The 57,671-nt window shown below is 36.6% G+C and carries 49 protein-coding genes (1 of these 49 running past the window's edge); 29 read left to right on the top strand and 20 right to left on the bottom strand.

All coding sequences use genetic code 11. From position 1 onward, the window contains the following. The 5 genes from EGI26_RS13580 to EGI26_RS13560 all read right to left on the bottom strand — a co-directional run. Positions 1-720 carry the 5' portion of a hypothetical protein gene (locus EGI26_RS13580; RefSeq protein WP_255079066.1) on the bottom strand. 126 nt of this gene lie to the left of the window's left edge, so 720 of the gene's 846 nt are visible here — the first part of the coding sequence; the start codon lies at positions 718-720; the stop codon falls past the left edge of the window. A 155-nt stretch (positions 721-875) separates the two neighbouring features. Continuing rightward, on the bottom strand, positions 876-1,274 hold the full coding sequence (locus tag EGI26_RS13575; protein WP_255079065.1) for a response regulator transcription factor: 399 nt from the start codon (positions 1,272-1,274) through the stop codon (positions 876-878). A 79-nt stretch (positions 1,275-1,353) separates the two neighbouring features. Next, complete coding sequence (locus EGI26_RS13570) at positions 1,354-5,088, bottom strand: PAS domain S-box protein (protein ID WP_255079063.1); 3,735 nt, start codon at positions 5,086-5,088, stop codon at positions 1,354-1,356. 324 nt (positions 5,089-5,412) lie between these two features. Further along, positions 5,413-6,663, bottom strand: coding sequence for a YaiO family outer membrane beta-barrel protein (locus EGI26_RS13565; RefSeq protein ID WP_255079061.1), 1,251 nt, complete (start codon positions 6,661-6,663; stop codon positions 5,413-5,415). Between the two features lie 30 nt (positions 6,664-6,693). After that, positions 6,694-9,015: a sulfatase-like hydrolase/transferase gene (locus EGI26_RS13560; RefSeq protein WP_255079054.1), complete on the bottom strand. Its 2,322-nt coding sequence runs from the start codon at positions 9,013-9,015 to the stop codon at positions 6,694-6,696. Between the two features lie 1,175 nt (positions 9,016-10,190). On the opposite strand from EGI26_RS13560, the gene EGI26_RS13555 reads away from it, so the two are divergent. The 5 genes from EGI26_RS13555 (at position 10,191) to EGI26_RS13535 (ending at position 15,334) form a co-directional block, all read left to right on the top strand. Beyond that, positions 10,191-10,745 (top strand): hypothetical protein, encoded by a 555-nt coding sequence (locus EGI26_RS13555; protein ID WP_255079048.1) that lies wholly within the window; start codon positions 10,191-10,193, stop codon positions 10,743-10,745. Positions 10,746-10,811: 66 nt separating this feature from the next. Beyond that, positions 10,812-11,597 (top strand): hypothetical protein, encoded by a 786-nt coding sequence (locus EGI26_RS13550; protein WP_255079047.1) that lies wholly within the window; start codon positions 10,812-10,814, stop codon positions 11,595-11,597. 34 nt (positions 11,598-11,631) lie between these two features. Then, entirely contained in the window at positions 11,632-14,331 is a 2,700-nt protein-coding gene (locus tag EGI26_RS13545) for a hypothetical protein (protein ID WP_255079046.1), read from the top strand. Beyond that, positions 14,328-14,855, top strand: coding sequence for a hypothetical protein (locus EGI26_RS13540; RefSeq protein ID WP_255079045.1), 528 nt, complete (start codon positions 14,328-14,330; stop codon positions 14,853-14,855). Before EGI26_RS13545 ends, EGI26_RS13540 begins: the two co-directional genes overlap by 4 nt. Next, on the top strand, positions 14,855-15,334 hold the full coding sequence (locus EGI26_RS13535) for a hypothetical protein (protein ID WP_255079044.1): 480 nt from the start codon (positions 14,855-14,857) through the stop codon (positions 15,332-15,334). The genes EGI26_RS13540 and EGI26_RS13535 overlap by 1 nt, the downstream gene beginning before the upstream one ends. A 21-nt stretch (positions 15,335-15,355) precedes the next feature. Here EGI26_RS13535 and EGI26_RS13530 read toward each other — a convergent pair whose 3' ends face one another. The 3 genes from EGI26_RS13530 to EGI26_RS13520 form a co-directional block, all read right to left on the bottom strand. Beyond that, a complete protein-coding gene (locus EGI26_RS13530; protein WP_255079042.1) occupies positions 15,356-16,423 on the bottom strand; it encodes a Gfo/Idh/MocA family protein in 1,068 nt (355 codons plus the stop codon). A gap of 85 nt (positions 16,424-16,508) precedes the next feature. Beyond that, positions 16,509-17,150 carry a hypothetical protein gene (locus EGI26_RS13525; protein ID WP_255079041.1) on the bottom strand — a complete coding sequence of 214 codons (642 nt, stop codon included), beginning with the start codon at positions 17,148-17,150 and terminating at the stop codon, positions 16,509-16,511. Positions 17,151-17,242: 92 nt separating this feature from the next. Continuing rightward, the gene (locus EGI26_RS13520) at positions 17,243-17,926 is read right to left on the bottom strand and encodes an NUDIX hydrolase (RefSeq protein ID WP_255079040.1); all 684 of its coding nucleotides are present in this window, start codon (positions 17,924-17,926) and stop codon (positions 17,243-17,245) included. 153 nt (positions 17,927-18,079) lie between these two features. Here EGI26_RS13520 and EGI26_RS13515 point away from each other — a divergent pair, with 153 nt between their 5' ends. Continuing rightward, positions 18,080-19,372, top strand: coding sequence for a hemolysin family protein (locus EGI26_RS13515; RefSeq protein WP_255079038.1), 1,293 nt, complete (start codon positions 18,080-18,082; stop codon positions 19,370-19,372). Between the two features lies 1 nt (position 19,373). Further along, positions 19,374-19,997, top strand: coding sequence for an orotate phosphoribosyltransferase (pyrE, locus tag EGI26_RS13510; protein WP_255079036.1), 624 nt, complete (start codon positions 19,374-19,376; stop codon positions 19,995-19,997). Between the two features lie 160 nt (positions 19,998-20,157). Here the strand turns inward: pyrE and cysM are convergent, their stop codons facing one another. After that, positions 20,158-21,030, bottom strand: a complete 873-nt coding sequence (gene cysM, locus EGI26_RS13505) for a cysteine synthase CysM (protein ID WP_255079035.1) — start codon at positions 21,028-21,030, stop codon at positions 20,158-20,160. Positions 21,031-21,244: 214 nt separating this feature from the next. Here cysM and EGI26_RS13500 point away from each other — a divergent pair, with 214 nt between their 5' ends. The 4 genes from EGI26_RS13500 to EGI26_RS13485 all read left to right on the top strand — a co-directional run bounded on the left by EGI26_RS13500 (position 21,245) and on the right by EGI26_RS13485 (position 25,863). Continuing rightward, positions 21,245-23,629 carry a M1 family metallopeptidase gene (locus tag EGI26_RS13500; protein ID WP_255079034.1) on the top strand — a complete coding sequence of 795 codons (2,385 nt, stop codon included), beginning with the start codon at positions 21,245-21,247 and terminating at the stop codon, positions 23,627-23,629. A gap of 116 nt (positions 23,630-23,745) precedes the next feature. Further along, the gene (locus EGI26_RS13495) at positions 23,746-24,300 is read left to right on the top strand and encodes an RNA polymerase sigma factor (protein ID WP_255079032.1); all 555 of its coding nucleotides are present in this window, start codon (positions 23,746-23,748) and stop codon (positions 24,298-24,300) included. Next, positions 24,297-24,809, top strand: a complete 513-nt coding sequence (locus EGI26_RS13490; RefSeq protein WP_255079031.1) for a hypothetical protein — start codon at positions 24,297-24,299, stop codon at positions 24,807-24,809. The genes EGI26_RS13495 and EGI26_RS13490 overlap by 4 nt, the downstream gene beginning before the upstream one ends. 1 nt (position 24,810) lies before the next feature. Beyond that, a complete protein-coding gene (locus EGI26_RS13485; RefSeq protein ID WP_255079030.1) occupies positions 24,811-25,863 on the top strand; it encodes a hypothetical protein in 1,053 nt (350 codons plus the stop codon). Positions 25,864-25,872: 9 nt separating this feature from the next. On the opposite strand, the gene EGI26_RS13480 is transcribed toward EGI26_RS13485, so the two are convergent. Continuing rightward, positions 25,873-26,241, bottom strand: a complete 369-nt coding sequence (locus EGI26_RS13480) for a CoA-binding protein (RefSeq protein ID WP_255079029.1) — start codon at positions 26,239-26,241, stop codon at positions 25,873-25,875. Between the two features lie 4 nt (positions 26,242-26,245). Further along, positions 26,246-27,481: a M20/M25/M40 family metallo-hydrolase gene (locus EGI26_RS13475; protein ID WP_255079028.1), complete on the bottom strand. Its 1,236-nt coding sequence runs from the start codon at positions 27,479-27,481 to the stop codon at positions 26,246-26,248. Positions 27,482-27,563: 82 nt separating this feature from the next. Here EGI26_RS13475 and EGI26_RS13470 point away from each other — a divergent pair, with 82 nt between their 5' ends. The 3 genes from EGI26_RS13470 to coaE are packed head-to-tail and all read left to right on the top strand — an operon-like array spanning position 27,564 to position 29,478. Then, positions 27,564-27,908, top strand: coding sequence for a YbaB/EbfC family nucleoid-associated protein (locus tag EGI26_RS13470; RefSeq protein WP_310587960.1), 345 nt, complete (start codon positions 27,564-27,566; stop codon positions 27,906-27,908). A gap of 2 nt (positions 27,909-27,910) precedes the next feature. Beyond that, positions 27,911-28,915: a glycosyltransferase family 2 protein gene (locus EGI26_RS13465; RefSeq protein WP_255079027.1), complete on the top strand. Its 1,005-nt coding sequence runs from the start codon at positions 27,911-27,913 to the stop codon at positions 28,913-28,915. After that, positions 28,903-29,478 carry a dephospho-CoA kinase gene (gene coaE, locus EGI26_RS13460; protein WP_255079026.1) on the top strand — a complete coding sequence of 192 codons (576 nt, stop codon included), beginning with the start codon at positions 28,903-28,905 and terminating at the stop codon, positions 29,476-29,478. Before EGI26_RS13465 ends, coaE begins: the two co-directional genes overlap by 13 nt. Here the strand turns inward: coaE and dnaA are convergent. Then, complete coding sequence (gene dnaA, locus EGI26_RS13455; protein ID WP_255079025.1) at positions 29,468-30,886, bottom strand: chromosomal replication initiator protein DnaA; 1,419 nt, start codon at positions 30,884-30,886, stop codon at positions 29,468-29,470. The genes coaE and dnaA overlap by 11 nt on opposite strands. Positions 30,887-31,569: 683 nt before the next feature. Here dnaA and atpB point away from each other — a divergent pair. From atpB to EGI26_RS13425, 6 genes are all read left to right on the top strand, one after another. After that, positions 31,570-32,604: a F0F1 ATP synthase subunit A gene (gene atpB, locus EGI26_RS13450; RefSeq protein WP_255079024.1), complete on the top strand. Its 1,035-nt coding sequence runs from the start codon at positions 31,570-31,572 to the stop codon at positions 32,602-32,604. Positions 32,605-32,693: 89 nt separating this feature from the next. Beyond that, entirely contained in the window at positions 32,694-32,960 is a 267-nt protein-coding gene (gene atpE, locus EGI26_RS13445) for an ATP synthase F0 subunit C (protein WP_255079023.1), read from the top strand. Between the two features lie 96 nt (positions 32,961-33,056). Then, positions 33,057-33,566 carry a F0F1 ATP synthase subunit B gene (gene atpF, locus EGI26_RS13440; RefSeq protein WP_255079022.1) on the top strand — a complete coding sequence of 170 codons (510 nt, stop codon included), beginning with the start codon at positions 33,057-33,059 and terminating at the stop codon, positions 33,564-33,566. Positions 33,567-33,608: 42 nt separating this feature from the next. Further along, a complete protein-coding gene (gene atpH, locus EGI26_RS13435; RefSeq protein ID WP_255079021.1) occupies positions 33,609-34,142 on the top strand; it encodes an ATP synthase F1 subunit delta in 534 nt (177 codons plus the stop codon). Positions 34,143-34,686: 544 nt separating this feature from the next. Beyond that, positions 34,687-35,082, top strand: a complete 396-nt coding sequence (locus tag EGI26_RS13430; protein WP_255079020.1) for a hypothetical protein — start codon at positions 34,687-34,689, stop codon at positions 35,080-35,082. 1 nt (position 35,083) lies between these two features. Continuing rightward, positions 35,084-35,359, top strand: coding sequence for a hypothetical protein (locus EGI26_RS13425; protein WP_255079018.1), 276 nt, complete (start codon positions 35,084-35,086; stop codon positions 35,357-35,359). A 4-nt stretch (positions 35,360-35,363) separates the two neighbouring features. Here EGI26_RS13425 and EGI26_RS13420 read toward each other — a convergent pair whose 3' ends face one another. Next, positions 35,364-35,939: a thymidine kinase gene (locus EGI26_RS13420; RefSeq protein ID WP_255079017.1), complete on the bottom strand. Its 576-nt coding sequence runs from the start codon at positions 35,937-35,939 to the stop codon at positions 35,364-35,366. Positions 35,940-36,037: 98 nt separating this feature from the next. Here EGI26_RS13420 and EGI26_RS13415 point away from each other — a divergent pair, with 98 nt between their 5' ends. Further along, entirely contained in the window at positions 36,038-37,177 is a 1,140-nt protein-coding gene (locus tag EGI26_RS13415; RefSeq protein ID WP_255079016.1) for a hypothetical protein, read from the top strand. 69 nt (positions 37,178-37,246) lie between these two features. Here EGI26_RS13415 and EGI26_RS13410 read toward each other — a convergent pair whose 3' ends face one another. Then, entirely contained in the window at positions 37,247-39,565 is a 2,319-nt protein-coding gene (locus tag EGI26_RS13410) for an ATP-dependent DNA helicase RecQ (RefSeq protein ID WP_255079014.1), read from the bottom strand. 181 nt (positions 39,566-39,746) lie between these two features. On the opposite strand from EGI26_RS13410, the gene EGI26_RS13405 reads away from it, so the two are divergent. The 3 genes from EGI26_RS13405 to EGI26_RS13395 all read left to right on the top strand — a co-directional run bounded on the left by EGI26_RS13405 (position 39,747) and on the right by EGI26_RS13395 (position 42,647). Then, complete coding sequence (locus tag EGI26_RS13405; protein ID WP_255079013.1) at positions 39,747-40,721, top strand: KpsF/GutQ family sugar-phosphate isomerase; 975 nt, start codon at positions 39,747-39,749, stop codon at positions 40,719-40,721. 23 nt (positions 40,722-40,744) lie between these two features. Further along, positions 40,745-42,337, top strand: a complete 1,593-nt coding sequence (gene nadB / locus EGI26_RS13400) for an L-aspartate oxidase (RefSeq protein WP_255079012.1) — start codon at positions 40,745-40,747, stop codon at positions 42,335-42,337. 88 nt (positions 42,338-42,425) lie between these two features. Further along, positions 42,426-42,647 carry a PspC domain-containing protein gene (locus EGI26_RS13395; RefSeq protein WP_255079011.1) on the top strand — a complete coding sequence of 74 codons (222 nt, stop codon included), beginning with the start codon at positions 42,426-42,428 and terminating at the stop codon, positions 42,645-42,647. Here EGI26_RS13395 and EGI26_RS13390 read toward each other — a convergent pair. Continuing rightward, positions 42,644-43,858 (bottom strand): NADH-quinone oxidoreductase subunit D, encoded by a 1,215-nt coding sequence (locus tag EGI26_RS13390; protein WP_255079010.1) that lies wholly within the window; start codon positions 43,856-43,858, stop codon positions 42,644-42,646. The two genes, EGI26_RS13395 and EGI26_RS13390, sit on opposite strands and share 4 nt — an antisense overlap. A gap of 53 nt (positions 43,859-43,911) precedes the next feature. Here EGI26_RS13390 and EGI26_RS13385 point away from each other — a divergent pair, with 53 nt between their 5' ends. The 5 genes from EGI26_RS13385 to EGI26_RS13365 all read left to right on the top strand — a co-directional run bounded on the left by EGI26_RS13385 (position 43,912) and on the right by EGI26_RS13365 (position 50,231). Then, on the top strand, positions 43,912-44,475 hold the full coding sequence (locus EGI26_RS13385; RefSeq protein ID WP_255079008.1) for a hypothetical protein: 564 nt from the start codon (positions 43,912-43,914) through the stop codon (positions 44,473-44,475). Between the two features lie 71 nt (positions 44,476-44,546). Continuing rightward, on the top strand, positions 44,547-45,356 hold the full coding sequence (epsC, locus tag EGI26_RS13380; protein WP_255079007.1) for a serine O-acetyltransferase EpsC: 810 nt from the start codon (positions 44,547-44,549) through the stop codon (positions 45,354-45,356). Positions 45,357-45,358: 2 nt separating this feature from the next. Further along, positions 45,359-46,129: a bifunctional 2-polyprenyl-6-hydroxyphenol methylase/3-demethylubiquinol 3-O-methyltransferase UbiG gene (locus EGI26_RS13375; RefSeq protein ID WP_255079006.1), complete on the top strand. Its 771-nt coding sequence runs from the start codon at positions 45,359-45,361 to the stop codon at positions 46,127-46,129. 62 nt (positions 46,130-46,191) lie between these two features. Then, the gene (gene gltX / locus EGI26_RS13370; protein WP_255079005.1) at positions 46,192-47,685 is read left to right on the top strand and encodes a glutamate--tRNA ligase; all 1,494 of its coding nucleotides are present in this window, start codon (positions 46,192-46,194) and stop codon (positions 47,683-47,685) included. A gap of 458 nt (positions 47,686-48,143) precedes the next feature. Further along, positions 48,144-50,231: an alpha-amylase family protein gene (locus tag EGI26_RS13365; protein ID WP_255079004.1), complete on the top strand. Its 2,088-nt coding sequence runs from the start codon at positions 48,144-48,146 to the stop codon at positions 50,229-50,231. A 54-nt stretch (positions 50,232-50,285) separates the two neighbouring features. Here EGI26_RS13365 and EGI26_RS13360 read toward each other — a convergent pair whose 3' ends face one another. The 5 genes from EGI26_RS13360 to EGI26_RS13340 all read right to left on the bottom strand — a co-directional run. Beyond that, on the bottom strand, positions 50,286-51,158 hold the full coding sequence (locus EGI26_RS13360) for an alpha/beta hydrolase family protein (protein WP_255079002.1): 873 nt from the start codon (positions 51,156-51,158) through the stop codon (positions 50,286-50,288). A gap of 129 nt (positions 51,159-51,287) precedes the next feature. Continuing rightward, positions 51,288-52,031 carry a CPBP family intramembrane glutamic endopeptidase gene (locus tag EGI26_RS13355; protein WP_255079001.1) on the bottom strand — a complete coding sequence of 248 codons (744 nt, stop codon included), beginning with the start codon at positions 52,029-52,031 and terminating at the stop codon, positions 51,288-51,290. Positions 52,032-52,216: 185 nt separating this feature from the next. After that, positions 52,217-55,210 (bottom strand): DEAD/DEAH box helicase, encoded by a 2,994-nt coding sequence (locus EGI26_RS13350; RefSeq protein ID WP_255079000.1) that lies wholly within the window; start codon positions 55,208-55,210, stop codon positions 52,217-52,219. Further along, entirely contained in the window at positions 55,210-55,980 is a 771-nt protein-coding gene (locus EGI26_RS13345) for a Hachiman antiphage defense system protein HamA (protein ID WP_255078998.1), read from the bottom strand. Before EGI26_RS13345 ends, EGI26_RS13350 begins: the two co-directional genes overlap by 1 nt. Before the next feature lie 817 nt (positions 55,981-56,797). Then, on the bottom strand, positions 56,798-57,671 hold an 874-nt coding region (locus tag EGI26_RS13340), incomplete at its 5' end, for a transposase (RefSeq protein ID WP_255078996.1).

Here is a 57,671-nt window from a genome sequence, read left to right as displayed (position 1 = left end):
TTCAGACAGATTTAATGATGAAATAGCCTTTAGGCCAAGGCTCACCACAGAGTTATTTTGAGATGTTAACAAATACTCCAATCCTTGAATCTGAGCCAGATTTCCTTGTTTTAGAGCGTCTAAGATATTGAGCTGGGTCCATAAATCGAAGCTGTGCTTGTGGCGAGATAGGTGCCTAATACCATTAGAGCCATTGAGTTTAATGCATGCATTAATGGCCACTATAGTAAGAGTCTTGTTGCTCGACTTAGACATTTTTACCAATGCCTCAAAAGCTTCCACAACGTTCATTTCTGCTAATTCTTTAATGCCTTTGCATTTTATTTGCCACTCTTCGCTATTGAGTTTTTTATAGGAGTCATTTATAAGACCCGAATCTATGTAAAAATTTTCTAGGTTTTCCGCATAAGTACCATCATAGTTTTGATGGAGATTAATGATAGACTCCATCATCAATTTTCTGAAAACAGTATTTCTAAAGAGTTTTTCATAGACTGAAAACTCTGAAAAAAAAGCACTTTCAAACAGGTTTTGACTCAGTATGTGTTCAATTATCGGTGTAAATCTGTCCTCTAGTCTTTGATTTCGGATTTTTAATCTCCTTATAACAATAATGGACGAGAATAGAGCAATGGAAACAAATACAAAGAAATAGATGGAATACAATAAGAATGGTTTTACCCAATCTTTGTTATAATAATATTGCCATAATTCTTCCATTTTTTTTCTATTTTTATTATGAAAACACTTTTTTTCAATCGCCTGTCGATTGATAACTTTAACTATCTTGCATAGATACTGTGTGGACATAGTATATAGAGGCCGTCTCCCTTGAAGAGCTACAGTCTTATGTGTCCTGTTCTACTATTATCAATTTAACTATAGTTAAACTGTTTTTTTAGGCTTCTTTTTTTCAAAAGATTATTTATTCTTGTTATAAGCACCAAAGGACTAATAGGCTTGGCTATAAACTCATCTGCACCTATGTCAAAACAATCTATTTCTGTCTGTTCGACATTAGACGACGTAAAGATGATAATAGGTATATCCGAATTCATTTGTGTTCTAACATGCTGAGTAATTTCCATACCACTGATGCCTGGGATGTTAATATCCACAAGAATTAGATCATAATTGTTTTCCTTAACAGAGTTTAAAGCTTCTTGTCCGTCAGCAAACTGATCTACATTAAAGCCTTTTTGTACTAAAAAGAAGTTTAATGATTTTCGTAACATGTCATTATCTTCTGCCAATAAAATTCTTATATCTTCCATTTTTTTAATAATTTGAGTATCGATAATACATTGTTCTTAAGTAGTTTATATAGATGGTTCGATTTGTCAATGGGCTCGTCTAGGGGACATTCATTGCAATTAATATACCTATCACATAAACAAGGGATATTTGAAAATCTCCAAACTGTACTAAAGTTTCATCATTGACTATGGAGGCTTTTGCATTTTGTTCAGCATTGGCCAAAAATTCAACTTCTTTGTCTAACTTAAACATCGACAAGGAAGACTTCATGTGATGGGCCAGCTTTGCAACCATTGGTGCATCTTTGTTTATAAGTGCCGCTTCTAATTTGTCTAAATCCTCTGGTAAGGACTGGATAAAGAGTTTTATCATTTCATGCTTAAAATCTTCATCACCTCCAGAGAGCTCCTCTATATAACTGAAATCTATCTCACGATCAATTAACGATTCTGCGACTTTACTTTCCATATTATTAGCTATTTTAGTTGAATTTTCTGATTCTGTGCCCTTTTGAACTTCAGCGATTTCTTTTATGGCCTCAGTATCGTTTTTTTTGGTTTCCACTTCTTTTGAGACCTCTTCTTCCTTCAAAATTTGTTTCGTCTCATCTGTTTCATTTCGTTTGCCAACAACCGCTCTTATCTGTTCCAAGAGTTCGGTTTGTTTAAATGGTTTCGATACATAGGCATCCATACCAATATCCTTGCATTTTTGTCGCTCACCTACCAATGAGTGAGCTGTCATGGCTATAATCGGGACGTCTTTTTTGAGCACTTCTCTGATATAAATAGTGGTCTGGTAGCCGTCCATGACAGACATCTGCAAGTCCATGAGTATCAGATCGTAGTTTTTCATAAGCACCCTATCAATTCCCTCCTTCCCATTGTTGGCAATATCTAACTCAAATCCGAATTTTTCAATTACTCTCTTAGCCAAATGTTGGTTCAGTTCGTTGTCTTCGCATAAAAGAATGGATAATTGGCCTAATGACTCATCTTTTTGATGGATAGTTTCTTTTACGGTTTCGTTTTGAGGAGTTTCTACTTTCAAAAACTCTAGGATAAAGTAAAAGTCTGAGCCTTGTCCAACCTTACTGATCACATTGATTTCTCCATTTTGTAGTTCTACCAATTGTTTTACAATGTTGAGCCCAAGCCCAGTTCCTCCAAATCTACGTGTAGTACTGGCTTCGGCTTGGGTAAATCGTTCGAAAATCGAATCGATTTTGTTTTCCGGAATACCGATACCTGTATCTTTTATTGAGAAACGGAGTTTTATGGTATTGTCTGTTTCGGCCAATTTTTTAACAGAAATAGTAACGTCTCCTTTTTCTGTAAATTTCAAGGAGTTTCCTGCCAAATTCATTAAAATTTGGTTGATACGACCTTTATCTCCCATCACGAATTCGGGCATGTCGGCGTCTAGAAAAAGATTAAACTCAATGTTTTTTTCGAAAGCTTTTACTTTTAATAGATCGTAGACGTGTTTGAGCGTACTTTTTAAATTTAGTGGATGGGACTCTATCACCAATTGGCCAGATTCTATCTTTGATATATCTAGTATGTCATTGATTATCAATAGCAAGTTTGCCCCCGCCGTGTTTATGTTGTTTACATAATCTTTTAGCGTAGGATCTAGTGTGTTTTGAGATAATAACTCTGTAAATCCTATGATGGCATTTAAAGGTGTACGTATCTCATGGCTCATGTTTGCCAAGAAACTGTCCTTGGCATGTGCTGCTTGCTCAGCCAAGTTTTTTGCTTCTATCAAACTCTGCTCTACTTGTTTTTTTACGGTGTAGTCTTCTGCCGCAGAAAAATATCCGAGTATAATTCCTTCTGTGTTTTTAATACAAGTAACACTTACCCATACAGGTATTTTTCTGCCTGATTTAGAAATATAGGTCCATTCGTTGGCATCCATTGTCTGAAGGGCATCTGTTTTGGCAATAATGGTTTCAAAGCCAGGTACCACGGGTTTATCTAGTTCTTGAGAAAGCTCCATTGAACGTGTGACAATCTCGCCAAAATCATGGAAATCTATTTGGCTCATTTTTTCCACTATTTCATCTTCGTCGTATTCTATAAGGTCTAGTCCTGCTTGATTTATTCTCTGAATAATACCGTTCGGGTTGCAGAACATTACCGCATGGCCCACACCATTAAAAATAGAGTTTTGAGTTTCTATCAAATTTGAAATACTGGCGTCTTTTCTCTTTTTTTCTGTCACGTCAGACTCTATGGCAATGAAGTTTAATAGTTCTCCATTTTCATTAAACACTGGACTGATATTTAACTCTATCCAATACTTTCTACCGCTTTTACTGATGTTTTGAATTTCGCCCACAAAAGTCTCTTGATTATTCATAGCTTTCCTTATAGCTTTAATTGTATCTTTTTCAGTGTTCTTGAATTGTAAGAAATTTCCAGGGTTTTTTCCTATCACTTCGTCTTGTGAATAACCTGTGAGGTCTTCAAAAGCTCTATTTACCCATTCTATGTTTCTTTCTTTATCGGTTATTACTACTATGTTGTTTGTGCCTTTAGCTACCAAAGACAACTTTCGGTTTTCGTCATGTATTTTATGACTATCTGTAATATCCCTGGCAGTAGCATACAGCACCCCGCTCTCTTTGTCTGGTGTTGCATTCCAACTCAACAATTTGTAGTCTCCGTTTTTGCACATGAACCTTATCTTGAAGTTGATAGTAGTTACACCTTGTCCGAGTTTTTCGATTTCCCTTTGAGTTTTTTCTACATCATCAGGATGAATAAATTCAAAGAAAGGTTTTGATGTCAGTTCTTCACTAGTATAACCCAACTCGCTAGAAAAAACAGGGCTAATTTTTTCGAAATAGCCTTTGGTGTTTGCCACGCAGAAATAATCTAATGAAAGACTGAAGAATTGGTCTATTCTATTTTCCTCCTGCTTTTGTTTGGTAATGTCTCTTTTGATAGAAACAAATTTCTTTGGCACTTTTGACTCATCTAAAAATGGAACGATGGTGGTGTCTGTCCAATAAAAAGTGCCGTCTTTAGCTAAATTCTTTATTTCGTTTTTCCATATAGTTCCTGCCAATATAGTTTTCCAAAGGTCATCAAAGAAACTGTCTGGATGAAAACCTGAGTCAAAAATAGTGCTTTGTTGTCCTATTAATTCCTCCCTGCTGTATTTGGAGGTACGGCATGTTTCATCGTTGACGAAAATGATATTTCCTTCTTTGTCTGTTATTATTACAGCCGAAGTTTCGTCTAATGCTAGCTTGTAGCTTTCCAGTTCGAGAGTGATTTTCTCTAAAGCCTCTTTTGATAGATCCTCGATCTTGCTTTGGAGATTTTTGTTGTTGTTTCTCAGCTCCAATATGGACATTACATGCTTAGAAAGCGTAGTCAAAGCTAATTTTTGATCGCTGCTGAGTTTTTTTGGAATTTTATCCACTACACAAAGAGCTCCAATGTTGTATCCATCTGGTGTAGTGAGTGGATGCCCCGCATAGAACCTTATCCGTGGTCCATTGAGTACGAACGGATGATCCTTAAAAATGGTGTTTTCTAAGGTATCTTCTATTTCATACACCTCGTCACCCAATATAGTGTGTTGGCAGAAGGATATTTTTCTTGGAATATCTTTTGGTTCAAAACCAAACGAAGACTTTATCCACTGTCTGTTTTCGTCCACAAGAGATATCAACGCTATGGGCGACTCACAAATGAAAGCTACCAGCTTGGTAATGTTATCAAACTCCTCTTCAGGGCCAGTATCTAAAATGTTGTATTGCAACAACGCTTTTAGTCTCTCCACTTCAGTTTTTGATTTATTAAAATTATTCATTGTCATGACCTTAACTTCTTGAATTTGAAAAACTATATTTCTTTTTTTTTCAAATTGTTTTGTAAATAGAATTAGGAAAATCTCTATCAAATGTTCTTTTTCTGCTAAATTCTCTTCGAATGTTTTAGAATTTCGCGGTTAGGAAATCATCTGTTAAAGCTTTGGTTTTCTCATTTCAGCAAACCGTCTCCATAAAGCTTACTACATTTTAACTGTTTTCTTTTTTGTGAAAATAAATTTAGGAACTGCATTTTTATAGTATTTAAATTATCAATTAGGTAAAATATTTTTAGTCAAAAAAAAGGTAATGAGTTCATTGAATGCTTAAAAGCCAACTAGTGAATTGACCTTGAATGAAAATATCCAAAAATATTTTCCAGGATCAAACACACTCTCTTGCCGCACCAACGACACTCCCGCACCTATCACGTTTTTATTATTTATTAGTTTAAAATTATTACTGATGTCGATTTTTTGAGATTTCAAGCTCACTATCGGTTCGTAAGCATTGTCAAAGCCAAACCTGTTTACTTCTGGAGAGAAACCAAATCCTCCTGAAATCGCAAAAAACTGATCCGCATTGGCTCTATATTTTCGATAGGTAAAAGTGGAAGACTTGCTCCACCCTTCAGCACTGTTTATAAAATACGGAACCGCAAACACAAATGAACTCCCAAAATACTTTCCTATTGAGCCAGTGTATATATGGGTGTAATCTTCTCCAAATTTTAAGGAACGTATGCCTGCCGACACTTCGAAACTGTTGGGGAGTGCCTTATAAAGCTGTGCCCCGAATCTCCACGACGGAAAAATGGAAGACTTGGAATAACCTACATTTAAATAGCCATATATACCCTTAGCAATGCTAGGATAGGCATCAATCTCGAACTGTGAGCCGTAGGTTTTAAATTTATTGTTGAGGTTATATCTTGCTATGATGCTTCCTCGGCTGGTCAACTTGCCATATTGTATGGTATAGTAATGCATGGGATCGTATATTTCGCTATAGATATCCATGGAATAAGATACCGAAATGTTGTTAGCCACCAGATTTTCTTTGATACTCCCTTTGAAGTCTTTAGCTTCTTTATTATCGGGATGGCTGTCTAAATAAGTTTTTATAGTTATCATTGCTTTTTGTAACTCATTATTGTTTTTTTCGGCAGTGGCTTTCAATATCACCAATTGAACACTGTCTGGTAAAATTTGCATGGCTTTTTTTGCCAATTCTATGGCAGACAAAGGTTCGTCGTCATAAATCTCATTTTTAATATATGGAACCCAATAGTCTATATTCGTTTGGTCTTTTGCTATCAAAATCTGATACTCACTTTTGGCTGACTTATATCTTTCATCCCAACTATATACTGAGGCTAAAAAAAGTCTAATTTCGTCATAGTTTGGATAGCTAAATAATACTGTTTTTAAGAGACCAATGGACTCTTTTCTTTTGCCATTAAAAGCCAGTTTTCTAGCTTCAACAAATGCTGAGTCAGGATCTATATTGTGTATCTGGGCTAATCCTGGGAAGGAAAAGCCTAGGCAGATAATCGATATTTTGAAAATTCTCAACATTTTTTTAGACGATTCGTTTTCTTTATTTTTTTAAATTGACTTATTGAAACGGTCCATGGCTATTTTTATACTTTTCTGAAAATCAGCATCATCACTGATGTTGTCTTTTGCTTTTTTTGCCAAATCTTTTGCTTTTTGTGGCATGTCGTTCCACCAGTATAGGTCTAGTATGGCACTGTAGGCATCTTTGTATCTTGGGCTTCGGTCAATTATTGCTTTCAGTTCAGTTTCAGCATTTTCAAAATCGCCATTCCAGGCATAGATTCTGCCTTTAAGCGTACGGCAATCAAAATGATTTGGACTGTCTTTGATGATATAATTGCACAACAGCAAAGCTTCGTTGTACTGTTTTTTAAAGGCAACTTCGCGAGCAATCATAAATGGATCTTCCTCTGCTTTGTTTTTGAGGTGCTTATCAATGATGACCATTTGTTCCTTTGTAAAAGAAGCGACATTTGCCTTTTTCTGAGCAAGATTTGAAGGGATAATCTTATTGTTTTGCGTCACATAATTATTTATTTGTTGAAAGTGCCCCAGCTTATCCCTTACTTTTTCATTCTCATTACCATCATTAATCTCAGATATTTCAAATGTTTCTCCTATTTCGAATAAGGTATTATCACTTAGAAACTTATTTCCAGATATAAAGTCTTTTATAGCCCCTTTGTATCTTGACAATGGAATGTCTTTTTGGCTTTTGAATTCTAAAGACTCGCTTAATCCAGTTCCAATCCAAGGAACCTTATCCAATGCTTTTTCTCCATATTTATTATTAATCAATGCCAGAATGCTGGGCATAATATCCATGTGAGAGCTTATACCTTTAAATTTTTCAGCTTTTCTGAGCATCGGACTGTGAATTATCAATGGCACATGATATCTACAAATTTCGTTTTTCTGAGGAATAGGTATGAGTCTGTGATCTCCAGTAATTATGAATATGGTATTTTCATAATTTGGACTTGACTTATATTTCTCTATGAACCCTTTTATACTTGCGTCTGTATATAAAAGTGCCGCCAGAATGTCTTTGTGTTTGTTAATAATACTTTTTTTGGTGGAACTATAATCGCTCTCATCTAGCGTCTTATCTGCCATTTCGAGGTATTTTTCTTTGTCAGGAAAGACAAACGGTTCGTGGTTGCTGATTGTGAGTATCAAGTCAAACCTTGGCTGTGCTAAAGGCGTCATGTCATTTAAAGCTTTTCTGAAAATTTCAGAGTCGGGATATCCCCAACTGAATCCATCTTTTGATGATGCTTTTTTATAGTCTGCCCCATAGTTGTTGGCATCTATAATGTTTTCCATACCCTCATGATTTAGGTATTTTAGTTTGCGGTCAAAATCAGCATTTCCACCTTCAAAATAAGCCGTTTTATAATTTGATTTTTTTAATTGATTGATTAGTGAAATGTGATCCGGCAAAGTTTCTAAATCGAGAAAACCATTTTTGCCAAATGGTAAGGAACCCAAAATAGAAGGTAGAGCACCATAGGATCTTCCAGCGTTGCTTACAAAGTTTGACCAACTAAGACTTTTAGAGGCTAAAGAATCCAAAAAAGGAGTAAATCCTGGATATTCGGCATTGTCACCAGAAAAATCTCTACCAAGGCCTTCCACTACAATCATCACTATATTGGGTTTGTCGGTCTTGAGGTCTAAATAGCTGCCAAGGAGATCTTTGGTTTGGTTGTTGTCTCTAAGCAAAGGGTAGGGGTTGCTCTTATCCCAAGTTAATGACTTTGCACTTTTGTTATTTTGAAGATAGTCAAAACTGTCTTTTACAAAAAAAGAAAGGTTAGAATGTACTGGTTTTTTAGAAAACGAATCTGCGGCACAGAACACAATAGAGAGTACCAAGATTGCTCCCACCCACATGCTTTGCTTTTCATTGACCTTGAGAAATTTCAGAGAGCCGATAAAAATTAACATAAAAACTGCGAGAGGCCAGAATGACAGCAGACTAATATCAGATGATGTGCTTACTATCATTTTAATGTCTTTAATGGAATATCCATATAAGTCACTTCCCAAAGACAAACGTGTAGTTGCAAAGTACTTATTCAAGAGAAGACCAGCTATTAAAACTATAAAGCCAACAGTATAAACAATACCTTTTGCAACTGATGAATGGATAAGCGAAATAAGAAGGAAAAGCGGAGTTAATATCAAAATAACCAAACTACCAAGTCCGAAGTCTAACACAATCAGCTTAATTGAATTTATCACAAAAGATGTTTTGTTGCCGTACAATATATGAGTGAGTAAATCTGCTGTCGCCAATGTTAGTCCTATGGCAATTGCAGATTTTATTAAAAAACTCAAGTTCATTTTTGTAAAAATCTTATTCATGTGTTCTCTTCATTTATAATTTTCATTTTCTATAATTGATTGCCTACAATCTTCTAAGGTAATCTTTGGCATTTTTAAAGAATTAGCAACCGCAACCATTGATACTTTCCAATAAAAGGCTTTTCCATTTTTGGTTTTTTTTCCACATTTTGGAATCTTGCAACCTCTTTACTATTGCCCAGTTTTCATAGACTTTCATTTTCCCGATTTCATTAAAACGACTCAATATTTGTACCAACAACCAACTGAAAACGCTGAGTCATCAGGGGGGTGTACCGCTTAATAATTTTTTGATATTTTGAACTAGTTGAAAATTTTAGTGCGAAAAAAATCATCTTAAGTTATTTATAATAAGCAAATTATGAATTAATCTTTGTTCGTTTTTCTTTCAAATAAAATATGCATAAATTTCAATAATGTATCCTTTCAATAAGATTTTGATATATTTTTCTTTCAGGGCAGAAAGGCAAGAAAATGTTGAGATTTTCTAAGGCAGGTAATTATTCTTTTCCTCAAAAAAAATTCAAAGAATTGACTTTTTTTTGTTCATTCAGAACATCGCTTCTTCGGACTTGTTTTAATGTTAACTTCGACTTGGTGAGGAGGAAAACGAAAATGACACCAATGTTTTTTTTGAAATCATAGGTTATGAAACATTACATCTAGATGTTTTATTTTAGAATTTGAAAAAAAACACTTGACATTTGTCAAGAATTTGCTGTAAAAATCTAGTTTTTTAAAAGTTGGCACGCCATCTTCCAAATTTGTATTTTCCTTTCTTTAATAATAAGATTTGTTTAAAATGGAAGTTTTACCAGCAATTGGAAAGTCTTGCTTAGAAGTTTAGATATGATTTCATAGGATTTTAAGAAAAAAACGAAAGAGCAGCTAAAAACCTTTTTTTTGACTAATTAAAAGGAGGTGAGCTGTATTTAAAGTATTGTTTATTAGTCATTTATAGAGTTTTTTATAGGTTCTCTGTTATTTTCTACTCAACTTCTTTCGACCTAATAAGTACAATTTCTTAAAGTGTATTTTAGATTTAATACTTTGTAATGAGGTATTTGGCACGATTTTCGTAGCCGTTTAATAACAAAACGTTGAGTGAATTTGATGTGTTTTCTTCGGAACTTCACTCAATACAAAGTAAAAATTAACAATATAAAAAAAAGAAAATGAAAAGAATTTTTAGTCTTGCAGTTATTGCGTTCTTGGCATTCAATGCTTCGGCACAAGATACTCAAACAGACAACCACATCATCACTGTAGTTGTGCCTAATGTAGCCCTTTTGGATCTTGAAAGTTCAACTGGTAAAAATTTTAATGCTACTTTTGAACAACCAACTCCTCTTGAAGCTGGTCAAAAAGTAAGTGGTCCTTTAGACAATTCTGCCGTATGGTTGAATTATTCGTCTATCATTCCTTCTACTTTAACATCTAGAAGAGTAGACGTAAGTGCAAATGCACTGGTTCCTGGTGTTACTATTTCAGTTTTGGCTGGAAGTGCTACCACAGGAGCAGGAACAAGAGGAACTCCAACTACGGCGGTTACTTTAACTACTTCTGCTCAGCCAATTGTAACGGGTATCGGTAGTGCTTTCACAGCTACGGGTCCGAGCAATGGTCACCAGCTTACTTACTCTTTTGCTGCTGCAGATGCTAACTATGCTAACCTTAGAGCGGCATCAACACCAGTAACTGTAACCTACACTTTAGTAGATGTAAACTAAGATTTTGTTTATATTCGGATTGGCTTAAAAATGCCAATCCGAATTTTCATTTTTTTTTGCTTTCCAATGAAAAATATTCTTAAAACACTAATTCTTTTAACTCTCTCGAGTTATTCTTCATTTGCAGCCATTGTAATTACCAATGGCTTAACCCACACCCATAGTTTTGGTACCGGCCAAAAAGTGATAGGCAAGATTGAAATCAAGAATGAATCTGTTAAGCCTACCAAAATCCTGATATATAAGCAAGACTTAGAAAGTTATTGTGGACAAAATATCACTTACAGTACCTCAGGGAATCAACCCTATTCTTTGCATAAATACCTGACTACCAATGTAGACGAAAAGGTTCTTGCGGCAAACGAGCAGTATGTCTTATATTATACCATCAGTGCTGGTTCAGACTCTTTGAATAACGGAAGTTATTGGACAGTTTTGATGATTGAAGGTGCTGATCCCGTGAAAGAAGAAGAGGCAAACGGTGTTCAAATCAACTCAGTGGTAAGATATGCAGTACAAATAATTGCCGATGCGGGTAAATTTCAAAGCCCAAAACTAAGCTACGAAGATATAAAACTTAACACAAGGGAAGACTCAGTAAAAGTTCTTGGATTTAGATTAAAGAATGAAGGAGGTTTTTCAACAAAAACTAAAGTACTTGTGGAGATCTACGACGAAAAAGGCCAGAAAATCAAAACAATAGATGGCTTAGGCAAGCGGGTTTATCCAAGTCAGTGTAACGACTTTGAGGTTGAACTTCTAGGTTTTCCAAAAGGTAAATATGAGGGTATCATCATTACCGACAACGGAATTGACCTTTTTGGTGCCAATATTTCTTTAGAGTTGGATTAGATTTTTTTGAAATTATCCATAAATCCATTTTCCATTGAAAAATCTATTTTACATATCTTTTTTTCTTATAAATAGTGTTGTTTTTGCACAGAAACAGCCTAATATCTCTTTATCAGACATTCAGCCAAGTGCCATGCCTGGTCAGTTTACCACGCTTTTCGTTTATACAGATTTCGAAAAAACAGACAGTATCGAAGCTGTTCTCCGTCTTCCTGAAAGCTGGCAGTTGGTATTGAGCAAAGAGGCTCTAGACAACAAAGGCAATATAAAATATATATATACTTTCTCTTCTCCCAAGTTTGCCTCTGGTGGAAAGTACGAGCTGCAATTAGACTTTTTTAGGAAAGGTATAATTATAGCCTCCAAAATTACTGAAGCTCAAATCGACAACATTAAAAATATTGAACTTTCTGAATTATCTCATCCTCAATTTGTAAAAGAAGGCGATACGCTACATGTAGAGTATATGATCCAAAACCTTGGAAATACAGTTGAGAAATTTAAACTTAATCCAAATAGAGGCTGGTTGAGCACTACAGACACCCTTACTATTCTGCCCAATACACAAAAAATCATAAAGGTTTCTCAGTATATCCTGAAAACAAAAGAAAGTTATTGGCAGACTACCAGTAGCTTAGAATTAGAAGAATTTTCTGGAGGAAAAAAATATCTTCAGTCGGTAAGTATTCCAGTGTTTTCTAGCTCACCAAAAAAAGTAGACCTATATCACCGTTTGCCTGTTGAAATAGGTATTGGTTATTTTAATTATGGTCTTGATGGGCAAAACCAAGGAGCTATGCAATATTTTTCTCAAGGCTCTGGTTTTCTTGATGTGAAAGAAAAGCATAATGTGGATTTTGTAATAAGAGGGCCAAATCAACAAGATTTCCCCCAAATTGGTAGCTATGATCAATATTCTCTTGAATATGACTACAAGCAAGACTTTAATGTAAAACTAGGCGATTTCGTTAATAGAGTGAGTAACCTTGCTGAATTTAGTAGATTCGGAAGAGGTATTCAACTTCAAAAAAATATTGATAAATTTAATGTAAAGGCATTCTATCAAAATGCAAGATTCTTTCAGCAACAAAAAAATTCTTGGGGAGCAGGAGCTGAGTATAAATTAAAAGAAAACTTTAAAATAGGAGCGAACTTTACCAACAAGGGTTTGTACAAAAACAATGGCTTTTATCGCACATCTATAGTTGGTCTAAGCTCTATTTTTTCAAATAAAAATGGAAATATTGAAACAGAAGTAGCCGTTTCTAACAAATTAGGTAAATATGATTTCGGTTTTTATAACCAATTCATTTTTCAACTTTCCAAGTTTAATTTTTCAAGTCAAATTATTGTCACTGGTAAAGACTTTGATGGATTTTATACAAATAGTAGATTGATAGTCAATAGTTTGAGTTATAATTTTAACGCTAAGGTTTCTGTCGGGATTAATAGTAATTACACAAGAATCAATCCGGCTTTAGATTTGTTGACGTTTAATACATCACCATTAAACAAAACTAATACATTGTTTGTGAGTGTATTTCCGACTAAAAAACAAATGATTTTCTTGAATTATACCAAACAGGAGCGTGAAGACAGACAAGTCCCCTCAAACTTTCATTTCAAGGAAGAGTACGCAAACATATCATACTCTTTTATGACAGAATGGGCTACTGTTTTTACACAAGCTAGATACGGAAACGCAGTAAACCTGTTAGCAGGAGACAATAACGCTTCTTCTAAATCTATGAGCGAGCTTATTCAGCCAATGCTTAGAATTCAGAAATGGCTATGGGTGGGAGGTTATTTTGAACATCAATACACGTCAAAATTTAATGAAAATAATGATTTGGAAAACTTGTTTTATTTCGGGGGAAATCTAAGAGTAAATCACAGGAACAAATATTTCTTTAATTGTATGTATAGAAATAATTATGCTCCAGACGAATTTTTCATAAAAAGAACCTTCCTCGACGCTTCTATCGAATTAGATCTAAAAAAGCATAATTTTAGGGCAGTAGCCGGAAGGACATATTTACCGGGTTTTACCGCTCAAAACCAGAATACAATGTTTTTCTCGCTTAATTATTCTTTGAAGTTGAATGTACCATTGAAAAAAAATAAGAAGATTTCAAATGTAAAGGGCAGGGTTTACGGTTTAAACAATACGCAGCCTTTGGGTGGCATAATGATGCAGATGGGACAATATCAATCATTAACAGATCAGGCAGGTAATTTTAGTTTTGAAAATATATTACCCGAGAGATATCATATTTCATTTCCTGCAGATGAGCGAATGATAGGATGGACTCCAGAAAGTAGCTCTTCTCTCGAAATCGAGGCCAAAGCTGACTCTACACACATGCTGAATATACCACTAATCAAAACTGGCGGTGTGGTAGGCAAAGTTAAGCTGGAAATTGATGAGCGTAATCAAGCAATGAATGCTGGGAAACCCAAACCTCAAATTTTATTAAAAATTCAGAACAATGGAGAGTCTTATTTGACTAAATTAAACGAGTTTCAGGAATTTTCGTTTAAAGAAATAAAACCAGGTGAATGGAAGATTACAGTTTTGCTCACAAGTAATTCTGAAGGCTACGAGGTGTTAGAAAAAGAAAAAATCGTTAATATTGAGCCTGAAATGATATCAAAGACTGACTTTGTAGTAAAACAAAGCGAAAGAAAGATATTTTTTTCTAATAAAGAGTTTAAAATAAGTGCAAAACAATGAGGATATTATTTTTGATATTTCTTTTATTTTCTAGTAAGGTTTTTGCTCAAAATACTGCCAATTCAACAGTCAGCTTTGCGCTTCCGAGTGTTTCTTTGCTGGATTTGGCACCTGATAGAAATAGTTTTACACTAACTTTTGTAGCTCCCACAGAAGCTGGAAATGTGATTACCAGTACATCAACAAATAATACCAAGTGGTTGAATTTTACATCTGCAGTACCGCCTTTAGTTACTCGAAAAATAACCGCTCATTTGGCTGGAACGATACCTTATGGTGTCAATATCGTTGTAAATGTCGCAAATGTGGCTGGTTCAGGGGCTGGAGTTAGAGGTAATCCAGTGAGTCCAGTAGTTTTAAGTAGCACTCCACAAGCCATAGTGAATGGTATTGGCGGTGCATATACTGGAGATGGTAGTTCTCAGGGATACCAACTAACGTTTTCGTTAGGAATAGGAGATTTTTCGCAAATTAGAAATCAAACAGCAAACACCACGGTGGTTTACACATTAGCAGACAATTAATGAAACATTTAATTTTAATATCGTTTTTTGTGGTTTTTCAATTTAGAAGTTTTGGTCAATCAATAAGTGTGACCCAGGGTTGGACAACTTCAGTAGCAGCTAATACGCTTACTGAGGCCGGAACTAACTACACTGGTAATGTAACAAGTTCTGACCCTCAAGCATATGTCAGTTTTACGGGTTTTACTTCGTTTTCTAGCTACACTGTTCGAGTTCATAGGGCCGATATAGACTGGAATCCGGCTTTGGTTTTACAAGTCCGAAGAAGAGGAAATGGAACTGGGGGGTCAGGTGGAAGCATTAATGGTTCAACAAGTAATATTACCCTTACTACTTCGCCTCAAGTATTTTATAATGGAAGCGTTGGACTAAGTTCTGGACGGAGTAATGTTCCTGTCAGATATCGAGTAACTGGTAGGACAGTTTTAATTCCGGCAAAAACCTACACTGCTAATATTGTATACACAATTTCAAATTAATTTAAGGAGAGACTCAACATTTTAAAGCCTCACCACCTCTCCAGTTTTTACTGACTCGTCACAAGCAAAGGCTATTCTGAGACTATTTACTGCATCATCTACGTGGTCAGTCAAGTCAACATTATTCTGAATGGCATTTAAGAAAAATAATTGTTCTCTTTTGCATAGTTCGTTATGGTCTGGTTCGTCAGCGAAATCTATCCATTCGTCTTTTCTGGTAAAATTATTGGCGGCATCAATATCCGCATAGTGCACTTTTAGCGATTCCGCTTTTGAGTGAGCATCTACATTGTCAGATTGTCCGGCTTTTGAGGCATCTTTGGCTACAATAGAGACACAGCCCTTTGGTCCGATTACATCTTTTACAAAAAAGGCTGTTTCTGACATCATTGGGCCCCAGCCAGCTTCGTACCAACCCACCGAGCCGTCCTCAAAACGTATTTGTAGCTGACCATAATTATAGTTTCCTTCCGGAATATCTTCAGTCATGCGGGCACCGATGGCACTCACCCAAACGGGTTTTGATCTAGTCATTTGGCACATAACATCTATATAGTGCACTCCGCAATCAACAATAGGACTTAGGCTTTTCATAAGGTTGCGGTGTACGTCCCACATGATTCCATGGCTTTGTTGGTTGAGGTTCATCCTCATTACAAGTGGTTTACCCATCGTTTGAGCTACTTCTACAAATTTTTCCCAAGAAGGATGCACCCTCAGAATGTAGCCAATCACGAGTTTTTTATTATGTTTCTTAGCTGCTGCCGCCACTCTTTCGGCACCAGCGACGGTGTCGGCCAATGGTTTTTCTATAAATACATGGCAGTCTGTTTCTAAGGCTGCTATGGCATAAGCCTCATGGGTATCAGGGTAGGTGTTTATACTTACGGCGTCGGGCTTAGTTTCTGCCAATGCCGTGTAATAATCATCAAATAGGGGATAGCCACCACCGAGTTTTTCGTTCAGTTTTTCTTTGCTTTTGCCAGGTGACACTATGCCGCAAATATCGAATTCTGCAAGATGATGATAAGCCAAAGCATGAGAAGTGCCCATATTTCCACAACCAACTACCAAGACACGTATTTTCATTTTATTTAAAGTTTTTCAGATTCAAAAGTAAAAAAAATAGCCCAACGTTTCCGTTAGGCTATCAATATTTTTTAAAATATTTTAATTAGTCTTGAACGTAGGTTTTATTGCCGTTAGAATTGATATAATATCTACCGCCTCTTGGGCCCTCATATATCGTGCGGCCCTTAGCATCTTTACCTACTGACTTGTCCGCACCTGCTACTTTCTTTTGTGTTCCTTTGTCTGCCTGAGAGGTTTTAGTTTCAGTAGTTTTAGTTTTTGTGCCTTTATCAACCGTAGTTTTTTCTACTTTAGACTTGCTATCGCCTTTGTCATTTGTCTTTGTAGTTTTATCTACTTTGGTTTTACTGTCTTTGTCAACCTTAGTTTTTGAATCCTTCTCTGTTTTGGTTTTCGATTCCTTATCTACCTTAGTTTTGGCATCTTTTACCGTTTTGCTGTCTTTATCTACTTTGGTTTTTGTCTCTTTGGTAGTTTTAGACTTAGAGTCTGCATCTTTTGTGGTTTTGCTACCTTTTTCGCCTTTAGTTTTTGTTCCTTTATCTACTTTAGACTTAGTTTCTTTGGTAGTTTTTTCCTTTTTGTCGGCAGACTTCTCTTTAGAAGTCTTGGCTTCTTTTGTGGTTTTGGCCGCTTTTTTTTCTGTAGCTTTTTTAGTGGTTTGGGCACCTACCATCTGAAATGTAATACAGATAGCAATAAGAATACTGAGAATCTTTTTCATGAAAAATATATTGGTTTAAGTTTAAAATTGTACTCTAAACGAGGTTTAGCTTTGTTTATTTAATTTTTGGGGAAATTTACAAATTATTAACATTATAGAAGCAAAGAATGCTCTGATTTTTTTAAAACATGGGCTATGGAGTTATACGAGTTTTTGAGGGCATGCTCCACTTCTTCTTCGTTCATCCATCTGAGTTCTTCTATGTCTTCCTCTATTTGTGGCTTCATGTTTTTGTCTGATATGAGTTTCATGGCGTACCATTTGGTCTGTTTCAGAACCAATTTGCCCTTCATCATGTAGGTGTGCCAAGTGGTGCAAATCTTATCATTCACAATTACGGTTACTCCACATTCTTCTTCCACTTCACGCTCGGCAGTTTTTTTAGACTTCTCGTTTGCTTCTGCCTTACCTTTGGGTAAATCCCAAAAACCCAAACGTTTCATCATCAGTATTTTGCCGTCGTGGTTTTCTACCACGCCACCGGCTGCTTTTATTACTTGCAGTTTGTCCTTAACTTTTAGCTTAAAAAGCTCCTCGTTTTTTACCTCAAAAGTCAAATGACCGAGTTTTTCGGGCTTGGAGGACTGGGCGAACTTTATGAAGTTGAGAATATTGGTAAAATTGGCGTTTTTAACTAAAACATTTCCGCTCAATTCCCTGAATTCCACTGCTTCTGTTTTGATGTCAAACACGTGGTCGAAGTTTTTTGGGTGGTCCTTCACGAAATGCGTGTTTTCCGAAATAGTGATGGCCTTATTATTGACAAAAATGAGCATAATGATTTTTCAAAAACACAAAATTAATGGTTTTATCTATTAAAAGGACTCAGATACATATTTTTTAATACTAAGCACTTTATCTATTTTAAAAATTTCGTTACTTTGCGGATAAATCAGTCTAGATGATTGGAATAATCATCTTAAATTTTAATGGAAATTTTTATAATTCTTTTTCTAATTGTTCTAAATGGTTTGTTTTCTATGGCAGAAATTGCCTTGGTTTCATCCCGAAAAACAAAATTAGAAATTGCATCAAAAAATGGTGATAAACGTGCCACAGCAGCTCTTGCACTCGCCAACTCTCCCGGCAAATTCTTGTCAACTGTTCAAATAGGTATTACTCTTATCAGTATTCTTACTGGTATTTATTCAGGAGACACTTTTAAAGGTTATCTCATTCCGTTTTTTCAGAAATTTGCAAATTTGGCTCCGTATGCAGAAACGATTGCTGTGTTTTTGATTACTGTAGTTCTTACTTTTGTGACTTTGATTCTTGGAGAATTGGTGCCAAAGCGTATCGGTATGGCCAAAGCTGAGGAAATAGCCATGAATGCCGTGAAGCCAATGAGTGTGGTCTCTTATATTACCTCTCCGTTTATTTGGTTGTTGAGCAAAACTTCGGATCTTATTTTCAAAATCATTGGACTGAAAGAAAACGATAGCTCAGTGACAGAAGAAGAAATAAAGACTTTGATGCAAGAAGGTGCTACCGGAGGGACAATTGAAGAGATAGAGCATGAAATTGTGCAAAATGTGTTTCATCTGGGCGATAGGCGTATAACTTCGCTCATGACCAATATCAACGAGGTTACTTTTCTAGATTTAGACGACGACTTTGAAGTAAATAAGGAAAAAATAATCGACAAAAAACACTCGGTATATCCTGTTTGTCAGGATGGTATCAATGATATGCGAGGGCTTTTGTATATCAAAGACTTGCTAGGTAAAGACCTTAACTTTGAGTTACAGAGATTAGAAGAAAACCTCCGTACAGCCATTTATATCCCTGAAAATAACCATGCCTATCAGGTTTTGGAGAAGTTTCAAGAGGAGCGAAAGCACTTTGGAATCATTGTGGACGAATACGGAAACGTGGGCGGAATTGTGACGATGAACGACATTTTAGATGCTTTGGTAGGGGATATTTCGGAAACCAATGAGTTTGAGTTTGAAATAACCGAGCGGGAAGACGGAAGTTTTCTAATAGATGCTTCCTTGCCTTTTGACGACTTTTTGAACGAATTTGAAATAGACCTACCTACCCGCAAGGAATACACCGGTTTTGACACCATGGGAGGTTTTGCGTTACATATTTTGCAAGAAATTCCTTCGACAGCAGATACCTTCGAATGGGGTGATTTTGAGTTTGAAATAGTTGATATGGACAAAAACAGAATCGATAAGATGTTGGTTACTAAGAAAACCGAGGACAAAGAAGATTAAGATGAATACTGCTAGAAAAATTGCTACTTTTTTACTAAAAACTAAAGCCGTAAAACTAAGCCCTGAGAAACCCTTCAAATGGAGTTCAGGTTGGAATTCGCCCATTTATTGCGACAACCGCATCACACTTTCGGATGTGGAAGCTCGTACATTTATCAAAAAAGCCTTAGCAAAAGCTATCAAAAAAGAATTTCCAGAGGCAACACTCATTGCAGGCGTAGCCACGGCAGGCATAGCCCAAGGAGCTTTGGTGGCTGATTATATGAACTTGCCCTTTGCCTACGTAAGACCAAAGCTGAAAGAACACGGTATGGGCAACCAAATAGAAGGCAAAATAGAAAAAGGCCAAAAAGTAGTGGTACTAGAAGACCTTATTTCAACAGGTGGTAGCTCGATAAAAGCTGCCGAGGCATTGATAGAACAAGGCATTGAAGTAGTAGGTATGATAGCCATATTCACCTACGGATTTAAAATCGCCGACGAAAATTTCGCTGAAAAAAATCTTAAATTAGTAACCCTCAGTAACTACAATTACCTCATAGACGAAGCTCTAAAGCAGGATTACGTAAAACCCTCGGATGTAGAATCTCTTAAAAAATGGAGAAGAAATCCTGCGAAGTGGTGAAGAGATAGAATGTAATTATAAGTAAAAAGCAGGTTGAAAAACCTGCTTTTTTATGTAAACTAATCTTTGATAATTTTAAAAATCTATATAAATCTGCTTTGTTAGTTCCGATTGCTATCGGAATGTCATCAGTGTGCCAATTTCAAGTTTCAAAATCAACTCACCCAAACAAATCGCTGCTTAGATACCTATCACCTCTGTCGCAACAGATAAATACAATAAGTCCAGAATCTAATTCTTTGGCTAATTTTATCGCAGCAGCGGCTTGACCGCCAGAACTCATTCCTCCGAAAATAGCTTCTTTTTTAGCTAATTCTCTGGCCATAAGAGTGGATTCTTCTTGAGAAATATCAAAAATTCTATCCACACGGCTTGGGTCAAATATTTTTGGTAAATACTCTGCTGGCCAGCGTCTTATGCCGGGTATAGACGAGCCTTCGGTGGGCTGACATCCAACTATTTGTATATCAGGATTTTGCTCTTTTAAGTACATGGATGTACCCATTATTGTGCCTGTGGTACCCATAGAAGCTACAAAATGCGTGATTTTCTGTTCGGTATCTCTCCAAATTTCAGGTCCAGTGGTTTTATAATGTGCCAAATAATTGTCTGGATTGGCAAACTGGTTCAACTGTAAATACTCATCGGTCATTGATTTCTCTTCGGCATAGTCTCTACAAGCTTCAATATTTTCGAGCAAAATCACTTTTGCACCATAAGCTTCCATTGTATCCACACGTTCTTTGGTGGAGTTTGAAGGCATAATGAGTTCTATTTCAATATTATATAAACATGCAATCATTGCCAAGGCAATGCCTGTATTTCCACTTGTGGCTTCAATAAGTTTCATGCCTGGTTTTATTTCTCCACGTTCCAAGGCACTCTTAATCATGTTGAGAGCTGGTCGGTCTTTTACGCTTCCGCCAGGATTGTTTCCCTCAAGTTTTGCAAAAATCCTAACGTTTGGGTTTGGACTCAGTCTGCTCAGTTCGGCAAGTGGTGTATTTCCAATCAAATCTAATATTCCGGGCATAAAATGACGTTTATTTCAAAACTCAAATTTAAAGCAAAAAGTGCATTTTGAAATGTCATTGCTTCTTTTTTGTTTTTGATTCAGTACTTTAATAATATTCTCAAAAAAAGTATTTTTTGTCTATAAAAAGCTTTTTTAATTCAGGCAGTCATTGTTAAATAAATTTAAAAATGATATTTTCGCATTGTGTATTCACTTAATCAATAAACCAATTATGAAAAAACTCTTTTTGGCTTTCTCGTTCTTGTTTTCAACCGGCATCGTTGTAGCTCAAGCCCCTTCAGGCACTACCTACAATGCCAATACAAGGTTTGAACAATTAGGCGGAACTTTGCCAACGCCCAACACCTTCCGCACAGCTTCTGGAGCTCCAGGAAAGGATTATTTTCAAAACAAAGCCGATTACGACATCAAAGCAGAATTGGATGACGTTAACCAACGTATAATTGGCTCAGAGATAATTACCTATACCAACTTCTCTACAGATGATTTAAGATATCTATGGTTACAATTAGACCAAAATTTATTTCAGAAAAACTCTATAAATGCTCTTGGAAAAACGGGTGGAGTGAACCCACAAATGAGCAGCACCCAGCTCAATGGCATGAATTCGCCAAGTTCGGTGAATACAACCATTACATCTGAAAAAGAGTATGGCTATAAAATAAAATCTGTGAAGGATTTGAAAGGGGCTAATATTCCTTACACTATTAATGGTACCATGATGCGTGTGGATATTCCTCTTTCATTGAAGCCTACTATTGCTACTTCTATCAAAATTGAGTGGGAATATAACATTACAGAATATTATGGTCGTTCAGGCTATGAGTTTTTTGAAAAAGATGGAAACTACAATTATTTCATAGCTCACTGGTTTCCACGCATGTGCGTTTATGACGATGTAAGCGGCTGGCAAAATAAGCAGTTTTTAGGCCAAGGTGAGTTTACGCTTCCTTTTGGCGACTACAAAGTAGAAATTACCGTTCCTGATGATCATGTTTTAGGTGCTACCGGTGAGTGTCAAAACTACACCAAAGTGTTGTCGAAAGTGCAACAACAAAGAATGAAAGATGCTTCTTCATCCAAAACTCCTGTGATTTTGGCAACACAAGCAGAAGCAGAGGAAAGAATGAAATTCAAAAGCACAGGCAAACAAACTTGGATTTTCACAGCTAAAAAAGTTAGAGATTTTGCTTTTGCTTCTTCAAGAAGATTCATTTGGGATGCCATGCAAACCGATGTTTATGGCAACGGAAAGAAGATTTGGAGCATGTCCTTTTATTCTAAAGAAGGAAATCCACTTTGGGAAAAATACTCAACTCGTGTAGTGGAACATACTTTGCGTTCTTATGGCCAGCATACCATTGAGTACCCTTATCCAGTGGCTATTTCATGTCATGCCACTCGTGGTGGTGGTATGGAATATCCAATGATTAGCTTTAATGGTGGCAGACCAGAAGCAGACGGTACTTACTCTGAAGGTACCAAATACGGTATGATTGGCGTAATTATACACGAAGTAGGACACAATTTCTTCCCGATGATTGTAAATTCTGATGAAAGACAATGGACTTGGATGGACGAAGGCTTGAATACTTTCTGTCAATATTTGGCGGAAAAAGAGTGGGACAAAGAATATCCGGCTCGTAGAGGTGAGCCACAGGATATTGTGCCTTACATGAAAACAGAAAAGTCACAGCAAGTGCCTATCATGAGTTCTTCTGATAATGTCATGTTTTTAGGCCCGAATGCATACGCCAAGCCAGCTACTGGATTGAATATGCTTCGTGAGACCATTATGGGAAGGGAGCTTTTTGATGCAGCATTTAAAGAATATGCACGTCGATGGGCTTTTAAAAGTCCGATGCCTGCTGATTTTTTTCGTACTATGGAAGATGCATCAGGAGTAGATTTAGACTGGTTTTGGAAAGGTTGGTTTTATACTGTGGAGCCGGTGGATCAGGATTTGACCGAAGTGCAATGGTATTCTTTGGATACTCAGAATCCTGAACTAAGTAAAGCCGACATCAAGAAAATAGATGAAGCCAAAGCCAAAACCATGAGTAAAATTCGTGATAAGACGGATATTGAAAAATCAGTAGTCGAAGCCGATCCATCTATGAAAGATTTTTATAATTCTTACGATAGGTATGCTGTTACGGAGGCAGATAAGAAAAAGTATGAGACTTATAAGTCGTCCCTATCTCCTGACGATCAAAAACTTCTGGAATCTGGCATGAACTATTATGTTCTAAAAATCAAGAACAAAGGAGGTTTGGTGATGCCAGTAATTGTGCAAGCAGTTTATGAAGACGGAACCACGGAAGATTTCAGATATCCAGCCGAAATATGGAGATTAAATGACGTGGAAATCACGAAAACAATACCTACAAAGAAAAAGGTGGAGAAGTTTAAGTTGGATCCTTACATGGAAATAGCAGATATCGATGCCGCTAACAACAGTTTTCCGAAAGAGCCAGAAGCTCCAACGAAGTTTCAGTTAATGAAGCAACGTTCGGTTGGGCCACAAGGTCTGAATCCTATGCAAGAAGCTAAAAAGAATGATGCTGCGGGTGTTGGAAGTAGCGGTAGAAACTAAAATTTAGTGTTTTTGATTTCCAAAAAGAGAGATAAGTTTAACCTTGTCTCTCTTTTTTTTGATGAAACTTGCAACTTTTCAATTTTGCTGTCATCTTTAAACGAAACAATCCTAGTTTGAGTCACGAATATATAAAAGATAAGACAACTGAGCTCGTAGAGCTTTGCAAGGTGGGCAATCCTGTGGCTCAGCGGGAGATTTATAATTTATATATAAAAGCCATGTTTAATACGGCTTTGCGGATAGTAGGAGATAGGGAAGAGGCTGAAGATGTGATTCAAGAGTCGTTTTTGGATGGCTTTCTAAAAATAGGAATGTTTAGGGGGGAATCTACTTTTGGAGCTTGGTTAAAATCCATAGTAGTAAATAAGTCTATTGCAAAACTAAGAAGCCGAAAAGTAGTTCTAGAAGAAATAGACGATAAGATAGAATCAACCTTCAGAGATGAGGACGAGGATGATTTCGAGGAGAAAATGGAGACCATTGAAAAAGTAAAAAGAGCCATTAGTTGTTTGCCAAATGGATTTAGATTGGTCTTAAGTCTCTATCTGTTTGAGGGTTACGACCACCAAGAAATCGGGAGTATTTTAGGAATTAGTGAAGTGACTTCAAGGAGTCAATATGTAAGGGGAAAGTCAAAATTGTTAGAACTTTTAAAAGTTACACAATGAAATTAGAAGAGTTTATAAATAGAAACAAAGAAAAGTTTGAGGAGGAAGTAGCTGCAGATTTATGGGCAAAATTAGAAAAACAATTGCCCAAAAAACCGAAACCAACAATTTGGCTTAACAGTAAAATTCTGAGAATAGCTGCTGGTATAATCATTTGTTTGGGTGTAGGTTTTTGGTTTGGCAAATATTCTAAAGAAGAAGTTTTTGCTTCGAAACAAGATAAAATGATCAATTCAGAGCCTACTTTGGTGACATATACCGAGGCTGTTAGCGAGAAAAAGAAAAACTTGGAGGATTTGATTGAGAAAAATCCGGAACTCCAAAAGGCTTTTTTGAACGATTTATCAGACTTGCAGAAAAACTTTGAATATCTCAAGTCACAGTTGCCGCATAATCCAAATCATGATCAATTGTTTGAGGCGATGGTGCAGAATCTAAAATGGCAAATAGAGCTACTCAACCAACAGACAGCCATAGCAGTAGATGTAAACAAACATGAAATACTTTAAGATGAAAACGTATATTAATTATTTGATAATCTGTGTTTTGAGTGTTTCTCTGGCACAAGCTCACGAGAGTCCTTTAATCGAAAAGAGGAAAGAATTTAATTTTAATTATAGTGCTGGAGGAGTTGAAAAGCTTGAAATTGCCAACCAGTTTGGCGACGTAAAAGTCTACTTTAATAACCAGAAAACTATTACGGTAACTGTCCAAGTAACTGCCAACGCACCTACGAATGGCCAGTTGGATGAATTTATAGAATCTATAAATGTAAATGGTCAAAAAAATGGTGAGATTGTAAAGGTTTATACTTCTATCAGAAAAGAAAACTATAACATGAACTCTTGGAATAAAGACAAAAACTCTAGTTTTAAGATTGATTACAGTGTATACATCCCTAAAAACTTGGAATTGGTAATTTCAAATAGTTTTGGAGAGGTTAACCTGCCAGATTTTTCTGCTCCTTTGACTTTAAACCTAAATTATTGCACGCTTCAGGCAGCAAAAATTTCAAATCCAGACTCTAAAATAAACTTGAATTATGGAGTGGCAAACATAAAAGCTTTGCTTGGTGGAGACATTAATTCAAATTTCACTGCGGTCAATATGGGAGAAATGCGAAATGTAAACATGAAAAATAATCATGGAAGCTTGAAAGCCAAGTACTTAGAAGATATCGAAGGTGTGATGAACTACTCTGGAGGTGTTTTCGGAAATATCAAAGAAGCAGTTAAATTGAATGTCAATTTCTCTAAAAATTTCACAATCGAAAACATCGACGAGAAAGTAAAAAAACTTGAGATTTTCTCAAATTATTCAAATATTGACCTGCCAATAAGTGAAAAATTCAATGGCGTTTTTGATGTTAAAACCTCACATGGCACATTCTATGTTGACCCTGCACTGATGGTTCATTTTTTTAAGAACTCTGAAACAGACGGAAAAAAATCTGGTTACAAACCTAAAATTTCAAACTCCTATCAAGGTAAAATAGGTACAACTACCAACACCGATACCAAGATATTGATTATCTCTAATTTCGGCGACGTGAAAATAAAATAGGAAGTAAACTTAATACTGCCCAGTTCCTAGCATTACAAGTGTGCAAGCTTCAAGTACTTCTGTACCTTGTGCTTCGAGTTTTGTTTCTAGCTCAAAATTTTCAGCTCCTGGATTAAAAATCACCCTTTTGGGTTTCATTTTTAAAAGAAATTCTTCGTACTGTTGCTGATTTTTCTCGCTCAAATAGACCGTAACCGTATCGATGTCTTTATCTATTTCATCAATTTTGGTTTTGATATTTACACCACCAACCTGACCTTCGTTTTGGCCAAAAAGTTCAATCGTATGGCCTTTTTCAAGTAATCTTTGGGCAGCCATTAAAGCATATCGTCCAGGTTTTGTGCTGGCTCCAAGAACCAAGGTTTTCTTGTTGTGCATTTTTTTAAAAAGTTAAGCTTAAAGTTAAAATTTCTCCTTTTCTGTTTACAATCACGGGAACAGTTTGGCCTTTTTCAAATTTGCCCAAAGCCGCCATATAGCCATAAACATCTTTTATGTCATGTTCGCCTATTTTTGTGATAATATCCCCAGCTTTCAATCCAGCTTTTTGTCCTGGTCTGCCTTCAGATGCTCCGTCTAATCTTAGACCTACGCCATCAAATGAATAATCAGGAATTACCCCCATTGTAACTTTAAAAGTACTTTTTGTGGCTGCCGAATGCGGATTTGAAGTTTTCTTAAAATCAATTTTGGGACTATTATTAAGCTTTTCAATCATCTTTTTAATATAATCCAAAAGCAAAGCCTCTCCCTCATAATTTATCAAATTGGCATCATCGCTAGGTTTGTGGTATTCTTGATGAGCTCCTGTAAATAAAAAAAGTACAGGAATATCTTTCAAATAAAAGGAAGTATGATCCGACGGTCCTATTCCAGCAGAGTCTAGCGTATGTTTTATATTCATTTCTGAGGCCAGTTTTGATGCGTTTGCCTCCCAAAATTTACTCGTGCCAATCCCTCCAATACTTACGCCTTTGTCATCTCTGTATCTCCCAATCATGTCCAAGTTGACCATACAATTGATGTTTTTCAAGTCAAAAGTTGCATTGTCCAAAAGATATTTTGAACCCATCAAGCCGAGTTCTTCTCCCGAAAAAGCTAAAAAGATGAAATTGTAATTTTCTATAACCTTATTTTTGGCATAAAATCTAGCCAATTCTATCATTCCGGCTACACCAGATGCATTATCATCAGCTCCATTGTGCACTTGTCCATTAGAATTTGCCATCAAAGAACTGCCCTGATCGCCCATTCCGAGGTGGTCATAATGAGCCCCGATGATGATAGATTCGGTTTTGCCGTTATCTATCCAACCTAAAATATTGTTAGCATTTACTTGGGTAATATTCGGCGGAATGCCCTTTTTTGCGGCAAAAAGCTGTCTGTAATTTCCGTTTTCACCTAACGGTTTCAAACCTATTTTTTCGAATTGACCGATGATATAATCTCCGGCTTTGGTTTCGGCTGGAGTGCCTGTTCCTCTTCCTTCAAGTTTGTCTGACGCCAAATAGCCAATATGTTTTTTGAGGTTTTTAGTCTGAGCAGTTAGTTGAAAAGAAACCAGAAGGAGAAGTGCTAAATATTTCATAAAAGATGAAGCTTGTATTCTGTAAAACATATTTTTTGTTTAAAAGGTTAAATTTAATGAAATCCAAGAATTTATTTGGTATATATCTTATTTTTGCAAAAAAGAAAAAGCTATGTCGATGTTAGATATGATGGGGATGATGGGCAAAGTAAAGGATATGCAAGCCAAAATGCTTGAAGCCCAAGAAAAATTAGGTGAGATAGTAACCGAAGCCGAGTCGGGTGGAGGAATGGTAAAAGTCACTGTTAATGGTAAAAAAGAGCTTTTGAATATCGAAATCGAGCCTGAATTGCTCAATCCCGCTGACGCCAAAATGGTGCAGGATTTGATAGTGGCCGCAGCCAATAAAGCTTTGGCAGATATTGACGAAAAAGTAAAAACCGAAATGAGCAAAGTGACCGAAGGCATGATGCCAAAGATTCCAGGGTTCGATTTAGGAAATATTTTCAATAAGTAGTTTTGAAAGATACCGCAGTTGTTATTCTGAATTATAATGGGGTTGGATTTCTAAAGCGATTCTTGCCCAATGTCATAGAAAACAGCCCCGAGGCAGATGTCATAGTAATAGATAACTGCTCTACAGATAATTCAATCGCCTTTTTGCAGGACAATTTTCCGCAAACACAAGTCATTTGTAATGAAGAAAATTATGGATTTGCGGGTGGATACAACCATGGTTTAGCTCATATTTCTAATGAGAATTTAGTTCTACTCAACTCCGATGTGGAAGTTACACCCAATTGGTTAATTCCAATCTTAAAAAGGGCAAATGAAAGTCCAAATCTCGCAGCTATTCAACCTAAAATATTGGATTTTAACCAAAGAGACCATTTTGAATATGCCGGAGCTGCTGGCGGTTTCTTAGATAAGTTCGGTTATGCCTTTTGTAGAGGAAGAGTTTTTGATACTTTGGAAAAGGACTTGGGGCAATATCAAACTCCTACGGATATTTTCTGGGCTACGGGTGCTTGTTTTTTAATAAAAGCCAAGGTTTTTAAAGATTTAGGTGGATTTGATGAGCGTTTTTTCGCCCACATGGAAGAAATTGACTTGTGTTGGCGAATTCATAATGCAGGCTTCACCATTCAATATGAACCCAATTCTACGGTCTATCACGTTGGTGGAGGCACTTTGAACAAAACCAATCCTTTCAAAACTTATTTGAATTTCAGGAATAATTTGGCCATGTTGTATAAAAATTTGCCAAGTAAAATGATTTTTCCAATAATCTTCATAAGGTTGATTTTAGATGGAATTTCGTCTTTGAAATTCTTGAAAGACGGTAATGTGAAAGATTTTATTGCTGTGGCAAAAGCTCATTTTGGTTTTTATGCCATGATTCCATATCTGACAAAAAAACGAAACGGCTCTTATGGAGCTTATAAAAAACTCAGTGATTTTTCGGTAGTTTGGAGATATTTTGCAAAAAAACAAAAAACATATACTGAAATATGCTCAAAGTAGGTTTAACAGGTGGTATTGGTTCAGGGAAAAGTTTGGTGGCCAAGCTGTTTTCACTGCTCGGAGTGCCTATATACGAGTCAGACCAAAGAGCTAAATTGCTTATTGAGCATCAAGAAACTATTATTTCTGAAATAAAGGAATTACTTGGAGAGCAAGCTTATACTCTGGAAGGGAAATACGATAAGGTATTTGTTTCTCAGGCTGTATTTCAAAATGAAGAATTATTAAAAAGCCTCAATCATATAGTTCATCCAAGAGTTAGGCAGGATTTTGAAGGGTGGTTAACTGTTCAAAACGCTCCATTTGTTATTAAGGAAGCGGCCATCATGAACAGAAATGCTGGTCTAGATAAGATAATTGTGGTGGATAGTCCCAAAGATTTAAGGATAAAAAGACTTTTAAAAAGAGATATTCACCGAAATCTTGCAGAAATCGAAAAGATTCTGGAGAATCAAAAATCTCCCGAAGAATTTCTGGAAATGGCTGACTTTGTGATAAATAATGATGAAAAAAGTTTGTTAATTCCTCAAGTTTTGGAAATTTACAAGAAACTTATTTCTTGAACCCATCTTTTAATTCCTTCACATGGCCCGCTACGTCCCTGTCGAAGTCTATTAAATCATTGACAGTCTGAATGGCATGTATAACCGTGCTGTGGTCTCTTCCACCAAAATGATACCCTATTGCTTTCAGTGAAAGTGTAGTGAATTCCTTGGCCAAATACATGGCTATTTGCCTCGGTAGAACCACCTCGCGTAATCTGGTCTTACCTTTTATATCGCTAACTTTTATTCTGAAATAATCCGTAACCACCTCGATGATTTTGTCAATCGAAATCACCTTTTGATTTTCCTCTACTATACTTTTTACCCTAAACTTGGCCATATCCAAATTTATCTTTCTTCGTGTTAAGGCAGAGTCTGCAATAAGTGAAATCACCACGCCTTCTAATTCTCTTACGTTAGAATCTATGCAATGAGCCAAATATTCTATCACTTCCTCGTCCATTACGGCCTTTTCTTCCTCCACTTTATTTTGGATGATGGCTATTCTAGTTTCCAAATCGGGAGCCTGAATATCAGCAGTTAATCCCCACTTAAATCTCGAAAGTAATCTATCCTCCATGCCAGACAATTCCCTCGGAGGGCGGTCGGAAGTCATCACTATTTGCTTACCAGTTTGGTGCAAGTGATTAAATATATGGAAGAAGGTCTCCTGTGTTTTTTCTTTTCCAGACAAAAACTGGACGTCGTCTAATATCAAAACATCCACTCGCATATAAAACGCCATAAAATCCTGCAGGCTGTTTTCTCTGATAGCGTTTATAAATTGGCTCGTGAATTTCTCTGAAGATACATAAAGGACGATTTTACTATTTTCTGACTGTTTCTCTATGTAGTTGCCTATAGCTTGCACCAAGTGAGTTTTGCCCAAGCCTACACCACCATAAATCATCAATGGATTAAAAGATGTAGTACTGGGCTTTTGTGCTACAGCAAAACTAGCGGCTCTGGCCAAACGATTGCAGTCACCTTCCACAAAGTTCTCAAAACCGTAGCTTTTATTTAAGAAAGACTCTATTTGTTTTTCGTTAAAAGCTTTAAGGTCGAACGGGTTTTTTTGCGTCGGAGGAGCTGCTGGTGCAGCAGACTGGGCTTTATGCTGAGTCCCTATAGGCGGATTGGCGGCAGGTTTTTGGGTACCTCTATCTATAATAATAGTATATTCTAACTGCCCATCTTTACCGATGGCGTAGTCGAGAGCTTTTCTGAGGATTTTTACGTAATTATCTTCGAGCCATTCGTAGAAAAACTGACTCGGCACCTGAATAATAAGACGCTTATTAATTAATTTGTAAGGAATGATCGGTTCAAACCATGTTTTAAAGCTTTGTTCGGTTACATTCTCACGGATAACCGCGAGGCAATCACGCCAAACTTGTGTTACATCATTTTGAACTTTGGTTTCCAATTTCTCTGTTTTTAATTTTTTTTTCAGTCTTATTTTTGGGGCTACAAATGTAGAAAAAAAAAGCACGACAAGTGGATTTTTTTTTATTAAAGTGGAGCTATCTTGATTTAATACAAATCAATTGTAGAGTCCTACGTATAAATCGGAATGACTTCTTTAAAAAATTAAATTTAAAAATTAATTTTTCATCGAAAAAGCATGATTAGTTTTGTAATTGTTTTCAAAAACAATATAAAATTTGGCTGAATTTCTAATTACGAATTTTTAAAATTATCATCAATGAGTTTAAAAAAATATGCTTTGAGTCTCATTTTATTTATTGTATTATTTTTAGTTAAACTTTCTCCCTGGCAACATTTTTTGCATTCCAAAATATGGGTCATTTTTGCTTTTTTTGTGGCATTGGATTTTCTGATAAAAATGTTGGTAGAGCAAGGAATGGCCAACAAAAGAGAAAATTTTGTTCAATTTTACCTCGCATCAGTAGTTTTAAGGTTTATATTGCTTTTGGTTTTTATAGGTTTTGGCCTATACATGTACAAGGAAAACCAGAATCTGTTCGTGCTTAATGTTTTTGTATTATATTTATTTTTTACAATTTTTGAAATTTCAACTTTACTTAGTAAATTGCGTCGTTTTTGAAAATAGCATCTTTTCACAAAGAGTTTATAAAAGTACTACTTATGTTTAAATACGTTTATTCCTTAGTTTTTTGTATTGTTTTAGGTATTTCGCCTTCTTTTTCACAGCATACTGAAGAGCCTGCTGCTGCCACTGCTGCTCATGAAGAAGAGAAGTTTGACATCGGTGGTATGATTATGCACCACATTGCTGACGAACACGGTTGGGAATTCACTCACGGAGTTAAACTTCCGCTTCCAATCATACTTTACACAGCAGATAGAGGCCTTGAGGTTTTCTCATCTAGCAAATTAGATCACGGTCAAGTTTATAACGACTACAAAAACGAGCATGAGCATATAGTTAGGGTAAACGCAGACGGAACGGTGAACGAAGCCGTGCATCCGATGGATTTCTCTATAACTAAGAACGTAGCAACCCTTATGTTGGGTGCTTTAATATTGATATTGATATTTACTTCGGTTTCAAGAGGATATGTGAAAAACAAAGGCAAGGCTCCAAAAGGTATTCAGTCGTTCCTTGAGCCATTGATTGTTTACATGAGAGACGAAGTTGTTAAGCCTTCAATTGGTAAAAACTACGGAAAATACTTTCCTTACCTTCTAACACTGTTTTTCTTCATCTTTATAAATAACCTTTTGGGGTTGTTGCCAGGTGGAGCTAACTTGACTGGTAATATCGCCATCACATTGGTTTTGGCCTTGATTACCTTTTTGATTACAAATTTAAGTGCGAACAAATATTACTGGAAACACATTTTATTGCCTAACACGCCGAAATGGATGTGGGTAATTATGATTCCTGTAGAGGTAGTAGGAGTTTTGATGAAACCACTTTCGTTAATGATACGACTTTTTGCAAATATAACTGCGGGTCATATCATTATGTTGAGTTTGTTTGGTTTGATATTCATATTCAAAAGTTGGGCAGTAGCACCGGCCATTAGCATATTTGCTTTGTTTATGAGTGCTATTGAGTTATTAGTGGCATTTTTGCAAGCATTTATTTTTACATTACTTACGTCGATGTACATTGGTAGTGCCATAGAAGATCACCACGCCGAGGAGCATCATTGATATTATAAAAACATTCCTCTTTATTCCCCTATAAAGAGGCCAATTACAAATCATCTTCGGAGGGGGGGAGAAAATAAAAAAATAAAATTATGTCTTTATTGAACATTATTTTACAAGCGGCATCAGACGGTAAAGGTCTTGCTGTAATGGGAGCGGGTATTGGTGCAGGTCTTGCAGCTATTGGTGCAGGTCTTGGTATCGGTAGAATCGGTGGAAGTGCAATGGAAGGTGTTGCTCGTCAACCAGAGGCAGCTGGAAAAATCCAGTCAATGATGATTATCATTGCTGCCTTGATCGAGGCCGTAGCTCTTTTTGCTGCTGTAATTTGTCTTTTGATTTCTTTCAAAATGGCTTAAACCATTTAAGAAATCTACATTCCCAACATTATTCACATTAGGTGTTAATGTTGGGAATATTTTGAATTTAAATTTATTATTTATAATTGTACAAAAATGATTTTATTAGATAACGCATTGTTGAACCCAAGTCCAGGTCTTATTTTTTGGCAACTGGTAGTTTTTGGTTCATTGGTTTTTATTCTATGGAAGTTTGCTTGGAAAGGTATCATTTCGGCTTTGAAAGAGAGAGAAGGCGAAATAGAGGGTGCCTTACGTATGGCTGAAGAAACTCGTGCAGAAATGGCCAAGTTGAAGTCAGACAATGACAAACTTGTAGCCGAAGCTAAGAAGGAAAGAGATTTAATTATCAAAGAAGCCAAAGAAGCCTCTGATAAAATGTTAGCCGAAGCCAAAGACAGAGCCGTAGAGCAAGGCAATAAAATAATGGAAGATGCTCGAGAAGTGATGACGCAAGAAAGAGTGAAAATGATGAGCCAAATCAAGAAAGATGTGGCTACACTTTCGATAGAGATTGCTGAAAAAGTAATCCGTAAAGAACTTGCTGATAAAGCCACTCAGCAGTCATTTATCAGTGAGCTTGTAGCAGACGCAAAATTGAATTAATACCTCGGTCATTTATTTGATTGAAAATTTTTTAATAAAAGTATGTCAGAATCAATAGTTGCCTATCGTTATGCCAAAGCCTTAATAGACTTGGCAAATCAGCAGGGCGTAGTGGATGAAGTAAATAAGGATATGTCGTTTTTTGAAACGATATGCAATGAGAACGCTAATTTTGTAGCCGTTATGGCTAATCCAATTGTTAGGCACGACAAGAAATTGAGTATTTTAAAAAAAATATTCGAAAATAATGTAAACAATGTGACCTTCTCAATTTTTAGCGTCTTAACTAAAAAGAACAGAGAGAAGCTGATTTATTCAATTGCGAAAGAATTTCAAAAATTGTATAACCTTCAGACTGGTGTTCAAATAGTGGAAATTTCGTCGTCAGTAGCATTGACAGAAACACAGAAAGCAGACTTTGCCAAGATGGTTTCGGGTGCTATAAATAAGCAAGTGAAGTTAGAAGAAAGTGTGGATGAGACTTTGATTGGCGGTTATGTTTTGAGAGTTGGCGATACCCAAATCGACACCTCAGTAAAGAAAAAACTTAATGAATTGAAATTAGCACTAGCTTAATTAAGAATTAGTTTTCATGGCTATAAAGTTGAGAAAGGCCTCCGTTATTTCGGAGGTTTTTTCTGTTTTATAGGGTTAGTATTCGAGGATTATTATTTTTCTTCAGTCTTCTAAGACTTTGAAATCTGCGACCTTTCCTTTTTTATTTAATCTCTCTTTTGCCTTCCTTTTATTATGTCCAACGCCTTCTCCAAAGCAAAATATACCTGAATTTTGGGTCTATTTTTTTTAGTAAAATTTCTGTTTTTCGGGCCTTAATTGTTACTGAAGTGTTAATTCTCTAAATATTTCATGAAAATATTAAAAAAATGAAAATATTTTTTTTTGAAAATTCAATTTACACTTTGGGTAAGAAATGAAATAAATTCATTTTTCTATTGATTTCCACAAAAAACGAGATGAGCTTTTCAGTAAAAATGAAAAAATAATCTATTTTTTAGCTCATTTTTCACCGATTGGCCCAATTTTGAGCATTTGGTAGAGTAAAAAAACTTTTCTTGTTTTGTCCAAGTCAATTTGACTGTACAACAAACAAAATAAGACAATGAGACACATAGGAGCAAATTTGTACGTAAACAACGACACCGTTGAAATAATCGATTATTTGGTTGATTATAACCTTTTGCCTAAGCCCGTTCAGAAGACTTTCGCTGTGGTAAATCAGCAGGGTATGGACTTGGACTTAGTTATGTTTAATCCGGAAGCCGAAGAGAATAAATTTCTTCATTACAAGTTTGTTGATTTCGCCTCCAATTCTGACGCCTTGAAGTACCTGATTTCAATGTTTAGAAATTTGGCGACTGAGAATTACAATGTTTATACCCCGGCTCAAAAAAAACTGGAAGAATACTTGTATATGTTGCCGACCTATAGGGCGTTGTTTGGCTATAAGTTTAACGAGGATAACGAATTGTATCAACAAAAAAATTACGAATATTAATATGAACTCTGGAGTATTAATCAAAATAGGTGTAGAACTTTTGTTTGCCATTTTTATTTCAATCAGTGCCTTAGGGCAGAGTATGAGTCCTTTGGAAGAGGATAGGAATTATAAAACAGGCAAGGGAAAGTCAAAAAAATCAAGTTTGAGTTTTAAGAAAGTAAGTATAAAGATGGCGAGGAATTACAAACAACCAATGAAACTCGACTCCGCGGAGGCATATCAACTGGTTTTGCCTCGTCAGCAATCGCTAAGAAACAGAAATTATAAAAATTGAGGGGTCAGTGTTCTTGGAAACAGGTACGGCATCTAGCTTCATAGATGTCGTGCTCTCCAAGAAGAATTAGATTCTCAGCGTCTGTTTTTCTATAAGAAAAATGTGCAATATCACCACACTTTACACAAATAGCATGAACTTTTGTTACATATTCTGCAACCGCAAGCAACTGTGGCATTGAACCGAATGGCAGACCTCTAGAGTCCATGTCTAAGCCCGCTACTATGACTCTTTTGCCTTGAAAAGAAAGTTTATTACATACTTCTATTATAGATTGGTCTAGAAACTGAGCCTCATCAATGCCTACCACGTCACAGTTTCCACTCAAAAGCAAAATCTCCTCTGCTGTGTTTACTGGTGTTGATCTTATAGTATTTTGATTGTGTGAAACTATGTCATTTTCATCATACCTTACGTCTATCTTGGGTTTGAATATTTCTACATTAAGTTTTGCAATCTGAGCTCTTTTAAGTCTTCTGATTAGCTCCTCTGTTTTGCCAGAAAACATAGACCCTGTGATCACCTCTATCCAGCCGCTTTTGGCATCTTTCGCTTTGCCTCTTTTGGGTTCTATGAACATATTTTTATTAATTTTACGTTTATATTCAAAATGGCAAAACATTTGCAATAGGCTTTGTGTACCATTTCAAATAGATTACAAAAAAACAGAATTATCCGATGACCAACAAATGGAATGTGGCCGAAATAAAAAATACTTCCCAAGCATTTGCCGAAGTAGTTTGTGAAGAGTACTTTAAGACAAAAGAAAATATCAATGGAAGCGAAATAATTGGTCTAACCGAAATAAAACAACTCAATCTTTTTATATTAAAAGAATTGTTTGAAAAATGGCAAATTGAAATTTCTAATATAAAAAGCCCTTATTTTAATTATTCTGAGCCTGAGGTTCAGAAGGCTTTAGATGATTTTATGAATATTTTGTCAAGGCATATTCAAGTAAATAGTGAAAACTTTAAAGGTATTTTAGAAACCTCGGTAAAGAAAACCATTGGTCTGTTTTCAGACCCTAAGTCCTTCTTTGTAGAAGAAATGCGAAATCTTCCTGATTTTAAACTGACGGCTGATTGGTTAACCAAAAACGGTAAGTTTTTCAAAGATTACAACTGGGTTTTGCGTGATTTATTGACCAAGTTAAATGGTGTAAGTTTTATTTATGCCAACGAAGCCATAGATTTTATCAACCAGTTTTTTGACGATAATAGAATAGAAGACCACACCAAGGAGCTATCTGATATTTCTAAAATTGCTGATGAACACTCGTCTTCGGCTTCGGCCAATAATCCTTATCAGTCGTTTTTTGACAGTATTGAGGAATACAAAATGGCTAAGCCGCAAATGATAGCCAAAGAATCTGAGGTTGATGTTCATGCAGTTGAGGTTGTGGAAAAAGACGAGCCAATTACCGAAATGAGGCTCACGCAAGTGCAAGAGAAAATTGAGACGGTGATAACCGAGAACCCTATAACGAAAACTATAGAAAAAGAAACTACTGTGACTTTACATGAGTCTATGCAATTGACTTCAGAGAATAGTTCGCTTTCAGATTTTCACCAGAAAAGAAAGATTGATTCAATAAAAGGTAATATTTCTTTAAACCAGAAGTTTTTGTTCATCAATAATCTTTTTGGGTCTGATTCAAACATTTTTAATGGGGCCATAGACGAATTGGAAACTTGCAATAGTTTTTCAGAAGCCAAAGACCAAATGATTAAGAAGTATTTGCCAAAATACAAATGGGACTTGAACAGCCCGGAAGCTGAAGAGTTTTTTGATATTTTGAAGAGGAGGTATAACTAACTCTAAATTTTATGTAGTTGTGAAATAGAAGATAAAAAAAGGCTTTCAAATATTTGAAAGCCTTTTTTGTTAGTTTGCCATTTCTGACAAGAACTTTATTCTCATCAATCGTAATTCTTCTTCGGTTATTTCGTCATCATAATCATCGAATTCTTTCATCGCCAATTTGATTTCATCTGAGGCCGAACTCATAAAATATTCATAAATGTCTCTTTGTTTATCCTTGTCTATAACCTGGTTAATATAATAGTCAAGATTAAGCTTAGTGCCTGAGAAGCAGATGCTTTCGATTTCGTTCAGAAGCTCCTCGCTGTTCATTTCTTTGGCTTCAGCTATTTCTTCCAGGTCAATCTTTCTATCTATTTGTTGAATAATAAATATTTTCGTTTTTGATTTGTTGACAGTAGTTTTTACCATCAAATCCGACGAAGTCTCTATTTCGTTGTCTTTTACGTACTTTATAATTAAGTCCAAAAACGGCATGCCAAATTTCTGCACCTTACCCATGCCCACGCCGTTGACCTGAGCCAACTCTTGTACATTTGAAGGATAAGTAGTAGCCATTTCTTCGAGCGATGGATCTTGGAATACCACATAAGGTGGTACGTTTTTCTCTTTCGCTATTTTTTTACGAAGTGCCTTTAGCAATTCCAACAAAGCTTGGTCAGATGCACCACTTCCTCCAGATGGACCTGCTGTTTGCTGTAGTTCATCTTCTCCGCTTCCTTCGGTTTCGTTTAAGTCGTGGTCTTCTGAGAAAGTGATTGTGTAAGGGTCTTGTAGGTACTTTTGACCTTTCTCTGATATTTTTACAACGCCATAGTTGTCAATGTCTTTTTCAAGATATCCAAAAACCATCAATTGCCTGATAATAGATACCCATTTGTCTGCAGCAGATATTTTACCGTCTGCATTTATATCTGTTTTTGGTTTTTTATTTACTACTATTTCATCCTCGTCTTCCTCTTCCTCCTCTTCAAATTTTTCGGAGAGGTTAAAATATTTCAGCCCTTTACCAAACATTTCAAGCTTATCATGCTCATAACTTGCTATGGCAGGATTGTCTTTTGTATTGGCTGTTAAAATGTCAGCTATGTGATTGGCCGAAAATCTTTGTTCGGTTTTTATAATCGTGTTTAAAGCCAACATCACCTCTTCTTCACCTCTGAATGTTTTGGTCGGTTTATTACAGTTATCACAAAAACCACAGTTCTTCTCTGTCTGTTCACCAAAATAACTCAAAAGTTGTCTTCTCCTACAAACACCAAGAGAAGAATATGCAACCATTTCCATTAATAAGGCTTTGGCATTATCTCTTTCGGTTACATTTTTATCTTTATTGAATTTTTCAAGTTTTGTAATGTCATCAAGTGCATAGAACATCAAGCAAGAACCATCTAATCCATCTCTACCGCCTCTGCCTGTTTCTTGGTAGTATCCCTCCAGTGACTTGGGAGCATCATAATGCACTACAAACCTAACATCCGGCTTGTCAATTCCCATTCCAAAAGCTATAGTTGCTACTACTACGTCACAGTTTTCATTCAGAAAAGCGTCTTGGTTTTTCATTCTGATGTCAGAGTCTAAACCTGCATGATATGGAAGAGCTTTGAACCCATTCACCACCAAAAGTTCGGCTATTTCTTCCACTTTTTTCCTGCTCAAGCAATAGACAATTCCCGATTTGCCCTTGAATTGAGCTAAAAAGTTGATGAGCTGTTTTTTTGCATTGAGTTTAGGTCTTACTTCATAGTAAAGGTTGGCTCTGTTAAACGAAGTTTTGTAGATAACAGAATCGTCCATGTCCAAGCTTTTTTTGATATCCAACTGCACTTTTGGGGTAGCGGTGGCTGTCAAAGCTATGATTGGAAGATTGTCATCAATGGACTCAATTATTTCCTTTATTTTTCTATATTCAGGCCTGAAGTCATGCCCCCATTCTGATATACAGTGTGCCTCATCCACGGCCACAAAAGATATTGAGGCTTTCTTGAGAAACTCTAGATTGTCTACTTTGGTAAGCGACTCGGGTGCTATGTACAACAACTTGCAGGCACCACTAACCACGTCATTTTTGACGCGATTCATCTCTGACTTGTTCAGTGTGCTGTTAAGAAACTGGGCGTTTATGCCAAAAGCCATCATCTGATCTACTTGATTTTTCATCAAGGCAATCAGTGGCGATATAACTATGGCAGTTCCGTCTAATACCGTGGCTGGAAGTTGGTAGCAAAGCGATTTTCCTGCTCCGGTGGGCATTATTACAAAGGTATTTTTACCTGAAACAATACTTTTTATTATTTTTTCCTGCTCTCCTCTAAAATTATCAAACCCAAAGATTTCTTTTAGGTTTTTCTTTAGGCTGTTTTCAATTGATACATCAATCATAGCTAGTTCTATAAAGCATTAAAAATGAAAGCACGCCGCTTATTGGGCGTGGTGAATTAAATTCTTAATGCCAATATACAAAAAATGTTTTGTGATTTTGTTAAACTCAAATATTTTGTTTCACTAAAAAAAAACGGATTACAAGCCTTACATTTGCAATAGAAATAACGCTTTTTTTAAAGTGGAGACGAAAATAGAAAAAAAAATAATTGAAATTGCCAAAAAAGTACTAACTGATGAATCGGAGGCAATTAAATCTTTGATTAGTACAATAGATGATAAATTTGAGCAAATTATTTATGCCATATTAGCTTCCAAAGGTAAAATTGTGCTAACAGGAATTGGAAAAAGTGCAATTATTGCTCAGAAAATTTCTGCTACGCTTAATTCGACTGGCCAAAAAGCAGTCTTCATGCACGCTACAGATGCCGTACATGGCGATTTGGGAATTATTGATAATGAAGATATTATCATATTTTTATCAAAAAGTGGCAATACGCCGGAAATAAAAGTTTTGATGCCACTTTTAAAAAGACTTGGAAATAAAATCATTGCCATGGTTTCTAATGTGGATTCTTATTTGGCCAAGAATTCAGATTTTATCATCAATGCCCATGTAGAAACTGAGGCGTGTCCGCTCAATTTAGCTCCCACTACCTCAACTACTGTAGCCCTTGCTTTGGGCGATGCACTTGCCGTTTGCCTTCTTGAGGTAAGAGATTTTTCTAAAAAGGATTTTGCTAAATATCATCCTGGTGGAAGCTTAGGAAAAAAACTGTACCTAAGAGTATTAGATATTTATCCTAATAATGCCCTGCCCATAGTTCAGGATTCTGCAGACATACAGGCTGTTATACTCGAAATGACCACCAAAAGATTAGGATCTACTGCAGTTGTAAATCAAAATGAAGAACTGGTTGGAATTATTACAGATGGAGATTTAAGAAGAATGTTGAATAGTAAAGTTGATTTTTCAACATTAAGAGCAAAAGATATCATGGGTAAATCGCCCAAAACTATTTTGCCTGACGAGTTTGCAGTAAATGCATTGCTAAAAATGCAGGATATGAACATCACTCAGTTGGTGGTAGCTGAAGGCAAAAAAGTCTTTGGCTTTGTACATTTACATGATTTATTGAAAGAGGGCCTTATTTGAGGTTAAAAATATTAATTTTAAGAATGAGAAAAGTAGATTTTTTAGTGATTGGTTCGGGCATTGCGGGATTGAGCTTTGCATTGAAAGCTTCAAAGAAAGGCAAAGTGTTGATACTCACAAAAGTAAATGCTGATGAAACAAATACAAAATACGCTCAAGGAGGCATTGCCACAGTTTTTGATCCAAACACAGATTCATTCGAAAAGCATATTTCAGATACCTTAATAGCTGGCGATGGACTTTGCGATAAAAAAATTGTAGAAATCGTTGTAACCGAAGGGCCAGATAGAATAAATGAATTGATAGAATACGGTGCAAACTTTGACAAGGAAGACTCTGGCGAATATAATCTGACACGTGAGGGTGGGCATTCGGAAAAAAGGATTCTTCATTATAAAGATATAACGGGTTGGGAAATTGAACGTGCTTTGTTGGAGCAGGTTAAGGCCAATCCGAATATCGAAATTCTAACCCACTTTTTTGCAGTGGAAATAATCACCCAGCACCATTTGGGAGAGCCAAAAGATGACCATATCGAATGTTTTGGAGTATATGCTCTCAACGTAAACTCTGGTGGTGTAGAGACTATTTTGGCAAAAAATACCTTAATGGCAACCGGTGGTGCTGGTCATATTTATGCAGCTACTACGAATCCAGTAATCGCTACTGGTGATGGTATAGCGATGGTTTACCGAGCAGGAGGAAAAGTCAGAGACATGGAAATGATGCAGTTTCACCCCACTTCTTTGCACAATCCAGGTTCTTTTCCGAGTTTCTTGATTACCGAAGCGGTAAGAGGAGAAGGAGGAGTTTTAAGAAATAAGTCGGGCAAAGAGTTTATGTATGAATATGACGAACGCGGGTCTTTGGCTCCGAGAGACATTGTGGCGAGATCTATTGATGCTGAAATGAAAAAAACAGGGGAGGAGTTTGTTTATTTGGACATTACGCACAAACCGAAAGAACTGATTTTAGAACATTTCCCCAACATTTATGAGAAATGTTTGAGCCTGGGTATTGATATTTCTAAAAATATGATTCCCGTAACGCCAGCTGCCCATTATTTGTGCGGGGGAATTATGGTGGACGAAAACGGTAGAACAAATATAAGCAATCTTTTTGCCTGTGGTGAGTGCTCTTCAACTGGTTTACACGGGGCTAATCGCCTTGCTTCGAATTCGTTGCTTGAAGCTGCAGTTTTTGGGCATAGAATATCTCAAGTGGCCGTGAACGAGTTAGATAATGTCGCCTTCAACGAAAAAGTGCCTGATTGGAACGAATTCGGAACTGTTCAGTCCAATGAGGAAATTTTGGTAACACACAATACCAGAGAATTACAAAGGATGATGTCGGATTATGTAGGAATTGTAAGAACTGACTTTAGGTTAGAAAGAGCCCTTACTCGGCTGAATATGCTGAAAGAAGAAACGGAGGAGTTTTATCGTAAAACCAAACTTTCAGTGAAACTGTGCGAGCTCAGAAATCTGATATTGTGTGCCCAAATGGTGATACATTCTGCCCAAAAACGCAAGGAGTCTAGAGGCTTGCATTATAACACGGATTATCCTTATAAACTTGGGGGGGAACCACAAAATATGGTGATTTCTAGAGCATAACTACCTTTTTTGGGTTAAAAATTAGAAAAAATCAAATTTTTTTTTCAAATTTGGGTCAATAGCCTCATTTACATAAAATTAAAACCTGATGAATAAGTTTAAATACATACTTGAAAATAATCTTTTTGGGGTCTGTTCTAAGATAGGTGAAAAGTTGAATTTTTCAGCAAAAAGCATCAGAATGTACTTTATTTACGCTTCTTTCTTTACACTAGGTTCACCAGTAATTATCTACTTGATTTTGGCTTTTTGGATGGAAATTAAAAATCAGTTTAGAAGAAGTAAACAGTCGAGCATCTGGGAGATTTAACGATCTACTTCACCCATCACAAAATCCAGAGAACCAATAATCGCCACAAGGTCAGCAATCATCCAGCCTTTTGATATTTCAGGTAAAACCGAGAGGTTGTTGAATGAACACGCCCTACATTTTACCCTAGTTGGTACATCAGTTTTGCCATTTGTTCTGAAGAAAAAGCCCAATTCACCTTTCGGATTTTCTGCCCTTGCATAGAAATCCATTTCTACTGGTCTTATTTTTTTTGGTACAAAAGCCTGAGGGTCAAAGTCTCTGGTACGTTTGTGTTCTTTTGTGAGTTTTTCCAAACATTGTTCTATTATTCGGATAGATTCCCAGCACTCCATCAATCTGACGTAATTTCTATCCCAACAATCACCCGTTTTACCCATTTTTCCTTCACCGATTGGAATGTCAAATTCAATCTCAGGATAAACAGAATAGGCATCTACGCGTCTCAAATCATATTTTAAACCCGACCCTCTTAATACGGGGCCAGTACAGCCGTAGTTTATGGCCAAATCCATCGGTAAAACCCCAACACCAGCCGTACGATTAATAAAGATGTGGTTATCAATAATAATCTGCTTGAGTTCTTCGAGTTTGGGTTTAACATAATTGACGAATTCTAGGCATTTTTCCTCAAATCCGAGTGGTAAATCATAGAATAGGCCTCCTACCCAAATATAATTGTACAGCATTCTCGCTCCAGAAACCCATTCCAATAATCTTTGGATAGATTCTCTGTCGCGTATCAACCATAAAAAAGGCGTTTGAGCACCAATGTCCAACGCATAAGTACCGATAGCTATAAAATGTGAGGCGATTCTGTTGAGTTCGGCCACTAAAACCCGGATATATTCTATTCTTTTCGGAAGGGTATTTTCTATGCCAAGCATTTTCTCTACACCCATTACATAGGCATGCTCAGAGTTCATGGCTGCTACATAATCCAGTCTATCTACAAACGGTATGATTTGGTTGAAAGGCAAAGATTCGGCGTGTTTCTCAAAACAACGGTGCAAATAGCCCAAATGCGGAACCACTTCTTTGATGAGTTCGCCGTCCGTGACTACCTCAATTCTAAGTACACCATGCGTAGAAGGGTGCTGCGGCCCAAGATTAATGAGCATTTCTTCCGACGAAAGATTTTCATAATTAAATTTTGTCGGTTCAGACTCACTAAGGTTTTCCCTTCTATATTTGTATTGAATTTTTTGCATCGAAATTTTTTCTGGTTCAAAAATAAAAACAAAAATCTAGATTCAAGTTTAAAATGCACGAAATCGAACCTTTTTATAATTGGCAAAAATATTATTTGCCTTATGAAGATGCTAAAAGTCCGTTTTTTGAGAAACCCGAAATCAATCAATACAGAAACACTGTTTACAGTTATTATCTACATCCCGACTGGGACGAAATAGGCTCAGAAACGCTTTATTTGAAAGTTTTGATGGTCAATTATTCATTGAAATATGCTGTGATTGAGCTCATTGGAGAATGGAACGATACTTTGCACAATGATGTAATGTATCTCAAAAGGAACATTGTAGATGTGTTTCTGAAACAAGGAATCAAGCATTTTATATTGATTGGCGAAAATCTATTTCAATTTCATGGTGGCGAGGACGATTATTACGAGGAATGGTTTGAGGATGTGGAAGATGGCTGGATAGTGGCCTTGAATTTCCGAGACTTTATTCTTACAGAATTTTCAAGGTTTCACCTCGATTATTATATCAATTATGGAGGTACTTTGCAGATAGAAAACTGGCGAACGCTCAAGCCCGATCAACTTTTTTCTCTGATTCAGACATTAATTCAGCGTAGATTGACCTAATGGTAAGCTTTTTGCGTTATTACTTTTGAACCAGCCAAGCCTATCGCTTGTTAGCATAAAAAACAATTTTCATGGATCAGTCTTTTTTAAAACGCATTTACGAGAAACACCAGAATACTGAGGCTGTGCCTTCTACCAAAGATATTTCTTCTTGGGCCATTAAAGTGATTCGATTGCTCTATCCCGAGCAAGCCAAGGAGTTTTTTAGGAGTGTGGACGAAATAGAGGGTGAGTTTTGGAACCTCGGAAACGAGCTCAAGCACCTTTTAGAAACTACCGATCAATGCAAAAATTGCAACATAAACGAAAAAGTAAATGTCTTCAATAATTCAATTCCTGAATTATTTAGACTGTTGAATACCGATGTGGATGCCATATTGGAAGGTGACCCTGCCGCCAAAAGTAAGTTCGAAATCGTGAGGGCTTATCCAGGTTTTTATGCTATTTCAATCTATCGTTTGGCGAATTTACTGCACAAATTAGAGGTGAATCTTATACCAAGAATCCTTACAGAATTTGCTCATTCTCGAACAGGAATTGACATTCACCCAGGAGCCGAAATTGGCGAATATTTCTTTATAGATCACGGTACGGGCGTGGTTATCGGTGAAACTTGTATCATAGGCAACCATGTGAAAATATACCAAGGCGTAACTTTGGGAGCGTTGAGCGTGGACAAAGCATTGGCCAACACGAAACGTCACCCTACAGTTAAAGACAATGTTGTGATTTATTCTGGAGCTACTATTTTGGGTGGAAATACTACAATTGGTGAGAATAGTGTAATCGGAGGTAACGTTTGGTTGACCAAGTCAGTGCCTGCTAATTCTACGGTTTATCACAAGCCAGAAATCAAAGTAGTTGAGAACGAAGCGGTATAAATATGCTCATCAATAGCGAAGAATACCGCTCCATGTTCGAGACAGAAGAAAAACTTTGGTGGTATAAAATTCTTCATGAAAAAGTAATCTCGGAGATAAATTCTTTCTCGAAAGGCAACAAACAAATCAAAATTTTAGATGCGGGTTGCGGTACTGGTGGTTTGCTTTTGAAACTACAAAGTACTGGTTATCAGAATATAAAAGGCTTAGATTTTAACGATGATGCCGTAGGGTTTTCAAAAAGCCGCGGACTGGATGTTCAAAAATTAGACATAACCCATCTTCAAGGAGTTTTTGAAAAAGAGTCTTTTGATATAATTGTATCTGATGATGTCCTTTACCAATTCGATGATTTAATTATCGAGAAAACTATTTCTTCAATAGTCGATATTTTAAAGCCAAACGGAGTTTTCATAACCAACAACAATGCTTTTGAGGTTTTCAGAGGTACCCACGATATAGCCGTTGGAAGTAAAAAACGTTTTGTTTTGAAAGATTTCAAAGCTTATTTGTCCAGAACAAAAAACGCTTCAATCGTAAATCATCATTATTGGTCTCTATTTCTTTCGCCTTTGATTTTGGTGGTTCGTTTGGTACAAAAACTCAAATTGAAACTCAATTTGGTTGATTTACAAAATATAAAGTCAGACGTAGAAATGCCATCTGAGTTTATGAATAATCTGTTTTACAATATCTGTAAATTTGAGAGTAAAATCCTGGAAAAATCACCTTTCGGTAGTTCCATATTTTTGGTCATAAAAAAAGAAAAATGACAGTTTTCGGGTGTTTTTACCCCATAGCTTCCTATTTTTGCATCCCAATTTAATTTTTATTTATGAGTGTTAGAGTAAGATTTGCTCCAAGTCCCACAGGACCTTTACATATTGGTGGTGTTCGCACCGCTCTTTACAACTATCTTTTTGCCAAAAAAATGGGTGGAACCATGATTTTGAGAATAGAAGATACCGACCAAACCCGTTTCGTAGAAGGAGCTGAAGAATATATTCAAGAAGCATTGGCATGGGTAGGTATAAAGATAGATGAAGGGGTACAACAAGGCGGAGCATTTGGGCCTTACAAACAGTCAGAAAGAAAAGAAATTTATAGCAAATATGCTCAACAATTGGTAGATGCTGGAAAAGCCTATTATGCCTTTGATACCTCCGAAGAATTGGATGAGCTGAGAAAAACTTTGGAAGAAGCCAAAGTGGATAATATTTCTTACAATGCCGTTACGAGGATGCAAATGAAAAACTCATTGACCTTGTCTGCGGATGAAGTTGCGGCCAAATTACAAAATGGGGAGCCTCATGTGATACGCTTGAAGGTGCCTTTGAAAGAAGAAATCAGGTTTAAAGATATCGTGAGAGATTGGGTGGTGGTACATTCGTCTACCATTGATGATAAGATTTTAATAAAATCTGACGGTATGCCTACTTATCATTTGGCCAATATTGTTGACGACCATTTGATGGAAATCACCCATGTGATTCGTGGAGAAGAGTGGTTGCCATCGGCTCCATTGCATGTTTTGCTTTACAAAGCATTTGGTTGGAATCCGCCAGAGTTTGCCCACTTGCCTTTGTTGTTGAAGCCAGAAGGAAATGGTAAATTGAGTAAAAGAGATGGTGTTTTAGGCGATTTTCCCGTGTTTCCGTTAGAGTGGAAAGACAAAACTACGGGAGATATTTCAAGAGGATTCAGAGAAGATGGCTATTATGCAGATGCGGTAGTGAATTTCTTGGCATTTTTGGGCTGGAACCCAGGAACAGAGCAAGAAATCATGACTTTGGAAGAGCTGATTGCGGCTTTTGATATCAACAACATCCATAAAGGAGGAGCGAGATTTGATGTAAATAAAGCCAAATGGTATAACCAAATGTACCTTCGTCAAAAAGACGATGCTTTGTTGGCGGAAGAGTTGAACGCTACTTTAAACGATTCTTCGTTATCAGAAAAAATCGTGAAATTGATGAAAGAGCGTGTGACTTTCAGCAAAGAAATGATAGCTGAAGTGCCATATTTATTCAACGAAATCAAAGAGTACGACCAAGAAATCGCCCAGAAAAAATGGGACGATATGGCAAAATCAGCTATGCCAGTAGTTGCTAAAATATTAGAAAGTGTTTCTGATTTCAATTCAACAGCTATTCATGATGCTCTTTTTGCAGGATTAGAAGCCGAAGGCATCAAGCCAGGGAAGATAATGCAAGCCTTGCGTTTGGCCTTAACTGGAGAAGGCAAAGGACCAGATTTGATGTTGACCATAGAGATATTGGGCAAAGAAAAGTCTATTTCAAGGATAATTAAGGCATTGGAAGTTTTATGAGAAACACTGCTCATGCATAATCCGACCTCTCTGAGGTCGAAGAATCTGATTAACAATATTTTGCAAACAAAATCTGACCGCTCTGCGGTCATTTTTTTGCCATTTGACCTCAGCGAGGTCAGATTATGTGAGATGGTTATGATAAATATGTATTTCGACCCCAGCGGGGTCGCACTATATTAGCAAAGAGGGTAACATGCATTTCGACCCCAGCGGGGTCGCATTATATTAGAAAAGAAGGAGGTAAAAGCATTTCGACCCCAGCGGGGTCACATTATATTTAGATTATGTTTTATGGAAATATTTGGTTTCAGTTTACCCGAAAAATGATATTTTGATTACAAAAAAATAAATCACCACCTTCTCGCATGCAACCAACCTTATTTTCTTTGAGCCCAAATGCTCTTTTTTAAAAATCTAAATCCCTATTTTTACCCAACATTTATTCAATAAAACTCATGCCTACCAAAATTTCCTTGTTGGTTGTATTTTGCTTTGTATTCGTTTCAAACATTTTCGCTCAAGACGAATGGTGGAAACGAAACAATCTCCGGGTGATTCAACTGAATCTGCCAGACTACGAAGCCAAGACCATTCAGCCCAACGAAATAGTGGAGGATTTGCTGAAATATTCGGCCAATACGTTGATTATCAATGCTGGCGGTATCATGGCTTTTTATCCTTCCAAATTGGAAAATCATTTCATCAATCCTTACATGCGTCCGGGTGTATTGGGTGAAATTGTTCAGAAATGCCACCAAAACAATATAAAAGTGATGGTGAGGTTTGATTTCAGTCGGGCTGACAAGACTATTTTTGATAAGCATCCCGATTGGTTTTACATCTCCCCAAAGGGCGAACGAATGATCAATACCGACAAATATGTAGTTTCCATCAATGCCCCATATATGCAGGAGGAGGCGTTCAAAATCATCATGGAAGTTATCGAGATGTTTCCAATTGATGGTATATTTCAGAATATGCCCGGCTATCAGACCCGCAATCCCTATGAGAATTTGTATCAGGGGATCGACCAAAATGAATATGATAAAAAGGCTTTCTTGGCCTATTCGGGACTGAACTTGCCTTTGGTGGAGAACAAAGAGGATTCGGTTTTTAGAAAATACGAGGAATTTAAAAAACACACTACCGAGGCTTGGCAAGAAAAACTGTATCATTTGGTAAAGTCTAAAAACAAGAACATCGCCATTTGTACCTATGCTGAAAAATTTGTAGATATCATTAGGCACGAGTCGCAGTCGAATAGCCTGCCTTATTGGCCTTATTCTGCATCTGACAATGTAGGTAATGCAACAAACACATACCCCGACCACATCATCAGCAATGCCAGTATCCAGCAGATTTCGTTTCAAAGCAGGTACAATGCCGTGGAGCCTGAGGAGGTCGAAATCAGACTTTGGGAAAATATTGCCAACGGCTCGGGCTTAGATATGAGTATGATGGGCGATATGCGAGGCTACGAAGACGAGCGGAATTTTGAGGTTTACAAAAAAGTGTATGGTTTTCATAAGGCCAATGAGAAGTTTTACGGAAAATACCAAAGTCAGGCCAAAATAGCTCTCATTGCCCCGGGAGCATGGCCTTCGGGAAATAAAATGCAAGAATACCGAGGTATTATGTTGATGCTCAAAGAGGCTCATTTACAGTTTGATATCATAGAAGATACCCAAATAGAGAGACATGCCGAGCGATTAAAAAAATACAAAATTGTAATTTTTCCAGACATAACTTATTTGAGTGAAAATGCCATAAAATTGCTTCAAAATGTATCCAAAGATGGCGTAAACCTCATTGCCACTAACAATAGCTTTTCTGACAACGCCCAAGCTCTCAAAAGTCTTTTTGGTGCTGAAGTCATCAAAAAAGAATTGGACGGAACAGGCAATTATCTCAAAATCGACAATCCAAATCTATTTGGCAGACTCAAAGGCCAGTCGATGATTCATTGGAAGTTTAATTTGGCCCAGTACGATTTTGAGAAAGCAAATACCAACTATTTATCTATATTGGCCAAAGGTAGACCTGGTCCTCCAGAATTAATCGGTGGACACGATCCTTTGGGTTATTTTGGCATGTCTGTGAAAGATTTCGGAACTTCTAAAAACGTTATTTTACCCCTGAATCTTGGTAAATTGTACTATCTACATGGCTATGAGCAAAACAAGAGTATTCTGCTCGATATTATACAATATCTAAACAATCAGGTTTTTGAAGAACTCAAAGCCAGTGTCCATCCAAGGGTGGAAATGATTCTAAAGGAATTTAAATACAACACCGAAAACAACAAAAATGCAGTTGATGGCAAAATACTGCACCTCATCAATATTACAGGTTTTAGCGGAAATACCTTCTTTGAACCTCTGCCAGTTCATCAAATTCAGGTCTCCATAAAGTCAGAAAGAATTCCCAAAAAAGCATTTTATCTAACAAGCAAGAAGCCCATATCATTCTCGGTAAAGAATGGTGAATTAGCCTTTACCGTGGCCAAGCTTGAAAATTACGAAGCAGTGGTTTTTGAGTATTGATGTTTTGAGGATGCTTCAGTACGAGTCTTTTCTGACCAGAAGATGAAGCAAAACTCATTTGGATTCTACACTTACGCCGTTCTTTTTCAGTACATTGTGAAAGAAAAGCATTTGGTAGGGCAGGGCGTTTTCCCAATATGGCCAGGTATGTGCACCAGGTCGTTCGGTGTAATCATGGGCAACCCCGGCATAGAGTAACCTCTCGTGCAATTCACGATTTAAGTCAATCAAAAAATCATCCACACCGCAATCCATAACGATTGGAATGGCATTTTTCTTAATAGTGTCCACCATATTAACAATAGAATTCTTTAAGAAAACCTCGTTTCTTATATCGCCAGTGCCCAAAATCTTCTCAAAAAGGTCTTTCGTGGAGCTTATTTGCTCTTTGCTTATTTTGAATTTGCTAAAATCCATGTCCATAGCACCGCTCATGGTACCAGCCGCTCCGAAAATATCAGGATGGCGTGCAGATAAATACATAGCCCCATGTCCACCCATCGAATAGCCACTGATTAAACGACCTTTTGGGCTTCTTACTGTGCGATAGATGACATCAATTTTAGCCACAACCTCCTGCGAGATATAGGTCTCAAACTGACTTTCTTTGTTGCTTGGGCTATCCAAATACCAACTGTAAATGTCACCGTCAGGCATAACCACAATCACATTGTATTGATCTGCCAAGTTCTGGAAGAGGTTTTTGTCATGCGTTTTATTGAGCCAAGTACTGAAGTTTCCACCCGCACCATGGAGCAAATACAATACGGGATACAAGGCTTGAGTTTTGGTGTAAGATGCTGGCAACACCACCGCAGCCTTCAAAGTCCTGTTCATCGCAGCACTTGGTATTTCGAGCGTATCCACACTGGCTGCATTAGCTGGTAGCACGCAAACCCAAAATACAAGCGTTAATAAAAATTTCATAAGCCGTCTATCTCATTATTTTAGACAAAAATAACCCAAATGAATGATTTGCAAACCATTTCTGAAAATCGCTCAACAACTCGAGCAGCCGAAATCAGCAATTTGTCAGGCTGATCCTGTCTAACCCCTTCACGTCCCATAAAAAATACAATAAATCATCCCCAAATTAAAGGCGGCGTGGCAGGCAATGGCTCCGAGAAGGCTATCCGATTTTTTGCGAAAATAAAAAAACATTAAACTCACCAAAAACATACTCAACACCCACAGCAGGGTGGGGATGGGGTAAAATGCCCATTGCTCGTTCACGAATACCAAGCCGAAGTGCGAAATATGCGTAAGTGCAAAAGCGGAGCCATCTACAATAGAGGCTTTTTTCTCGCCAATAGAATTTTCAAAACTCTTATGTACGATGCCCCTGAAAAACAATTCCTCACCGATGGGACTAAAAATCATGCCCGTAATGGCCATAATGCCAAACATTACCCGCTTGTCTGCCGCCGTGATGCCTGCCGGAATTTTATAAGATTTGCCGATGTATTGATACCAGTTTTGGTAAGAAGTATCATATAAGGTTTTACCCAAAAAATAAAGAAAAACGCTCGCCGCCAACCCAGCCAAAAAGGCCAGAAACAACCATTTGAAACCCTGAGCTTTCTTTATACCGATGGCTTTACGACCCGCTTTGTTCAAAAAAATAAACGGAGCCAAAGCCGAAACCGTCATAATAAGGCCGATAGCCCCATAATTACCCGAAGCATTGGCCTGAAGCACCAACACAAACCGCGGCACACATATCAACAGTATCAGAAATAGACCAAATTTCCAGTTTAGGTCAAAGATTTTGCTGTAGAGGGGTTTTAGGTGGGGGTGCATTGTTTTGGGGAAGATAAATTTTTGAAGAACAGTTTGTTACTACCCTAAGTTAGCGATTTCGAAATACTTAAATGAAGAAGAAGCACGAACTTTGATAGAAGCACAAAGCTTGATTTTACCACTGAACTGCCACTTATGGGTAGGTGATGAGACCTGATGGTCTTATTCTTATTTCACAGTTCATCCTAAAGTATGTTTCTCATTTTTAATCGGTTAATAAAAGTCCTCAGTTTGTTATAAGAAATTCCAGGTAGGTTCTCTCGAATTGCTCCTGTTATTTCAACTCCATTGAAAAGCAAAAATGATTTTATTGTTTTATAGTCCTTGTGTTCGTAACCAATAGAGACTAAGTATTTTGATATTTCTAAAACTGCAACTCTATCAATTAAGCCAAGTTCAATTAAGTCTAATTGTAATTGAGAATTAATACCGTGTTGTAAGTAGGATGACCAATTTGCAAGTTGTGTTGGCAATATATATTCTTTGGTATTTAATTCTTTCAGACGAATAACTGAGGAAATTACCGTTTGAATATTGTAACTAATGAACGAATTTATGAGCCTTAAAACTTGATGTGTTTCAAGTTCCAAATCATTACTCAATTTTTCATACCAATTTCCATTCATCCACAATAGAATTGCTTTTTTTACTTTTTCGGAATCAACTTCACAACGATTTTCTTCGATGAATGCTTGTAGATTTTTAGTGAATCTGTTTAGCTTAAACACTCCATTATCCAAAATGTATTTCAGCCACTTTTTACCTAGTGGTTCAAACTCATTATTCCAGATTTCATCATCGAAATCAAAATGCTCCATTATTTCCTCATAAAGCCTGATGTTTGTGCCGCTGTTTTTTAGAATTGCAAAGTCTCCTCTTTCAATTATTGGTCGCAATTTGTTCACCCTTAAACCAAACATTTTGTTAAGCGTTATCTTTTCATTTTCAGTTGCTTGATAATAGGAAAGTGTTTCTGTTACCAATTCGTTTACTAATGCATCAAGTTTTGCAGGTTCTACTTCTTCCGCAAGCAAATCAATTAATGAAATATCTATATTGTCTAGTAACTCTTGTAGTTGCTCACCTAATGAATCCAATATCTCGGCAGTGATTGGAAGCCTTCTCTTTTCCAAGGCATTTGTGATAAGATGAACTATGTTATAAAGTTGACCTTTAACTGGCTCAACATTACGTTCTAAAATCAAGTCATTAATTCGGTCAAAATCCTCTTCATGTGGAATAATAACCAAACCTTTTGTTTCCTTGCCTGCTCTCCCTGCACGCCCGACTAAATTCTTTAAATCCCGAATTTTTAAAGGAGAATAGTTATTGATTGAATACGGATTAAATCTAATCGTTGAATGAAGCACCATAGTCTTTATGGGCAAATTCACACCTTCCGCTAAAGTGTTTGTGCAAATAACAAATCGAATTTTATTTTCACGAAGCGAATCTTCTACAATTTCTCTTACGTTTTGTGGAAAGTCGCCATGATGAAATAGAACGCCAATTCTTGAACATTCTGTAAGTAAATATTCATCTCCAAAGACAATAGAAAAATATTCTGCGAGGTTATCTAAATAACCTGCTGGTGAAAATCTCAACAAACCATTTTCAGGCTTACTTGATAATTGAACAAGTGCTTCTGCTGCCAAGCCTTCAACCCCTGTATGTCCTCTTTTGTGTGGTGCAAATAATGCAACAGTTCCTGAACCAGTTGCTTTGATACTCACCGCAACCGAAATACCTTTTTTACTCGTTATTTTTCTAGATTTTGTTTTTGATAAAGGAATTGATAATTCCCCGTCAAACAAATATTTGTATAACTGGTAATTGTATGGTCTCTTTTTATGTGGGTTAATGTCAAGATAGTATCCATTGACTCTATCCATTTTCCTTAGGAATCCATATTCTAATTCGGTTGGTCTGTAATCGGAAGTTATTAATGAATCGTCATTACCACCAAGCCAAGAGTTTACGGTTGAAATATTAGGAATGATAGCTGAAACAAAAATGAATCTCCTTTTAACTTCTGTGCTACTTTTTAATCTCGAAAGAAGTAATTCATAACTCAATCCTCTTGAATCATCATCAAGCAAATGCCCTTCATCACAGATTATAGTTGTAAACATTTGAGATATTCCAGGGAAAATATCTTCAACTGCCATGAATTTCTCAGGTGTTGAAATAAGTAGATTTACTTCACTGATAGAGGTTCTTTCTTCTTGTGTTGGAAGATTACCACCAAAAATAGTTTTGGAAGTTATTCCCAATTCACCTAGACTAACTGCAAGTGATTGTTTTAGTTCTGATGCTAAGGCTCTATAAGGAGCAAGATATAAAATTCTGCACTCGGGATTTCGTTTGAATTCATCATAAATAATTAACTCGCTTATGGATGTCTTGCCTGAACTTGTAGGCATTTGTAATGAACAAGTATTGCCGCTTAGTATTCCTTTTTGAATTGCCAATTTTTGAGATGGGAAGAAACTCCATACTGGAACTTTCTTTTCTATGTTGCGAATTACATATGCTCTCCAATGGTCAGGGTTATTATATGCTCTTAGTAAATCAGCCCAAATATTATCATCAAAAAACTTGATTAAAATAGTTTCAGCAAGAAAATGTGAGAAGTAGTTCTCAATATCATCAGAAAATGCAGTTTCTTTTCTCAAAGAAATCTGCCTTGTTAGCATTCTTAGTAATCTTAAACTACCACTTTCAAGAAACCTTTTTAAAACCAAGGTATGCTCATTTGCACCTGAAAGGTCTCTTTGTAAAAAGCCTGAAACAAACTGGTCTATTTCCAGTTCATAATTTTTACGTGGATATAATTTTGATAGAATCCAAGCAGAAGCAGGGTAGTTTGATAAATAATACAAGCCAGCAGCATATAAAATGTTGTTGGAATGATTTACACCTGTGAATTGGTTTCGCTTTTCAAATAGCGAAAATATTTCTAAGCCTTTTGCTGTTGCTAATAATTCATCAACAACAGATTCTTTGTCTTCAACTTTTAGCAATTCAATTGCCCTTGACATTAAACTTAAAAAGAAGTTGTCGTATTGAGAAAGGAAAGAGTATTGTGCTCTTTCATCTTCTGGCAATTTAAAGTCAATGTATGACTGCCATGAGCCTGATTCTGCAATCCAAGTATTTAATTGTCTGCTTGCTGGCATTACACTGATTTTATAATATTAGTTCTTGTGTCTTCGTATGCCTTTTTCAATTCCTCAATTGAAAATACAATTACTGTAACACCTTGAATGTTGTTAACTGCTTTTCCTGTTTCATCTGCTTCAAAGTTGCTATCCATTATTGCAATAGCTTTGAAATGTTTCTGATAATCACCAAAAGTTGCTGGGTCTTTAAATCTTTCTACCAATTGCCTTTTATCTTCCGCACCGTGTTTAGCGTATTTTTCTTCTAACCAAGAAAGTGTTTTTGCCATTCTTGTTAGTTTATCTGTTGTAGCTCCGTCAATCGCATCTTGTATTCTGTGTTCCTTTGAATTGACTGCTTTCATTTTCGATTCTATCGTAACAAGAATATCTTTTTTCGTAGGCTTCTTTGGATTAGCAACATGAAAAAGGATTGCATCTGCTCCGGGTGCTGCTTTATTTCGGCTGTCTTTCCAACGCCATTTTCTTGGAGCAAAAAGCACAAATCCTTTATTTTTAAAATTTTCAATTACAGCATGGAAACATAGTATCTCTCCAAAATCTCCTGATTTTATTATTGGTTCATCAGGTAAAATATATTTCTCTAAAAACTCCGATTTTGAAATTTTCCGTTCCTTACTTAATGCATCGAGTGCTTTATCTGTGATGTAGCAATTTCTATATTCTTCTGGTAGTTTGGCAATAAACTGAGCCCATTCGCCTTTTTTAAGACGATATAAAATATGGCTTGCAGTATTGCTTCTGTCAAAGTGCTGGAGAATTTTCATTAATTTAGTTTACTCGGTTTCATAGGCTTACTGGTAATTAATAAATATACACAAAAAGTGTATTAGTTTTGGAACTGTTTTGTTCTAAGTCAAGAAAGTGTGGCATTCCAGCATACCTACTCATATTTTTCTGTCTCAAATATAAGAGATATTTTTTTTCTGAATGGGTGTCGAATTATTTTATTATCAATCGGCTTCTTTATATTTCAAAATGGTTTTGAAGGGTTGTTTTTTGTGGCTTGTAGAGTTTAATTACTAATTGAAGTATTTTGAATTCAAAAAGAAGGTTTTTAGGGATTTTGGTGTTTAGTTGATAATGGAAGCGTGGTCTCGACTACGCTCGACCTGACAATCACCGTGTCACATCGAGCGTAGTCGAGATGCGGTATGATTGGTAATTTGCTATTATATCTAGGCCTATACTTAATCTAAATTCTAAAGCTGATAATAGGAACGTGGTCTCGACTACACTCGACCTGACAATTTAGATTTCAGAAATTTCCCACAAAAAAAAGCCCCAAGCTTGCGTTTGAGGCTTCTCAATTTTCACTTCACATCTTCGGAGGCTACAATATCGCCTCTGCCTACGGGGAATCGATTGGACTGGCATCCCAGGCGAAACGTCGCACCGTCGGAATGCCGCATCACCGGTTTCATCCCTGAAAGGGACGTGGTTAGTTTCAGAATTTTTTCCACAAAAAAAAGCCGCAAACTTGCGTTTGAGGCTTCTTAATTTTCACTTCACATCTTTGGAGGCTACAATAACGCCTCTGCCTACGGGGAATCTCACGGATCAATCCAAAAAGTTGGGGGGAGGTTAAGCATATATTTTCTGTAATCTAAATAGGAAAAAACTTATGTCTCTTACTCCTCTGAATTGGCTTCTTAGTGCTTTTACTTTTGCGTTAAAAGACTCTGCTGAAGCATTTGTACTTCTATTGTCGAAATAATTTAGGATATATTCATAATTGTTCTGAATAGTTCTAGCGATGGTATTGAAGGTTTTCACCTCAAACTTTTCTACTGAATTATACCATAAGGCCAGTTTTTTAAAAGCTACTAATCTATTCTTTGACTGGTGGAAAATATTGGATAGTTCCATGCTGAGGTCGTATGCCTGCTTTAAGTCAGGATATAGTCTAAATAAAACCTCAGACCTATGTACTTGAGAAGCAGACCATTTACTTTCTCTTTGATGCAAAAGAAATCTACTTCTGATTAATAGTTGTTTTAAGGTATCACCGTTTTCTAAAACTTCTGGAACGTACCTCTTCTTCAGTTCTTTAGCATATTCTATTTCTTTATTTTCTTGATCTATTGCCGCCCAACGATGTTTGATTCTGATTTCTTGTACTGCATCACTGGCTAGCTTTTGGACATGAAACCTATCTGAAACCAGCTTAGCCTTAGGAAAGCTACGTTTAGCAATTCGCTCCATGGTTGGAGCAAGGTCCAATGTTATTTCCTTCACCTTTTTCCTCTTTGACTCTGGAATTTTGTGTAGAACCTCAATGACTGTATCACTGACAGTACCTTTGACCATCGCAATTAAAGCTCCTTTTTTGCCTTTTGCAGCCTTGTTGGTCAATATGGTATATAAATCACCATTTGAAAGACAGGTCTCATCCAGAGATAGATTTTCGCCAATATTTTCGGGATAAAGTATCCATTGTTGGGCATGTTCAAGCTGT

This window comes from Lacihabitans sp. CCS-44, from assembly GCF_024343735.1.
GTDB lineage: Bacteria > Bacteroidota > Bacteroidia > Cytophagales > Spirosomataceae > Leadbetterella.
The sequence above is the reverse complement of the archived record's forward strand: the minus strand, read 5'-3'. Positions and strand labels throughout refer to the sequence as shown.

Excerpts from the sequence above, each read along its gene's own strand:
- atpB (WP_255079024.1), top strand. The coding sequence starts at position 31,570 with ATGTTTAAATACGTTTATTCCTTAGTTTTTTGTATTGTTTTAGGTATT.
- EGI26_RS13345 (WP_255078998.1), bottom strand. The coding sequence starts at position 55,980 with ATGAAAATTCTCCAGCACTTTGACAGAAGCAATACTGCAAGCCATATT.
- EGI26_RS13415 (WP_255079016.1), top strand. The coding sequence starts at position 36,038 with ATGACCAACAAATGGAATGTGGCCGAAATAAAAAATACTTCCCAAGCA.
- EGI26_RS13430 (WP_255079020.1), top strand. The coding sequence starts at position 34,687 with ATGAGACACATAGGAGCAAATTTGTACGTAAACAACGACACCGTTGAA.
- nadB (WP_255079012.1), top strand. The coding sequence starts at position 40,745 with ATGAGAAAAGTAGATTTTTTAGTGATTGGTTCGGGCATTGCGGGATTG.
- EGI26_RS13525 (WP_255079041.1), bottom strand. The coding sequence starts at position 17,150 with ATGAAAAAGATTCTCAGTATTCTTATTGCTATCTGTATTACATTTCAG.
- EGI26_RS13390 (WP_255079010.1), bottom strand. The coding sequence starts at position 43,858 with ATGCAAAAAATTCAATACAAATATAGAAGGGAAAACCTTAGTGAGTCT.
- EGI26_RS13480 (WP_255079029.1), bottom strand. The coding sequence starts at position 26,241 with ATGCACAACAAGAAAACCTTGGTTCTTGGAGCCAGCACAAAACCTGGA.
- EGI26_RS13520 (WP_255079040.1), bottom strand. The coding sequence starts at position 17,926 with ATGCTCATTTTTGTCAATAATAAGGCCATCACTATTTCGGAAAACACG.
- EGI26_RS13535 (WP_255079044.1), top strand. The coding sequence starts at position 14,855 with ATGAAACATTTAATTTTAATATCGTTTTTTGTGGTTTTTCAATTTAGA.
- EGI26_RS13385 (WP_255079008.1), top strand. The coding sequence starts at position 43,912 with ATGCACGAAATCGAACCTTTTTATAATTGGCAAAAATATTATTTGCCT.
- atpE (WP_255079023.1), top strand. The coding sequence starts at position 32,694 with ATGTCTTTATTGAACATTATTTTACAAGCGGCATCAGACGGTAAAGGT.
- EGI26_RS13500 (WP_255079034.1), top strand. The coding sequence starts at position 21,245 with ATGAAAAAACTCTTTTTGGCTTTCTCGTTCTTGTTTTCAACCGGCATC.
- EGI26_RS13470 (WP_310587960.1), top strand. The coding sequence starts at position 27,564 with ATGTCGATGTTAGATATGATGGGGATGATGGGCAAAGTAAAGGATATG.
- EGI26_RS13475 (WP_255079028.1), bottom strand. The coding sequence starts at position 27,481 with ATGTTTTACAGAATACAAGCTTCATCTTTTATGAAATATTTAGCACTT.
- EGI26_RS13575 (WP_255079065.1), bottom strand. The coding sequence starts at position 1,274 with ATGGAAGATATAAGAATTTTATTGGCAGAAGATAATGACATGTTACGA.
- pyrE (WP_255079036.1), top strand. The coding sequence starts at position 19,374 with ATGAATACTGCTAGAAAAATTGCTACTTTTTTACTAAAAACTAAAGCC.
- EGI26_RS13355 (WP_255079001.1), bottom strand. The coding sequence starts at position 52,031 with ATGCACCCCCACCTAAAACCCCTCTACAGCAAAATCTTTGACCTAAAC.
- EGI26_RS13395 (WP_255079011.1), top strand. The coding sequence starts at position 42,426 with ATGAATAAGTTTAAATACATACTTGAAAATAATCTTTTTGGGGTCTGT.
- EGI26_RS13365 (WP_255079004.1), top strand. The coding sequence starts at position 48,144 with ATGCCTACCAAAATTTCCTTGTTGGTTGTATTTTGCTTTGTATTCGTT.
- EGI26_RS13515 (WP_255079038.1), top strand. The coding sequence starts at position 18,080 with ATGGAAATTTTTATAATTCTTTTTCTAATTGTTCTAAATGGTTTGTTT.
- EGI26_RS13565 (WP_255079061.1), bottom strand. The coding sequence starts at position 6,663 with ATGTTGAGAATTTTCAAAATATCGATTATCTGCCTAGGCTTTTCCTTC.
- EGI26_RS13530 (WP_255079042.1), bottom strand. The coding sequence starts at position 16,423 with ATGAAAATACGTGTCTTGGTAGTTGGTTGTGGAAATATGGGCACTTCT.
- epsC (WP_255079007.1), top strand. The coding sequence starts at position 44,547 with ATGGATCAGTCTTTTTTAAAACGCATTTACGAGAAACACCAGAATACT.
- EGI26_RS13540 (WP_255079045.1), top strand. The coding sequence starts at position 14,328 with ATGAGGATATTATTTTTGATATTTCTTTTATTTTCTAGTAAGGTTTTT.
- EGI26_RS13485 (WP_255079030.1), top strand. The coding sequence starts at position 24,811 with ATGAAAACGTATATTAATTATTTGATAATCTGTGTTTTGAGTGTTTCT.
- cysM (WP_255079035.1), bottom strand. The coding sequence starts at position 21,030 with ATGCCCGGAATATTAGATTTGATTGGAAATACACCACTTGCCGAACTG.
- EGI26_RS13375 (WP_255079006.1), top strand. The coding sequence starts at position 45,359 with ATGCTCATCAATAGCGAAGAATACCGCTCCATGTTCGAGACAGAAGAA.
- EGI26_RS13555 (WP_255079048.1), top strand. The coding sequence starts at position 10,191 with ATGAAAAGAATTTTTAGTCTTGCAGTTATTGCGTTCTTGGCATTCAAT.
- EGI26_RS13570 (WP_255079063.1), bottom strand. The coding sequence starts at position 5,088 with ATGAATAATTTTAATAAATCAAAAACTGAAGTGGAGAGACTAAAAGCG.
- EGI26_RS13360 (WP_255079002.1), bottom strand. The coding sequence starts at position 51,158 with ATGAAATTTTTATTAACGCTTGTATTTTGGGTTTGCGTGCTACCAGCT.
- EGI26_RS13410 (WP_255079014.1), bottom strand. The coding sequence starts at position 39,565 with ATGATTGATGTATCAATTGAAAACAGCCTAAAGAAAAACCTAAAAGAA.
- atpH (WP_255079021.1), top strand. The coding sequence starts at position 33,609 with ATGTCAGAATCAATAGTTGCCTATCGTTATGCCAAAGCCTTAATAGAC.
- EGI26_RS13560 (WP_255079054.1), bottom strand. The coding sequence starts at position 9,015 with ATGAATAAGATTTTTACAAAAATGAACTTGAGTTTTTTAATAAAATCT.
- EGI26_RS13350 (WP_255079000.1), bottom strand. The coding sequence starts at position 55,210 with ATGCCAGCAAGCAGACAATTAAATACTTGGATTGCAGAATCAGGCTCA.
- EGI26_RS13425 (WP_255079018.1), top strand. The coding sequence starts at position 35,084 with ATGAACTCTGGAGTATTAATCAAAATAGGTGTAGAACTTTTGTTTGCC.
- gltX (WP_255079005.1), top strand. The coding sequence starts at position 46,192 with ATGAGTGTTAGAGTAAGATTTGCTCCAAGTCCCACAGGACCTTTACAT.
- EGI26_RS13490 (WP_255079031.1), top strand. The coding sequence starts at position 24,297 with ATGAAATTAGAAGAGTTTATAAATAGAAACAAAGAAAAGTTTGAGGAG.
- EGI26_RS13550 (WP_255079047.1), top strand. The coding sequence starts at position 10,812 with ATGAAAAATATTCTTAAAACACTAATTCTTTTAACTCTCTCGAGTTAT.
- EGI26_RS13420 (WP_255079017.1), bottom strand. The coding sequence starts at position 35,939 with ATGTTCATAGAACCCAAAAGAGGCAAAGCGAAAGATGCCAAAAGCGGC.
- atpF (WP_255079022.1), top strand. The coding sequence starts at position 33,057 with ATGATTTTATTAGATAACGCATTGTTGAACCCAAGTCCAGGTCTTATT.
- coaE (WP_255079026.1), top strand. The coding sequence starts at position 28,903 with ATGCTCAAAGTAGGTTTAACAGGTGGTATTGGTTCAGGGAAAAGTTTG.